Genomic DNA, 57,671 nt, shown 5'->3' with positions numbered 1-57,671 from the left:
GCGTGTTATTCAGGCCCAGCACCCGCAGCAACGTGAACAGCGGAACGACCGCGACGATCGGGGGCAGCAACCACGGACTCATGAGCGTCGCCGACAGGGTGCGGCCGCCGGTGCGGTACCGCACGATCGCCCACGCCCCCGGCACCGCGAGCGCGATCGTGAGCACCGCTCCGCCGATGGCCGCCACGAGCGAGTTGCCGATGCCCTGCAGCAGGTCCGAATCGACGAGGACGTCGGTCCAGTTGGTCCACTGCGCCGCGGCGGGGATCAGAACGCCCTGCCCCGTTTCGTTGCGCCCCATCAGCGACACCGATACGAGGTAGATCAGCGGCGTCACGAAGAAGACGAGCAGAACGACCAGGACGACCGTCGCGAGGATGCTGCGCGGGTTCGTTCCGGCACGGACTCGGCGATTCTCACTCATCTGCGGCCTGCCATCTCCGTGCGATCAGCGCGACCGGCACCGTGATCACCGTGACGACGACCGCGAGCAGCAGGGTGATCACCGCCGCCTTGCTGAGATCGAACTCCCGGAGCGCCGCCTGGTAGATCAGGTACGACGTGGTGGTGGTGGATTGACCCGGTCCGCCGGAGGTCATCATGAACACGAGATCGAACACCTTGAATGCCAGCACGAGCCGGATGAAGAACGCCGCGGCGATGACGCCGCCGACGGCCGGGAGGGTGATGTATCGGAGCAGACCGAGACCGTGCGCGCCATCGAGGCGCGCGGCCTCGAGGGTGTGCGGGTCCTGCGCCAGGAGCGCGGTGAACACGAGCAGCGCGATCAGCGGCGCCCACTCCCACACATCCGCGACGGCGATGCCCGGCAGCGCCCAGGTCGTCGACGACAGAGGCGCGATCGCATCGCGCGGCGCTCCGAAGAACCCCAGCACGGTCGCGAGCAGCCCGCCGCCCGGGTTGTAGATGAGCTTCCACAGGGTGCCGACGATCACCGGGGGAGTGATGAGCGGCAGGAGCAGGAGCGTGCGAACGAGCGAGCCGCTGCGCACCGCGCTGTGCAGGGCGAGAGCGGTGATGACGCCGAGGAGCAGGCTCGCGACCGAGACCCCGAGTGCGTAGACGACCGTGCGGCCGAGCGAGGCGATCGTGTCGGCATCCGCGAGGACGGACTCGAACGTCTCGGTCCCCACCCACTCCTGGAAGGGCTTGCCGAGCGAGGACTCCGTCACGGCCGCGCCGACGATGAAGATCAGCGGGTAGACGCCGAGCACGAGCAGCGCGAGAACGCTCGGCCCCACGAACAGACGGTGCGCCCATGCCGGGCCCCGGAACCATCCGGAGCCGCGGCGCGGGCGCGCGACGGGAACGAACTCAGCCAAGAAGCTCTTCCCATTCGGCCTGGGTGGCGTCGAGGGCCTCCTGCGCCGTCGCCTCGCCGGCGATGAGCTTCGCGAGCTCGTCGGTCAGCACCTCCGCGGCCTGCGTCGCGTTCTTCCCGGTCGGCCAGGCGAGCGTGCCGTTCAGCGTCGCACGGTTCGCCTCCTGCAGCGCCGGGTACGCGTCGCCGTACGCTTCGCTCTCCAGCGACGACAGGCGGTTCGGGTCGATGCCGGTCTGCGGATCGGCCACCAGCAGCTCCTCGTTGACCTCGCTCGAGGATGCCCACTCGATGAAGTCCTTCGCCTGCTCGGTCTTCTCGGTGTTGGCCGCGATGACCCAGGTGAAGCCGGCGACCAGCGACGCGCGCGGCTGCGTGTTGTCGCCGCCCACGGGCAGGAACGTGACGCCCCACTTGTCGGCGACGGTGGAGTCGGGGTTGATCTGCGAGCCGACGCCGAGGTCGGTCCAGTTCTCGATGAACGCCGCCTTACCGGCGTACCAGGCGGAGTTTCCCTCGCCGAACGCGGTCTCGGCGGGAGTGGGGTACGCCGAAGCGATGGAGTCCGCGAGCGACTGCGCCGCCGCGACCGCCTCCGGAGTGTTGATCGTCGGTGCGCCGTCCGCATCCACGAACTCGCCGCCGAAGCCGGCGAGGCGGTTCGCGAAGCTCGCACCGAGGATGAGGGGGGACTTCTGCCCGAAGATCACGTTGCCGTAGACGCCGTCGGCGCTCTCGTTCGCGGTGATGGTGCGGGACTGCTCGTTGTATTCGTCCCACGTGGTCGGCGGGGCGTCGAACCCGTTCCGGGCGAGGATCTCCTTGTTGTAGAACAGCACGTGCGTGTCGCCGTCGAACGGGAGACCGTAGCGCCGACCGTCGACGAGCGTGTACGGGTCGTAGATCGAGGGGATGAAGTCCGCCTCGTCGATGCTCGGGGTGTCGGCGATCCAGTCGGTCAGGTCCTGAATCGCGCCGGCGTCGGCGAGGTCGCCGATCGACACGTACCAGGGCGCCGCGACGTCGATCGTGTTCGCGCCGGACTGCTGGTCGAGGGCGAGGGTGTTGCCGATCTCGTCGTACGGAACGATGACCGGGTTGATCTTCACGCCCGTCTTCGCCTCGTACTCCTCGGCGAGGAGCTTCGACGCTCCCTCGTGAGAAGAGATGAGGAGCACGGTGAGTTCGTCGACATCGCCCTCTCCGGAGGCGGATGCGGAACCGCCGGCGCACGAGGCGAGCGTCAGCGCGGCAACCGCCAGCGCAGCCGGAACGAGGATGGGGCGCCAGGAGCGCGCGCGGCGAGGGGTAGCGGACATGGGGGCCTCCAGTGGGCAGTCGGGACGCGCGGGGCTGTGGTCCGCACGGAGGAATTCTCCGGAGCCGCGGCGGGCGACGAGCGCGCCGTCGTAAAACGGGGTCACGTGACGACGCGGAACGCAATGAACCGGGCCACCGTGACCGTGTGTGTCGGAGCGGCACCGGGCGGCCCCTCGTGCGCTGCTAGCTTTCCGAGTCGTGCGCCCCCGAGCGCAGGAAGGAACGGTGATGGTGTCTCGCATCATCCTCAACGCGTTCGAAATGAGCTGCGTCACGCACCAGGCCCCCGGACTCTGGCGTCACCCCGACAACCGTGCCGACCGGTACAACCGACTGGACTACTGGGCAGATCTCGCCCGTCTGCTCGAGCGCGGCACGTTCGATGCCGTGTTCCTTGCCGACGTGGTGGGCGTCTACGACGTCTACCGCGATTCCGCCGCCCCCGCTCTGCGCGACGCGGCGCAGATTCCTGTCGGCGACCCGCTGCTGCAGATCCCGGTCATGGCCGCGGCCACCTCGCACCTCGGCTTCGGGGTGACGATCGCCTCGACCTACGCCCAGCCGTACGCGCTTGCGCGCACGCTCTCGACCCTCGATCACTTCACCGACGGCCGCGTGGGGTGGAACGTCGTCACGTCGTACCTGAACAGCGCGGCGCGCAACCTCGGGCTCGGGGAGCAGATCCCGCACGATGACCGCTACGAGATCGCCGACGAGTTCCTCGACGTCACCTACAAGCTCTGGGAGGGATCCTGGGAGGACGGCGCCGCGGTCCGCGATCGCGAGGCCGGGGTGTTCACCGATCCCGAGCTCGTGCACCCGATCGAGCACCACGGCCGGTTCTTCGACGTCCCCGGCATCCACCTCGCGGAACCCTCGCCCCAGCGGACCCCCGTGATCTTCCAGGCGGGTGCCTCCCCCCGCGGGCAGGAGTTCGCCGCGCGGCACGGCGAGGCCGTGTTCATCAACGGTCTCGTGCCCGAACTAACCCGCACGGTCACCGACAGCATCCGCCGCAAGGCCGAGGAGATCGGTCGTCCGCGCGAGAGCGTCAAGATCCTCACGCTCGCGACCGTGATCGTCGCGGAGACCGACGAAGAAGCACAGGCGAAGCACGCCGACTACCGTCGCTACGTCTCCGTGGAGGGGGCGCTGGCACTCTACGGCGGATGGTCGGGAGTCGATCTCTCGGCGCTCGACCCCGACGAACCCCTCCAGTACGTCGACACGGATGCGGCCCGCTCCGCGCTCTCGATCTTCACGAAGGCCGACCCGTCACGCACCTGGACCCCTCGGGACATCGCCGAGTACGTCGGCATCGGCGGTATCGGCCCGGTCATCGTCGGGAGCGCGGCCACCGTCGCCGACGAGCTGGAGCGGTGGGTGGAGGTGGGCGGCATCGACGGGTTCAACCTCGCCTACGTCGTGACGCCCGGCACGTTCGAAGACATCGTCGAATACCTCATCCCCGAGCTTCGCCGCCGCGGCCGGGTCTGGGACGAGTACGAAGGCGGCACGCTCCGCGAGCGGATCAGCGGAAGCGCGGTCGTTCCGTCGTGGCACCCCGCCCACGCCTACCGCGGTGCCTATCGCGGGCGTCGCAGCGCCGCCGACGGTGCCGCCGCCCGTCAGCCCGAATCCGTCTGAGCACGCACACTCGAAGGAGCGCACACATGGCCATCGCCGAAACCCGCACCCCGTGGAGCGGCACCGCCGACCGTGACGAGCTCGCCCGGTGGGACGCCGTCGCCCTCCGCGTCGCCGACCAGCTCGGACAGGACGCCCTCGCCCGCGACCGCGCCAACGCGCAGCCGTTCGCCGAGGCCGAGCTGCTCCGCGAGGCGGGCCTGACCACGCTTCTCGACCCCGTCGAGTTCGGCGGCGGCGGCGGCCACTGGGAGTCGGCTCTACGCGCCGTGCGGACGATCGCGCGGACCGACGGGTCGATCGCCCAGCTGCTCGGCTACCACTACATCAACTCGGCCAACATCGCCCTGGTCGGTGCTCCGGCCGAACGCGAGCGCTGGTACCGGGCGTCGACGGCGGGCCGGTGGATCTGGGGCGACTCGGTGAACCCGGTCGACCCGCAACTGACCCTCTCGGTCGACGGCGACGGATACCGCCTGAACGGCTTCAAGCGGTACTCGACCGGATCCGGGGTGGGCGACGCGCTGCTCATCAACGCCGTCGTCGAGGGCGGGGCGCGGCACGGCGAATTCGCCTTCCTCGTGTTGCCCTACGGGCACCCGGGTGTCGAGCTCGTCGATGACTGGGACAACCTCGGCCAGCGCCTGTCGGCGAGCAACACCGTGCGGTACACCGACGTGCGCGTCGACCCGGATCAGGTGCTCGGATACGGCACGGACGAACCGATCCAGAGTTTCGTCACCCCCGGCATCCAGCTCGTGTTCGGCAATCTGTACCTCGGGATCGCCCAGGGTGCGCTCGCGCAGGCACGTGAGCTCACGCGGGCGCGCCCCAACGCCTGGTTCCTGAGCGCGGCGGAGACCTACCGCGAGGACCCCTTCGTCCAGCGCTTGTACGGCGAACTGGTCTCGCGGGTCGCCGCGGTCGAGGCACTCGCCGACCGCGTCAACCGGCGCTTCGACGAGATCATCGAGCGAGGTGAGGAGGTCACCGCCGACGACCGCGCGGGGATCGAGATCGAGGTGGCGCAGCTCAAGGTCGTCTCCAGCGATACCGCCGTCGACGTCGCCCAGCGCGTGTTCGAGGCGACCGGGACGAGTTCTACCGCGAACCGGATCGGTCTCGACCTGCACTGGCGCAACATCCGCACGCACTCGCTGCACGACCCGGTCGACTACAAGAAGCTCGAGGTCGGCGCGCATTTCCTGACCGGCGCCGTCCAGCCGATCTCGCTGTACACATGAGCGCGACCGACTACGCAGACCAGCTCTGGGCGCGTCTTCCCGCCGACGTCGTCGCCGCGTTCCGCCCCGCGGTCGAGAAGATCGCTGCGGGGGCCGGCGCGCGCGACGTCGAGCGCGAGCTTCCGGTGAAAGAGCTGGGGCTGCTGCGCGACGCGGGGCTCGGACGGGCACGACTCCCGATCGCCGACGGCGGCGCCGGCCTCGACTGGCCGACGTTCGGGCGGCTGCTGATCGCGATCTCCGCGGCCGACAGCAACCTGCCTCAGATCCTCCGCGGGCACTTCGCGCTCGTCGAGCAGGCGCTGACGACGGGCGATCGCGCGTTCGCGGAGCGCTGGCTCCCGCGCATCGCGGCGGGCGAGATCACGGGCAATGCGTGGAGCGAGGCGGGCGGGTCGAGCATCGCGCGCGCCAGCACCGAACTCGTCGCCGACGCCGATGGCGTGCTCCGCATCCGGGGTCGCAAGTTCTACACGACGGGCAGCATCTTCGCGGAATGGACGGATGCGGTCGCGCACCGGCTGAGCGACGGCGTCGACGTCTCGGCGCTCGTGCGCCTCGACCAGCCCGGCGTCACGGTGCTCGACGACTGGGACGGATTCGGCCAGCGGCTGACGGGAACCGGAACCATCGTGTTCGACGGCGCCGTCGTCGAGGCCGGGGACGTGCTGCCGGTGCCCGAGCGATTCGGCTACCAGACCGTGCTCTACCAGTTCGTGCTGCTCACGGTGCTCGCCGGCACGGCGCACGCCGCGGTGTCCGACGCCGCCGACGCGGTGCGCGCCCGCACGCGCGTGTACAGTCACGGTTCGGCAGACCAGGCCCGCAGCGACCCGCAGATCCAGGCGTTGCTCGGCGAGCTCGCGGCATCCGCCTTCGCCGTCGAGTCGGTCGTTCTCGCGGTGGCCGATGCGCTCGAGGACTCCTACGGTGCGGCGCTCGCCGAACGCGATTCCCCGGGTGAGGAGGCGGCGGATCGTCGACGCCGCATCCACGGCCTCGCCGAGGTGCGCGCAGCGCAGGCGCAGTCCTTCGCGACCGCGGCCGTGCCGAAGATCTCGTCGCGCTTGTTCGACGCGCTCGGCGCCTCGGCCACGTCCCGCGGGGCTTCTCTCGACCGCCACTGGCGGAACGCGCGCACGGTCTCGAGCCACAACCCGGTGCTGTTCAAGAACCGTTGGGTGGGGGAGTGGGTGCTCGACGGCACGCTGCCGCAGCCGCTCTGGGCGGTGGGGAACCCGACGCCGGGCGCGTGATCCGCGGCCGCCCACGACTCAGGCGTGGCGGTCGAGGAACGCGTAGACCTCGTTGTCGTCGACCCCGGGGAACGCGCCCCGGGGCAACGGCGTGAACATCTGCATGTGCACGCGTGCGCTCGGCCACGCCTTGCCGGTCCAGCGATCGGCCGCGGCGCTGTCGGGCCGGCGGCAGCACGCCTCGTCGGGACAGGTCGAGACCGCGCGCTGCGCTGTTTCGCGCCCGCGGAACCACTTCGCGTCATCGAACGGGACGCCGACGGTGATCGAGAACTCGCCCGCCGCGGTGCTGCCGGTCTGGGTCGAGCACCAGAAGGTGCCGGACGGAGTGTCGGTGTACTGGTAGTGCTCCGTCGTGCGGTTCTGCTCGGCGAACGCCGACCGCGCCGAGAACTTCCGGCACACGATCTGTCCTTCGACCGCCCCCGTGACGTCCATCGGAAGGGGCAGGTCGTCGTTCTCGAAGACGCGGGAGATCGAGCCGTCGCCGTCGACGCGGAGGAAGTGCAAGGGGATGCCGATGTGCTCGGTGAGGAGGTTCGTCATCCGCATCCCGGCTGCTTCGTGTGTGACGCCGAACGCGTCGCGGAAGTCCTCGACCGCGAGATTCCGGTCCTTCTTCGCCTGCTGCAGGAAGGCGACCGACGCGGTCAGGGGCATGAGGCAGCAGGCGGCGTAGTAGTTGATCTCGAGGCGCTGCTGCAGGAAGGCGGCGTAATCGCTGGGCGGGCGGTGCCCGAGCAGGCGGTGCGCCATCGCCTGCAGCGCCATGGAGCGCAGTCCGTGGCCGCCGGGGATCGACGCGGGCGGAAGGTAGATGCGCCCGTTCTCGATGTCGGTGATCGACCTGGTCGAATGCGGCAGGTCGCTCGCGTAGATGAGCTCGAAGCCGAGTTGCTCGGCCATGACGCTCACGGTGCGATGCGTCAGCGCACCGCCGCCGTGACCCGCGGCTTTCAGCTGCTTCTCGGCGAGCTTCTCGATCTCGGGCAAGTAGTTGTTGCGTTCCCGCATCCGGAGGCGCAGTTCGGTGTTGGCCCGTCGCGCCTCTTCGGGGGTCGCGATCGCCTCGCGCTCCCGGCGCTGCAGCTCGCGGTGCAGCCCCAGCACGGTCTCGATCGTCTCGTCGCTGAGGCTCTTCGTCACCCGGATGCCGGGGAGACCCAGTCGGCGGAACTCGTGCGTCGACTGGGCGCGGTCGAGTTCGATCTCGAGGGCGGCGCGGCGGTTGGGCGGGTCGCTGGAGAGGAGATCGGCCAGCTGCGCCCCGGTCGCCCCCGCGATCTGCTGCAGCAGCGAGAGCTTGGGTTCGCGCTTGCCGTTCTCGATGAGGCTCAGGTGGCTGCCGGCGACGCCCACCGCAGCGCCCAGCTCGTCGAGCGTGAGTCCGGCCGAGGTGCGGTAGTGACGGATGCGGTGGCCGAGCGTGGCGAGCTCGATCGTGGACGAAGTCACTCTTTGAATATAGCGAAAGAATGCTGACTCTTTCGACCTGGACGGCGGGTAAGAGTCGCCGTGAAGGCGGCAATCTGGGTGAGAACCCGCGTTCTGAACGCGATCCGCCCACCTTCAGGGAGTCATCGTGGCACTTGCCGAGACCTTCATCCGCACCGCACCCCACGGCACCGCCGCCCCCCGTGCGTACGGCCGCCGTCCGGCCGCCGAGGGCGCGGGCATGGCAGCCCTCACCGCGTGGGTCGACGAGATCGCCGCCCTCACCCAGCCCGACCGCATCCACTGGGTCGACGGCACGCGCGGTGAGAACGACACGCTGCTTCGCGAGATGGTCGACGAGGGCAAGCTGATCAAGCTGAACCCGGAATGGCGCCCCGGTTCGTACCTGGCCCGTTCGCACCCGAGCGACGTGGCACGCACCGAGGGGCGGACCTTCATCGCTTCCGAGCGGGAAGAAGACGCCGGCCCCACCAACAACTGGGCGGCCCCGGCCGAGATGCGCGACACGATGACCCGCGTCTTCGCGGGGTCGATGCGCGGCCGCACGATGTACGTCGTGCCGTTCTCGATGGGCGCGGTCGGCGGCCCCCTCTCGCACATCGGTGTGCAAGTCACCGACTCGGCGTACGCCGTCACATCGATCGGGATCATGACGCGGGTCGGTGACGACGTGATCGCCGAGATCGCCGCGGGAGCCCCGTGGGTGAAGACCGTGCACTCGGTCGGCGCCCCGCTGGCACCCGGCGAGGCGGATGCAGCGTGGCCCTGCAACGACGACAAGTACATCGTGCACTTCCCCGACACCCTCGAGGTCTGGTCGTACGGCTCTGGGTACGGCGGCAATGCGATCCTCGCGAAGAAGTGCTTCGCCCTGCGCATCGCCTCGGTCATCGGGCGCGACGAAGGATGGCTGGCCGAGCACATGCTCCTCATCCGGGTCATCAGCCCCGAGGGCAAGGCGTACCACGTCGCGGCGGCGTTCCCCTCGGCGTGCGGCAAAACGAACCTCGCGATGCTGCGCCCGACGATCCCGGGGTGGCGCGTCGAGACGCTCGGTGATGACATCGCCTGGCTCCGCCCCGGCGACGACGGTCGGCTCTGGGCCATCAACCCCGAGGCCGGGTTCTTCGGTGTCGCCCCCGGAACGGGCGAGTCGACGAACGTGACCGCCGTCGAGACGCTCTGGGGCAACACGATCTTCACGAACGTCGCGCTCCGCCCCGACGGCGACGTCTGGTGGGAAGGGCTCACCGACGAGGCCCCGGCGGAGCTCACCGACTGGGAGGGGAACGCGTGGACTCCCGCATCCGGTCGCCCCGCCGCCCACCCGAACTCGCGCTTCACCGTTTCGGCCGGGCAGTGCCCGCAGATCGCCGAGGACTGGGAGGCGCCCGAGGGCGTGCCGCTGGACGCGATCCTGTTCGGCGGGCGACGCGCGACCAATGTGCCCCTCGTCCTCGAGGCGACGGACTGGACGCACGGCGTCTTCCTCGGGTCGACGATCTCGTCGGAACGCACCGCGGCCGCCGAAGGCACCGTCGGCGAGCTGCGCCGCGACCCGTTCGCGATGCTGCCGTTCTGCGGCTACAACATGGCCGACTACTTCGGGCACTGGGTGTCGATCGGCCAGAAGCTCCGATTTGACCGGGCGCCGCGGATCTTCCAGGTGAACTGGTTCCGCAAGGGCGCCGACGGGCGGTTCCTGTGGCCCGGATTCGGTGACAATGCCCGCGTCGTGGACTGGATCATCCGCCGCGTCGAGGGCCGGGTGCCCGCGATCGACAGCCCCATCGGGCGTCTGCCGCGTACGAGCGATCTGAACCTCGACGGCATCGAGGTGCCGGATGCGGACCTCGCCGAGCTCTTCGCCGTCAACCCGCAGTCGTGGCTGACCGAGGCGACGCTCACGGAGGAGTTCTACGACACCTTCGGCGACCGTGTCCCCTCTGCGCTCCGCGCCGAACTCGCGTCGCTGCGCTACCGCCTGGAGCGCGCCGACGTCGCCTGAGCGCCCGGGCGCCCGGGCGCCCGGGCGTGCCGGTCGGCTGAGCGCCGGTGCTCCCGGGCGCCGAGCGTGCCAGTCGGCTGAGCGCCGTGCGCCCGGCCTCGCGCGCCCGCGCTGGTGCGCGCCCGCGCCGGTGCGCGCCCGCGCCGGTTCCGGGCTCACGTGGCGCATTCCGCCGCCGCGACTCGCCGATTGCGACACGGGAGCGCCGAGTACCCCGCTCACGAGTCGCAATCTGTCGCCACGACCCGCGGATTGCGCCACGTGAGCGACGCACGCGCCTCACGAGTCGCGATAGGTCGGGCCGGGGCCCGCCGCGCCGGTCCTGGGACATGCATGTGTCGGTCGCGGTGTCAGTCGCGCTGGTTCCCCGCTCACGTGTCGCGATCTGCCGCCGCGACCCGCGGATTGCGCCACGTGCGCGCGGCGGACGTGAGCGCGGGCGACGTGAGCGCGGTGGGGGACGTGAGTGCGGGGGATGGCGAAAGCCGCAGCGTCAGACGAGCAGCTGGTGCTTCGCGAGGTCGCGGTAGAGCGGCACGGTGGCGACGAGTTCGGAGTGCGTTCCCTGACCGACCACGACCCCGTCCTCGAGAACGACGATCAGGTCGCTGTCGACGACGGTCGACAGGCGGTGCGCGATGACGATGAGGGTGCGTCCGGTCGCCACCGCGTCGATGGCCTCGCGCATGCGCTGCTCGTTCAGTCCGTCGAGCGATGACGTCGACTCGTCGAGCAGCAGGATCGGGGGCGCCGCGAGCAGTGCCCGCGCGATCGCGAGCCGCTGACGCTCGCCGCCCGAGAGCATGACGCCGGCCTCGCCCACCGGTGCGTCGATCCCGAGCGGGTTCCGCTCGAGCACGTCGCCGAGGTTGACGGCGCGAAGGACTCGCGCGCATTCCTCGTCGCTCGCGTCGGGTGACGCGAGCCGCAGGTTCTCGGCGATCGTGCCGGCGAGCGTCGGCGCATCCTGTTCCACGTACCCGAGCTGGGCGCGGAGCGCATCGCGCTCGAGCGTGCGGATGTCTTCTCCGCCGAGCAGGATGGCGCCCGACGTCGGGTCGTAGAACCGCTCGATCAGCGCGAGTGTCGTGCTCTTGCCGGCACCGGACGGCCCGACGAGCGCGACACGCGAGCCGCGCGGCACGGTGAACGACACCCCGTGGAGGACACCGCCGTCGTCGGTGCCGGTCACGGTTTCCGCCACGCCGGCCGCGGCGACGCCCTGGTCGACGACGGCCACGGCGCTCGTGTCCACGCGCGCCTGTTCGAGCACCGCGCGCGCCTCGTCCTCGGCCTTCCGGCGGGCCTGCACGACGTGCTCGGGGTAGCGGAAGTGCACGTCGCGGAACTCGATCGCGGCATCGGCGTCGCCGCGGACACCGGATGCGGTCGCGGCAGCCGCCGTCGCCGCATCATCCGCCGTCTCGGTCGGCAGTTCCAGCACTTCCTGGATGCGGCCGAGCGCGCCGAGCGCCTGGTTGACCGAGCTGATCGCGCCGAAGAACGAGCCGAGCGGGGCGACCAGGAGGAAGAGGAACATCACGAAGGTGACGAGGTCGCCGACCGTGATGTCGCCGGCGGCGACGCGGTAGCCGCCGAGGCCGAGCACGACCAGGAGTGACACTTGGAGGGCGATCCCCGCGATCGGCACGACGAGCGCGGACACCTTGGCGATCCGCACGCCGACGCCGTAGACCTCGGTTGCCACGGTGGTCACCGCGGACGTCTCGCGCTCGGTCGCACCGGCGGCGCGGACGGTCCGGATCGAGCCGATCGCGCGTTCGATGCCGGAGGCCAGCTCACCGACCTTCTGCTGTTGCTGCTGGGTTGCCTGACGGATGCGGCTGCTGAGCGAGACGACACCCACAACGGACACCCCGATGACCACCACGATCGCCGCGAGGAGCAGCGGGTCGATGAAGCCCATCGCGATGATCGCGCCGACGAACAGCAGCGCGTTGCCGACCGAGTCGGCGAGACCCTGGGTGAGAACGGCGTAGAGGAGAGTCGTGTCGGTGCCGACGCGCGACACCAGGTCGCCGGTGCGGCGGGAGTCGAACTCGCTGATGGGCAGGTGCAGGATGCGGGCGATCAGCTGTCGACGGCTCGAGTAGACGACCGCGGTGCCGGTGCGCTGGAGCAGGTAGTGCTGGTAGCCGGAGATGATCGAGCTTCCGACGACCAGGCCGACGATCGCCCACACGAGCATGCCGAGGCCCTGCTCGGCCTGCACGCGCTGGATGACCTGTCCCACGAGGAGGGGCTGGCCGAGGGTGAGGGCCGCCCCGACGATGCTGAGCACGACGATGAACACGACCACGCCGCGGTGCTCGAACACGTACGGAAGCAGTTGTTTCAGGCTCGCCCGGGGTCCGTCTTTCGGATCCGCGCGGCGGCCGCGGCGGCGGGGTTCGGAAGCCGTGCCGGACATGGGGGTGCCTCGTTCCTGCGTGGGGATTGCGTACCTTCGACCGTACTTCGCTCCGGGCCCTCAGAGGCGCGCGGTCATCGCCATAGAACGGCGATCGCCGCGTTCGCGAGAGTGAGGATGCCGACCGCCCAGAAGAGGGGTGCCGGTGTCGCGCCGGTGCGGCGCTGGCGCGCGGTCCCGATGCCGAGCACCGCGCCGATGGCGAGGAGGATGACCAGCTTGACGCCGATCTTGACGTAGTTCAGGTCGTGGTCGATGCCCCACGGCGCGGCGAGGGCGAGACCCGCGATACCGGCGATCAGCATCCCGTAGGTCATCAGGCGCGTGAGTCGGATGCGGCGGCCCACGGCCTCGACGGCCCATGCGCCGAACAGGACGGCGAATCCGACGAGGTGGACGAGGAGCACGACGTGGCGCAGTATTTCCATGCGCGTCACCCTACCTTACGTAACACTGAAGGTTGGTGCCGGCCGGTCTGCGCGCCGTTCGAGAGTGGATCGGCCGGCATCGGCCGGCCGATCCACATCGCGGTCTAGCGTGCGGCGGTCACGCCGATGTTCTCGTCGTAGTCGATGTCTTTCGTCTCCTTCGACAGCAGCAGGGCGATGAAGGTGAGCACGCCCATGGTCGAGAGGTAGATGCCGACGAGCCACGGGTTGCCGTCGCCGAGTTCCCACAGCCACAGCGCGATGATCGGAGCGACGGCCGCACCGAGGATCGACGAGACGTTGTAGGAGATCGCCGAACCCGTGTACCGCACGTTCGTCGGGAAGAGTTCGGGCAGCAACGCCCCCATCGGACCGAACGTCGCGCCCATGAGCATGAAGCCGAGAACGAGGAACGCCTGCGTGAGCGCACCGGTGAACTTCGGGTCGGAGTGCGGCAGCAGGAACACCGAGAAGGTGAGACCGAACACGATGATCAGTCCGGTGACCCACAGCAGCAGGCGCCGGCGACCGATCGCGTCGGCGATCGGTCCGGACAGCAGCGTGAAGACACCGAAGAAGATCACACCGATGATCTGCATGATCACGAAGTCGGTGTAGCCGAAGCCGAGACCGGGGTAGAACTGCGCGGCGAACGCCGTCGGGTCGAACGGCTTGCCGGCGGCTTCCGCGGCTGCCTGGGCGGTGGCGGATGCGGCGCTCAGGTCGCCGGACTTCGTGCCGTACGAGAGCGTGAAGTTCGTCATCAGGTAGAAGAGCACGTAGGTCGCCAGCATGATGAACGTGCCGAGGATGAGCGACTTCCAGTGCCGGCGGATCACGACGCCGAGCGGGAACTTGCGGATGGCGCCCTTCTCCTCGGCCTTCACGAACGACTCGGACTCGACCAGACGCAGACGCACCCACAGGCCGACGATGACCATGACGGCCGAGAAGAGGAACGGCACGCGCCATCCCCACGCCAGGAACTCCGCGGATCGCTGCGCGGTGCCGTCGGGGTGGGGGAGCGCGAAGTTGATGATCAGGAAGACCGTGTTGGCGATGATGAAGCCGATAGGGGCGCCGAGCTGGGGGAACGTGCCGTACCAGGCGCGCTTTCCCTTCGGCGCGTTCTCGGTCGCGACGAGTGCGGCACCGGACCACTCGCCGCCGAGCGCGAAGCCCTGCGCGAGCCGCATGACCAGCAGCAGCACCGCGGCCCAGACGCCGATCTCGTTGAAAGTGGGGAGGCAGCCGATGAGGAAGGTCGCGACACCCATCGTGAGCAGCGACGCGACGAGGGTCGCCTTGCGGCCGAACCGGTCGCCGAAGTGCCCGAAGACGACTGCGCCGATGGGGCGCGCGATCATCGCCGCGCCGAAGACGCTGAACGAGAGCAGCAGCGCGGTGGTGTCGTTGCCCGTCGGGAAGAACAGAATCGGGAACACGAGCACGGCCGCGGTGGCGTACGCGTAGAAGTCGTAGAACTCGATCGTCGTGCCGATGAGGCTCGCGGTGATGACGCGAGAGCGCGGGTTGGCGGGTGCGGTCGAGGTGGGGGGTGCAGAGGTGGTCACGAAGAAGCCCTGTCGAAGATGCGGCGGAGAGACGTTCGTTCTGCGATGCGTCGAGGTGGGCGAGCCGCGGCGCGGGGTGTGCGCCGGGTGGAAGCCAGATCACCGTGTGCGCCGACGAGTCGCCGAGGCACGATCCTCGATTCTACGCCTCTCGTCGGCGAGATCGGCGGCGCTGCCGCGATGCCGCCCGCCTGGTCGGCATCGGCGGCGGGGTATGGCGGCTCCGCGGAAGGTCCGGGGCGGCGCATGCCCCCGGCAGCCTGCGGCGGCCTCCCGCCAGACCCGATGCCAGCGCCGCCCCGGACCGCCCGCGGCGCGGCGCGGCCGTGGTGTCGACCGCCGGGGGTCGCCGCCTCAGCCGCGCAGCTCGCGCAGCAGCAACGCCGTGCGGACGGCGGCGTCCGCGGCTTCCTCGCCCTTGTCCTCCGTCGAGCCGGGAAGCCCGGCCCGGTCGATGCCCTGCTGCTCGGTGTCGAGCGTGAGCACGCCGAAGCCGACCGGTTTGCCCGTGTCGAGAGCCACCCGGGTCAGTCCGTCGGTCGCGGCCGACGACACGAACTCGAAGTGCGGGGTCCCGCCGCGGATGATCACGCCGAGCGCGACGACCGCATCCGCGCCCGCCTCCAGGGCCGCCTTGGCGGCGACCGGCAACTCGAACGATCCGGGTACGCGCACGACGCGGTATTCGGCTCCGGATGCGGTCAGGACCCGCTCCGCGCCCGCGATCAGGCCGTCGGTGATGACGTCGTGCCAGGTGCCCGCGACGACGACGACGCGCAGTCCGCTCGCGTCGACGATCTCGGTCCGGGGTGCTCCGTGTCCGCTCATTGGCCTGTGCTCTCTTTCATCTGTTCCAGGGCATCGGTGAGGTCGGCATCCGGGATGATGTGCCCCATCCGGTCGCGCTTGGTCGCGAGGTACTGGTGGTTGTTCGGTCCGACGCCGACCAGCAGCGGAACTTGCTCGACGACGTCGAGCCCCAGGGCGACGAGCTGGTTGACCTTGTCGGTGTTGTTCGTCAGCAGGCGCACCCGTTCGACGCCGAGGTCCGCGAGGATCCCCGCGGCCGCGGCGTAGTCGCGGGCATCGGCCGGCAGGCCCAGCGCGAGGTTCGCGTCGACGGTGTCGAAGCCGCGCTCCTGCAGGCTGTACGCCCGCAGCTTGTTGATGAGGCCGATCCCGCGGCCCTCGTGACCGCGCATGTAGACGACGATGCCGCCGTCGCGATCGATGCGATCCAGAGCGGCGTCGAGCTGCGGTCCGCACTCGCACTTGAGGGAGCCGAACGCTTCACCCGTCAAGCACTCCGAGTGCACCCGCACCAGCGGAGCGTCGTCGAGCTCGCCGGAGACGACCGCGATGTGGTCGGTGCCGGTGATCCGGTCCTTGTACGCGAGGAAGCGGAACTCGCCGTGCGAGGTCGGCACGGTCGCCTCGGCGCGCAGGCTCACGCGCCGTCGGTGCGAGGCCGCCACCACGGCGTCGATCGGTTCGGTGTCCTGCAGGTAGGCGATCAGTTGCTCGATCGTGATGACCGGGATGTCGTCGCGGGCGCCGAGCTCGATCAGGCCGGGAAGACGCATCATGCTGCCGTCCTCGGCGACGATCTCGGCGATCGCACCGACGGGCTCGAGGCCGGCGAGGCGCATGAGATCGACGGCGGCTTCGGTGTGGCCGCTGCGTTCGCGGACGCCGCCCTCCACCGCGCGGAGCGGCAGCACGTGGCCGGGGCGGATGAGACTCGTCGGCACGGATGCGGTGTCGGCCAGCACGTTCAGCGTGCGTGCCCGATCGGCGGCGCTGATGCCCGTGGTGACACCGGAGGAGGCATCGACGCTGACGGTGTAGGCGGTGCCGCGGGCGTCCTGGTTGACCTCGACCATCGGGGGGAGGTCGAGCCGGTCCGCCCATTCGGCGGGCATCGGCGCGCAGATGAACCCGCTCGAGTGGCGCACCGTCCAGGCGATCCACTCGGGAGTCGCGAGCTGAGCGGAGAGGATGACGTCTCCCTCGTTCTCGCGATTCTCGTCGTCGGCGACGATGACGGGCTTGCCGGCGCGGAGCGCGTCGAGGGCGACGGGGATGGGGGAAAGGCTCATCGTGAGCCTCCTTCGAGGGGGATGTGGGGAGCGGGGGAGAAAGCGAGAAGGCGCTGCACGTGGCGCGCGAGGATGTCGGTCTCGAGGTTGACGGCGTCGCCCTCCGCGCGGGCGCCGAGGGTCGTCGCCGCGAGCGTTTCGGGGATGAGGGACACTTCGAGCCACTGCTCGGCGGCATCCGCATCGCTCACCGCGCTCACCGTGAGCGATACGCCGTCGAGAGCGATCGACCCCTTGTCGACGACGAGAGGGGCGAGCTCGGCGGGCACGCTGACGCGGATGACCTGCCACTGCGCGCCGGGGCGTATCTTCAGCACGCGGCCCGTTCCGTCGACGTGGCCCTGCACGATGTGTCCGCCGAGGCGGGCGTGCACCCCGGTGGCCCGTTCGATGTTGACGCGCGTGCCGCCGGCGACACCCGCGACGGAGGTCATATCGAGCGTCTGGCGCATCACGTCGGCCGTGAACCAGTCCGGGCCCTGATCGATGACGGTCAAGCACACGCCGGAGACAGCGATGGAGTCGCCGTGACCCGCGTCGGACACGGCCAGCGGAGCCTGCACGGTCAGACGCACGCCGTCACCCGACGGCTCGACGGCGGTGACCGTACCGATCTCTTCGATGATTCCGGTGAACATCAGCGAACTCCTTCGAGCGGGGTGGATGAGGGGCGCGCGATGATCAGAAGGTCGTCGCCGAGGCGGTGGAGATCGGTCATCTGCAGGCGATGCTGCTGGTCGATCGTGTCGACACCCAGCATCCGCACCGCCGGATGGTCGGTCCCGTCGGGGCCGTAACCGATCAGAGTGGGGGCGATGTAGACGAGGATCTCGTCGGCGAGTCCCGCCCGGATGAAGGCGCTCGCGATGGTGGGGCCGCCCTCGACGAAGACACGCTGCACCCCGAGTTCGCGCAGCTCGATCAGGAGCGAGTCCGAGGCCTCATCGCCCGCGTGCTCGCCGAAGAGGTTCGCGCCGGAGCGGTGCAGGAAGCCCCGCGGATGCTGCCGCAGCGCCGCGTCGTCCGGCACGGCGCGGTCGCCCAGCACGACGGGGAGCGGCTGGTGCTCGTACAGTGAGCCGTCGGGCCGGCGGGCGGTGAGCGCCGGGTCATCGGCGAGCACCGTTCCGGTACCCACCACGATCGCATCCGCATCCGCACGGCGACGGTGCACGTCGGTCCGGGCGTCGGGGCCGGTGATCCACTGGCTGGTGCCGTCCGCGGCGGCCGCGCGTCCGTCGAGGCTCTGCGCCCATTTGACGGTCACGTGCGGGCGGCCGAGCATCTGCATCGTGGTCCAGGACGACAGCAGGTCGCGGGCGTCATCGGCCAGCACGCCGGACTTGACCGAGACGCCGCCCGCGCGCAGGCGATCCGCGCCGCCGCTCGCGACCGGCGTGGGGTCGGGCAGGGCGTACACGACGCGCGCGATGCCCGCCTCGAGGAGCGCGACGGCGCAGGGGCCCGTGCGTCCCGTGTGGTTGCAGGGTTCCAGCGTGACGACCGCGGTGGCCCCGCGGGCCGCGCCCGGGGCGAGATGCGAGAGCGCGTCGACCTCCGCGTGCGGGGTGCCGGCGCCGTGGTGCCACCCCTCGGCGAGGACGTCGCCATCCGGCCCCAGGATCACGGCGCCCACCTGCGGGTTGACACCCGTCGGGCCGCGCCGGGCGATCTCGAGCGCGTGCGCCATGGCACGGCGTTCGGTGTCGCTGACCGTCATTCGTTTCTCCGCTCGCAGGCTCCGCGGTCGGCGAACGGCGCGCGCCGCCTACAGCGGTCACGCGTGCTGCCTCCCATCCGGACTAGCGACATGAATGTCGCATCACCGTCGGTTCCGGAATTACACCGGATCAACCTTTCCCCGCCCTGAAGGGGGGAAACGCTCGCGGACTGTTACCGCCGGTTCGGATTCACACCGACCCCGGAGCACGTTTGCTCCGAGTGTACTCAACCCCTCGGACGCGGAATCATTCCCCGCCTCGCGCGGTCACAGAACGCGCGTCCCGGTGCCCGCGTGCGGGGGCTCGGGGAGGGGCACAGGCTCCGGGGTAGTAGGCGGGGGTGCCAGCTGCCGGGGGCCGGCAGCGGCCGTAGGTGCGCGGTGCCGACCGCGGGGGCGCCGGGGCCGCGCGCGCACAACTCCTCCAGATCGTGGGTGTCGGGCGGTCGGGGCGCTGCCGGGGCCCGATGTGGAGGAGTTATCGCGGGTGCACGTGCGCGACGGGCGAGATTCGGCCGGCCCCGCGCCCTTCGGGCGGGGCTGCACCCGTCGCTCCTGCAGTCGCGCACGCGCACCGCCGCAACCGGCGCCGCGCGCATAACTCCTCCAGATCGTGGGTGTCGGGCGGCCGAGGCGCTGCACGGGGCCTGAAGTGGAGGAGTTATCGCGGGTCCCCTGCGCAGCGGGCGAGATTCGGCCCGCCCCGCGCCCCTCGGGCGGGATGCACCCGTCGCTCCTGCAGCCGCGCACGCGCACGGCCGCAGCCGGGTGCCGCGCGCATAACTCCTCCAGATCGTGGGTGTCGGGCGGCCGGGGCGCTGCCCGGGGCCCGATGTGGAGGAGTTACCGCAGGGTGCATGCGCCTCCGGCGCCGCGACGCTACCCGGCGAGAGCCCGCGCGGAGGGTTCGTCGATCACGAGATCGGTCACCAGGCCCGCCGCGAGCGCGCCCCGCACGCTGTCGAGCTTGCCGTCGCCCGAGACGATGCAGATGCGCCGGGGCACTCGTGCGAGATCGGCGAGGGCCGGGCCGGAGGCGCGAGCGTTCAGCGCGATGTCGGCGCTCGAGCCATCGGCTCGATAGAACACGGTCGCGACGTCGCCGACGACGCGTTCCCGGTCGAGCTCGGCGAGGTCGGCGGGTTCGAGATAGCCGCCTGCGTATACGTGGCTCGGCACCGACGATCCGCTCGCGCCGACCGAGAAGACGACGGCATCCATGGATGCCTGTGCGTCGAGGATCCGGTGCATGCTGCGCTCGCGCCAGAGCGCGGTCTTGGTCGCGGGATCGTCGAAGAACGCGGGAACCGGGAACTGCTGCACCTGCGCAGTGAAAGCGCGCCCGAACCGGCGGAGCAGCTCGCTCGCGTAGCCGAGCCCCGTCGTGCGCGTGTCGCCCGAACCGTTGAGCTGCACGAAGCGCGTGCCGGTCGTCGGCTTCGGGACGAGTCGACGGCTCACCGCAGCGATCGTCGACCCCCAGGCGAGCCCGACGGTCATGTGCGACCCGATGTGCGTGGCCAGCACGTCGGCCGCGGTGGCGGCGACGATGTCGAGCCGCTCCACCTCGCTCGCGTCCTCCCGCACGAGGGCCGTGTGCGTGGTGACGCCGTACCGGAGGCGCAGCGTGTCGGCGAGGCCTTCGGGGGCATCGCGCGGTGAGCGCACGCGGATCTCGACGAGCCCCGTCTCGCGGGCGTGCTTGAGCAGGCGTGACACCGTCGACCTCGACATCCCCAGGCGCGCGCCGATCGATTCCATCGTCTCGCCGTGCAGGTAATGCGCGGTCGCGGCCGCGAGAGCGCGCTCGTCATGGCGGCGGAGTTCATCGGACATCGATCCAGTCTGCACGTTCGTGCATCGCGACTGCAACGATGTGTGCGGCTGGCACGATGGGTGCAGTGGCGCGCCCGACGCCGCGATGCGGAGGAATCATGACGACGGATGCGGCCCCTCGACGGTCCTGGCAGCAGTTGGTCGATCGTCCCCACGCCGAGGTGCTGATCGTCGGCGGCGGTATCAACGGTCTCGCGACCTTCCGCGACCTGGCGATGCAGGGGATCGACGTCGCCCTCGTCGAACGCGACGATTTCGTCAGCGGTGCGTCTGCGGCCAGCTCCCACATGATCCACGGCGGCATCCGGTACCTCGAGAACGGCGAGTTCCGTCTCGTGCACGAAGCGGTCGTCGAGCGCAACGGTCTGCTGCAGATCGCGCCGCACTACGTGCGTCCCCTGCAGACGACGATCCCGATCTCATCGACGTTCTCGGGCATCCTCTCCGCCCCGTTCCGATTCCTGCGCCACGGCGCCGGACGCCCGAAGGAGCGCGGTGCGGTGCTCATCAAGATCGGGCTCGTCATCTACGACTCCTTCTCTCGCGGCGGCGGACAGGTCGCGCGGCACGCGTTCCACGGGCGCACGCAGTCCCGCCGCATCCTTCCCGAGCTGAACCCGTCCACGCGCTACACCGCCTCGTACTGGGACGCCTCGCTGCACGATCCCGAACGGCTCGCGCTCGACGTGCTGCAGGACGGCGTCACCGCCGGCCGTGACCGCGCTCGCGCGGCGAACTACGTCGCCGCGGTCGAAGCGCGGGACGGGGCGGTGCTGCTGCAGGATGCGGAGACCGGCGCGCAGGTCGAGTTCACCGCATCCGTCGTCGTGAACGCGTCGGGCCCGTGGACCGACCTCACGAACGCGGATCTCGGCGCGCCGACCCACTACATGGGCGGCACGAAGGGGTCGCACATCGTGCTCGACAACCCGGCGCTGCTCGCAGCGACCGGCGGGCGGGAGATCTTCTTCGAGCACAGCGACGGCCGCATCGTGCTCATCTACCCGCTGAAAGGCCGGGTGCTGGTGGGCACGACCGACCTCGAGCACGACATGCGTGACGAGATCATCTGCACCGACGCCGAAGTCGACTACTTCTTCGAGCTGATCGGCCACGTCTTCCCTCGCATCGAGGTGGACCGCGAGCAGATCGTCTACCGGTTCTCGGGTGTGCGTCCGCTCCCGGGTCACGGCGATCTCGCCCCCGGGTTCGTGTCGCGCGACTACCGGGTCGAGTCCTCCCCGCTCACGGGTTCGGATGGCCGCGTGCCCGTACTCAGCCTCGTCGGAGGCAAGTGGACGACGTTCCGCGCGCTCGCCGAGAACCTCTCTGACCGAGTGCTCGAGGCCCTCGGCGCCGACCGCCGGCAGAGCACCGCCGGTGTGCAGATCGGCGGTGGCATCGGCTACCCGACGACCGATCGCCGGCGCGCACGTTGGGTGAACGACAACGCCCAGGGTCTTCCGGCCGAGCGTGTCGCCGTGCTGCTGGACCGGTACGGAACGCGCGCGACCGAGGTGATCACCGCGATCGTGGCGGATGCGGACGACGCACCCCTCTCGGCCGCACCGACCTACTCGACCGCCGAACTGCGCCACCTCGCCCGCGCCGAGAACGTCGTGCACCTCGCCGACCTGCTTCTTCGTCGCACGAGCCTCGCGTTCACGGGCGAGGCCGTCTCCGCCGCCGCGCAGATCGCGGATGCGGTGGCACCGGCGCTGGGCTGGGACGCCCCGCGCGTGGCGCACGAGGTGCAGGCCGGGATCGCCGCGGTACGCCGGGCGGAGCCGCATCCGGTGTCGGCACGCTCCGACGAAACGGATGCGGAGCCCGCATCCGCGGACGCGGGCACGGCGCACGCCGAGTCCTGAGCGACCGCACCCCGCACGGCATAATCGAGCACGGGTCGCGCACCGGCGCGCCCGGAGAGGAAACGGCGACGTGGCCGACCATGTGATCGCCCTCGACCAGGGCACCACTTCCACCCGAGCGATCGTCTTCGACGCGGCCGGTCGCATCGTGGCGAGCGCGCAGCGCGAGCACGCGCAGATCATGCCGCGCGCCGGCTGGGTCGAGCACGATGCGAACGAGATCTGGACCAACGCGGTCTGGGTGCTCGAGACCGCGCTCGCCGAGTCGGGCCTGGGATCGGACGAGATCGCGGCCCTCGGAATCACGAACCAGCGCGAAACCGCCATCGTGTGGGACCGCCGCACCGGTGAACCCGTCCACAACGCGATCGTCTGGCAGGACACGCGCACGCAGCCGGCGATCGACCGCCTCGTCGACGCGCACGCGGACTACGACCGCTTCGCCGACATCACCGGCCTGCCGCTCGCCACCTACTTCTCTGCATCCAAGGTCGCTTGGATCCTCGACCAGGTGCCCGGTGCGCGCGCGGATGCGGACGCCGGACACCTCCTGTTCGGCACCGCCGACAGCTGGCTCGTCTGGAAGCTCACGAACGGCGACCGGCACCTGACCGACGTCACCAACGCCAGCCGCACGCTCCTCATGGACCTCGAAGCGCTCGAGTGGTCCGAGCGCATGCTCGATGTGTTCGGCATCCCGCGGACGATGCTTCCGGAGATCGTGTCGTCCTCGGCCGTCGTCGGGGAGATCTCCGCGGTGGCGGCGCTTCGCGGAACCCCGATTGCCGGCATCCTGGGCGACCAGCAGGCCGCGACGTTCGGTCAGGCCGCCTTCCTTCCGGGCGAATCGAAGAACACCTACGGCACCGGCAACTTCCTCCTCGTCGGCACGGGCGAACGCATCGTCCGCTCGCCGCACGGCCTGATCACCACCGTCGCGTACCGGATCGGCGACGAGCCGGCGCAGTACGCCATGGAAGGATCCATCGCCGTCACCGGGTCGCTCGTGCAGTGGCTCCGCGACAACCTCGGCATGTTCAGCGAATCCAACGAGATCGAGCGGCTCGCCGCATCCGTCCCCGACAACGGCGGCGCCTACTTCGTGCCCGCATTCTCCGGACTGTTCGCGCCGTACTGGCGCCCGGATGCGCGCGGCGCACTCGTCGGGCTCACCCGCTACGTCAACCGTGCGCACATCGCTCGCGCCGCTCTCGAGGCCACCGCATTCCAGACGCTCGACGTGATCGGCGCGGTCGAGGCCGACACCGGCCACGCCCTCGAAGAACTCCGCGTCGACGGCGGAATGACCAAGAACGGCCTGCTCATGCAGTTCCAGGCCGACATCCTGGGCGTCCCCGTCGTGCGCCCCGAGGTCATCGAGACCACCGCGCTCGGCGCGGCCTATGCCGCAGGCCTCGCCACCGGAGTCTGGACCGACCTGGACGAACTCCGCAGCCACTGGCGCGAGGGCGAACGGTGGGAGCCGCAGATGGACGGCGAGGAACGCGACCGCCGCATCCGGATGTGGCGAAAGGCCGTCCGCCGCTCGTTCGACTGGGTCGACGACGACGCCCGCATCCTCATGGGCACGACCGGCTGAGGGGCACGACCGGCTGAGGGGCTGACGCTCGCAGTCGTGCTTCGCCACGCGGGAGGTTCCCGGCGGCGCATCCCCCCGGCCGCCTGCGGCGGCCTCCTGCCAGTCCCGATGCCAGCGCCGCCGGGGACCTCACGCTACGCGGTGCCGGGACGCAGCAGGGCTCGGGCCGGGGGCGTTACTTGAGGAGCCGCGAGAGGCGGCGATCCGCCAGGATCTTGCCCCCGGTCTGGCAGGTCGCGCAGTACTCGAGCGAATTGTCGGCGAAGAAGACCGAACGCACCACGTCGCCGCACACCGGGCACGCCTCACCGCGCCGCCCGTGCACGCGCATCCCGCGGCGCTTGGCGTCCTTGAGGTCGGCCGGAGGTTTTCCGGATGCGGTCGCCACCGCATCCGTCAGCGTCTCGACGGTCGCCGCGTACAGCGTGTCGATGTCGCCGTTCGAGAGCGTCGCGGCCAGCGCGTACGGAGACAGCCGCGCGACGTGCAGGATCTCGTCGGAGTAGGCGTTGCCGATGCCCGCGACGATCGACTGATCGCGGAGGACGCCCTTGATCTGCGTGCGCCGCCCGGCAAGCAGGCCCGCGAGCGTGTCGCGCGTGAAACCGGGCGCCAGCGGATCGGGTCCCAGCCGCGCGATTCCCGGCACATCCGCGGGGGAGCGCGCCACGTACACCGCGAGCGACTTCTTGGTGCCGGCCTCGGTGAGATCGAAACCGGAGCCGTCGTCGAACCCCACGCGCAGCGCGATCGGTGTTCGACCGGGCTTCACGACGGTCGCCGGCATCGTGTCGTACCAGCGCAACCACCCCGCCTTCGCCAGGTGGAACACGAGATGCGCGTCAGCGTCCACCCCGAACACGTCGACGTCGAGGAACTTGCCGTGACGCTGCACCGCCCGCACCGTCGCACCGATGAGGCTCTCGATCGGGGGGTCGTAGGTCTTCAGAGCCGAGATCGCGACGATCTGCGCCTTCGTGATCTGCCGCCCGGGGAGGCGGCCGTTCAGGAACGCGACGAGACCTTCGACCTCCGGCATCTCCGGCATGGAGTCATCCTGTCACGTGCCGCCGACACCGGCCCGACTCAGTCGAGGACCGGCCACGACTGCGGCGTGCGGTCATCGTCCGCGAGGAGGCCGGCGATCCAGCCGTCGCTCCGGACGCCCGTTCCGTTGCGCAGGACCGAACGCGACATCCCCTCGTACCGGAACCCGAGAGCCCGCGCGGCGCGGGCCGAACCGATGTTGCCGACGACGGCCCGCCATTCGATCCGGGCGAGGCGGAGTCCGTCGGGAGAGAACCCCCAGTCGATCACCGCACGCGCCGCCTCCCGCACGACGCCGTCGCCTCGCGCCGCCGGGGCCGTCCAGTAGCCGAGCTCGCCGGCACCCGTCCCGTCGACGCGGTAGATGCCGATCGTGCCGACCAGGGCACCGTCGCGGTGGACGCCCCAGGTGAAATGCACACCGACCGCCCACTCCGCCGCGACCCGGTCGACGAACGCCTCGGCCAGTGAGCGCGGGTACGGCGAGGGCACGGTCGTGTAGCGCTGGATCTCCGCATCCTGGCACGCCGCATGGATCGCGTCGACGTCGTCGATCGTCGGCGCGAACAGCTCGAGACGGGCGGTGCGGAGTGTGACCGGTTCCATTCCGGCACCCTACCGGCCGGGCGCGCTCCGCATCCGGCCCCGTAGCAGATCAGACCGTGATCGGGCTTCCCGACATCGTGCGCGGCGCGAGGCGCTGCAACTGCGTGACGTGCGACGGCGTGAGTTCGGCCAGTTCCGACACCTGCAGCAGCTTCATCGTGCGAACGATCTGCTCGGTGAGGATCTCGATCGTGCGGTCCACGCCCTCGCGTCCGCCGGCCATCAGGCCGTAAAGGTAGGCGCGGCCGATGAGGGTGAACTTCGCCCCCATGGCGATGGATGCCACGATGTCGGCGCCGTTCATGATGCCCGTGTCGATCGTGATCTCGGTGTCTGCTCCGACCTCGCGGACGACCTCCGGCAGCAGGTGGAACGGCACGGGCGCGCGGTCGAGCTGGCGTCCGCCGTGGTTCGAGAGCACGATGCCGTCGACGCCGAGATCGACGAGTTTCCGGGAATCCTCGACGTTCTGCACGCCCTTCACGACGATCTTGCCCGGCCACATCGAGCGGATGATGTCGAGATCCTCGAACGAGATCGAGGGGTCCATGGCGGAGTCGAGCAACTCGCCGACCGTGCCGCCCGTCGTCGACAGCGACGCGAACTCGAGCTTCGGGGTCGTGAGGAAGTCGATCCACCACCAGGGGCGGGGGAGCGCGTCGAGGATGGTGCCGACGCTCAGCTGCGGCGGGATCGAGAACCCGTTGCGCTTGTCGCGCAGCCGTGCACCGGCGACCGGGGTGTCGACGGTGAAGAACAGCGTGTCGAATCCCGCCTTCGCGGCGCGCTCGACTAGCGCGTACGAGATCTCGCGCTGGCGCATCACGTACAGCTGGAACCAGTTGCGGCCCGCGGGATTCGCGGCCTTCACGTCTTCGATCGAGGTCGTGCCGAGCGTCGACAGGGTGAAGGGGATGCCGGCCGCACCGGCCGCCCCCGCACCGGCGATCTCGCCCTCGGTCTGCATGAGGCGCGTGAAGCCGGTCGGCGCGATTCCGAACGGCAGCGCGGACGGGCCGCCGAAGACGGTCGTGGAGGTGTCGACGTGCGACACGTCGCGCAGGATCGACGGGTGGAACTCGATGTCCTGGAAAGCCTGGCGGGCACGCGAGAGCGAGATCTCGCCGTCGGCGGCGCCATCCGTGTAGTCGAAGGCCGCGGTCGGGGTGCGGCGCTTGGCGATCCGCTGCAGATCCTCGATCGTGAGCGCCGAGGTGAGGCGACGGCGCTTGCCGTTCAGATCGGGCTTCTTGAACTGCATCAGTTCGAGGAGTTCGGCGGGGTTCGGCAGCTGCCGGCGGATGGCACTCATTGGCGTCCTTCGAGAGGGGGATTGCACGGCGCACCGCGCGGGTAGGTGGTCAGACCTCTCTGCTAGAGTAGGGATGCGCCGTGGCTGAGTCAATCCGGGCCGTCGCGCGGAGGAGGACGACGTGACCGACGTACGCAACCCGGCCTGGGCTCCCGTCACGCGCAGTCGCGCGCACGAGCTCGTGATTCAGGCGATCGAAGACCAGATCATGACCGGCGGACTGACGGTCGGCGATCCGCTGCCTCCCGAGCGTGAACTCGCCTCCCGGCTCGAAGTGAGCCGGGCGGGAGTTCGCGAAGCCGTGCGCGTGCTCGAGGGGCAGGGCGTGCTGCGGTCGAGGGTCGGCTCCGGCGCCGAGGCCGGCACGTTCATCGCCGCACTCCCCGACGCCGCGCTCACCCGTTTCCTGCGCCTGCACGTCGCGCTCGCGAACTACCCGCTGGCCGACGTGGTCGATGCGCGCGTGACGCTCGAGCGGTCGTCCGCGTCGTTCGCGGCGCGGAACGCGGATGCGGCCGCCCTAGCCCCCATCCGGGCCGCCCTCGACCGGGGCGCCGTCCCCGGGCTGTCGCTCGCCGAGTTCAACGACGCCGATACGGCGTTCCACGTCGCGATCGCCGAGGCGGGCGAGAACCGTCTGGTGGCCTCGATGACCGTCGCCATCCGGGAGTCGCTGAGCGCCCGCATCCTGGACGCGCTCGCCGACCACGCGGACTGGTCGGGCCTCGCAGCCCGGCTGCACGCGCAGCACGTCGAGCTGTTCGAAGCGATCAGCCGGCGTGATCCCGACGCCGCTGCGCGACTGGCGGAGGAGCACATCCGCTTCGCCGGCCAGGAACTCCCGCACGTTCCCTGAGAGATCTGCGGCACGGCGAGTGCAGTCTGCTAACTCCTCCATACTCGACACCGCGGGCCCGCGGACCGGGTAAACGCACCGAAATGGAGGAGTTGGCGTCGCGAGGGCGGCGGCACGGCGGCGGAAGTCGTCCTCCACAGGGCGAGTCACCCCGGAAGTTGTGCCGACAGGGCGCTTCGCGCGGGATGCAGCAGCCCGGACTGCGCACGCTGGGAGGATGTCAGCGTTCTTCGCCACCCCGTGCGTGTATTCGACTCGGGCGGATCTCCGTTCCGGCGGCTACACCGATTCGTCGATCGCACGGCTGTGTCGCGATGGTGAGGTGGTGCGAGTGCGGCGGGGTCGCTATGTCGATGCGAGCCTCCCCGCAGAGATCGTCGATGCCGCCCGCCTCGGCGGGCGGCTCGATTGCACGTCGCTGCTGCGCCTTCTCGGGGTCTTCGTCCCCGACGATGGTCGCCTCCACATCCAGATCGAGCGTGGGTCCAGCCGGCTTCCCCATCGGGGCACGAACGTCCACGCGCACTGGCGGACGACGGCCACCGCCAGCTCCGATCTGATCGTCGACCCGATCGAGGCGTTGGCCCAGGCATGCCGCTGCCTCGCTCCGCGCGCGGCGGTCGCCACGCTCGATAGCGCGTGGCATCTCGGGGTCGTCGACGAGGCGGGGATCAACGAGGTGTTCGCCCGGCTGCCGGGTCGGTTCCGGACGCTCCGGCGTCTCCTCGACCCGCGGAGCGAATCCGGACCCGAAACGCTCGTGCGGTTGATGCTTCGAGCGATGGGGGTTCGCGTCGACGTACAGGCGTGGATTCCCGGTGTAGGCAGGGTCGATCTGCTCGTCGATGGCTGGCTCATCATCGAGTGCGACAGTCGCGCGTTCCACAGCGACTGGACCCAGCACCGCAACGACCGCCGCCGCGACAGCGCGTCGGCCGCGCGCGGCTACGTCACCCTGCGCCCCATCGCGGAGGACATCTTCGGGAACCCCGCCGACGTTCGCGCGGCCATCGCCGGGCTGCTGTCCGCGGGTCCGCCGCGTCGACGCCGCGCAAACTCCTCCAGAACGGGCCGCACGGCCGCTCTGCGACCCGCAACGGCGTGATCTGGAGGAGTTATCGGGCGGCGGTGGCGCCCGAGCGGTGCTCAGCCGCGGCGGAGCAGCCCGATCCGGTCGTACACATCGCCGAGAGTCTTGTTCGCGACGGATGCGGCGCGCTCCGCGTTCACGGCCAGCACACGGTCGAGCTCGGCCGGGTCGTCGAGCAACCCGAGCGCGCGCTCGCGCACCGGCCCGAACTCGTTCACGACCACCTCGGCAAGACCCTTCTTGAAGTCGCCGTACCCGCGGCCCGCGTACTCGTCCTCGATCGAGGGGATCTGCCGGCCCGTGAGAGCCGCGTAGATGACGAGCAGGTTCGAGACGCCGGGCTTCAGCTCGCGGTCGAATCGCACCACGCCCTCCGAATCCGTCACCGCGCGCATGATCTTCTTCGCGCTCTTGGCCGGGTCGTCGAGCAGCCACAAAACGCCCGCGTCGGACTCGGCGGACTTCGACATCTTCGCGGTCGGGTTTTGCAGGTCGTAGATGCGCGCCGTGTCCTGCTGGATCACCGGCATCGGTACCTCGAACGTCTTCCCATAGCGCGAGTTGAAGCGCTCGGCGAGGTCGCGGGTGAGTTCGACATGCTGCTTCTGATCGTCGCCGACGGGCACGATGTTGGTCTGGTACAGCAGGATGTCGGAGGCCATCAGCACCGGGTAGGTGAACAGGCCGACGTTCGTGGCATCGGTGCCGTACCGCTGCGACTTGTCTTTGAACTGCGTCATCCGCCCGGCCTCGCCGAAGCCCGTGATCGTCGACAGGATCCAGGCAAGCTCCGCGTGCGCGGGCACGTGCGACTGCACGTAGAGCGTCGACTTCGCCGGCTCGATGCCCGCCGCGATGTACTGCGCCGCGGTCCGGCGCGTCTTCTCCCGAAGCTCTGCGGGGTCGTTCGGCTGGGTCAGCGCGTGCAGGTCGACGACCGAGAAGAACGCGTCGTAGGACTCCTGGAGATCCCGCCACTGCATCAGCGCACCGATGTAGTTGCCGATCTGAAGGGAATCGGCGGAAGGCTGCATTCCGGAGTACAGGCGCGCTTTGCTCACACGGTCGATTCTATGCGGGACGGATGCGGCGCCCGCCCCGAGCCGTGCGGCACCCCGCCCGCGCACGGCGCCTGCCCCGCGCCCGCGCCGAACCCGCGCCTCGCCACCCGGCGCCCGGCGCGGTCGGTCAGCGCCCGATGCGGTAGTCCGCGATGACCGGGGCGTGGTCACTCCATCGCTCCGCGTAGGCGGCGGCACGAGCGACCCGATAGTCGCTGACCCGTGCAGCGAGGGCGGGGGAGGCCAGGTGGTAGTCGATCCGCCATCCGGTGTCGTTGTCGAACGCCTGGCCGCGGTTCGACCACCAGGTGTACGGGCCGTCGACCTCGCCGGCGGCGCGTCGGCCGATGTCGACCCAGCCGATCCCCCGACCGACCGAGCCGTCGACTCCGGTGACGGATGCGCCGGCGTCGCCCAGGAACCGGTCGAAGTAGGCGCGCTCGGCGGGGAGGAACCCTGCCTTCTTGACGTTGCCCTTCCAGTTCTTGATGTCGAGCTCGCGGTGGCCGACGTTCAGGTCTCCCGTGACGAGGGCGAGCGCGTCGCTGTCGGAGAGCTGCGGCAGTCGCGCGCTCATCGCATCGAGGAACCCGTACTTGGCCTCTTGGCGGGGGGTACCCACTTCGCCCGAGTGCACGTAGGCGCTGACGACGGTGAGCCGCTCGCCGTCGACTTCGAAGTCCGCCTCGATCCAGCGGCCGCGCGAATCGACGTCGTCATCGCCCAGGTCGATGCGCGAGTCGACGATGGGCAGTCGGCTCGCGACGGCGACGCCCGAACGCCCTTTCGTGAGCGACTCGTCGTGCACGAGGTGCCACCCCGGCAGGGCGTCCTCAAGATGGACGCGCTCGGCGCGCACCTCTTGCAGGGTGAGGACGTCGACTCCGGCGGAATCGAGCCAGCCGGCCATCCCGTTCCGGACGGCGGCACGGATGCCGTTGACATTGACAGAGGCGATGCGAACCGTTCGAGACACGCTCTCCAGCGTATCCGCCGCCCCCGACACGGCCCCGCGTCGCCCGAGAGGAGCCCCGACACAGCCCCGCGTCGCCCGAGAGGAGCCCCGACACAGCCCCGCGTCGCCCGAGACGACCCCCGCGGCCCCCCATGTCAGCTCAGCACGTCCCGCAATCGCAGCTGATCGGCGTCCGGACGCGGCGGCGCATCGAGCGCCCGAAGCTCGGCGATCGCGCGGCGGACGGCGCGCCGTGCCGCGGGGCGGCGCCACCACGACGCGGACGCGAGTTCCGCGCGAGCATCGCGGAGATGCACGCCTGCGGCGATGCGGAGCGCGTGGCGTTCCCGTCGCTCGCGCTCCTCGGGCGAGATCTGCACCAGTGGCAGGTCGCGGTCGGACGTCTCGACCGCGATCCAGGCGGCGGCCACCAGGATCACAATGCCGTTGATCCGGAACCACAGCAGGAAGCCGATGAAGATCGCGAACGTGGCGAGCAGCGGATTGCTCGGCGTGTACACGAGGAGGAGTCCGGCGCCGACCTGCAGCAGGGCCAGCGCACCGCCGCCGAGCAGCGAACCCGGCCAGATGCGTCGCCAGCGGAGCGACGTCCCGGTGAGGAAACGGAACAGCAGGGCGAGAGCCAGGGCGTTGATCGCAAAAGCGACGACCAGCGTCAGCACGCGCACCGAGATGTTCGAAGCGGTGGAGTCCGAGGTCCATCCGAACAGGGAGAAGACCAGATCGAGAGCCCACGTCGTCATCTGCACGAGAACGGAGCCCGCGACGAGCGCGACGCCGAATGCGAGCGCGGCGATCAGATCGCGCGCCTTCAGCAGTACGTAACTGCGGCTGTCGTACGGCAGCCCGAAGGTGTCGCGCACGGCGCGGCGGGCGTAGGTCACGAACCCGATCGCCGTCCAGACGATGACGATCAGCGCGATGCCACCGGTCACGGTGAGCAGGCTCGCCGAGCTGTCGGCGATCTCCTGCACCTGACCCGGCTTCACGAGACCGTGTTCGCTGATGAGGTTCGGGATGTAGCTGTTGATGAGGTCGATCAGCTGCCCGACCGCCTGCGCGTCGCCGCCGAGCCAGACTCCCACGACCGCGAACGCCAGATAGATCGCGGCGAAGATCGTGAACAGCGACTGATAGCTGATCCCGGCCGCCAGGAGAAAACCGTTGTGCTGGAGGAAGTGGCGCCAGACCCGGATCGGCAGCCAGGCGAGGGTGCGCTGCGTCAGGCGCGACGCGCGTTCGATCGGCTCATCGAAACGCTCACGGAGCTCCGCCTGACGCGCGTCCCAGCGTTCACGGAGCGACGGATCGGTCGCCGGCAGCGGGTGCGCCGCATCCGGGTTCGGTCTGTCACTCACGCTCACAGAGTAGCGAGCGGGGGATGCCGCTTTCGCCGCATCCCCCGCTCGTCGTCGGTGACTCAACCGCGCAGGACTGCCTGCTTGACCTCGGCGATCGCCTGGGTCACCTGGATGCCGCGGGGGCACGCCTCGGTGCAGTTGAAGGTCGTGCGGCAGCGCCACACGCCTTCCTTGTCGTTGAGGATGTCGAGGCGGGCGTCGCCGGCGTCGTCGCGGGAGTCGAAGATGAAGCGGTGCGCGTTCACGATCGCGGCCGGGCCGAAGTACTGGCCGTCGGTCCAGAACACGGGGCAGGACGAGGTGCACGCCGCGCACAGGATGCACTTCGTGGTGTCATCGAACCGCTCGCGCTCGGCGATGGTCTGCACGCGCTCCTTGCCCGGTTCGGGCTTCGACTTCGAGATCAGGAACGGCTGCACCTCGCGGAACGACGCGAAGAACGGGTCCATGTCGACGATGAGGTCCTTCTCCAGCGGAAGGCCCTTGATGGCTTCCACGTAGATGGGCTTCGAGATGTCGAGGTCCTTGATGAGGGTCTTGCACGCGAGGCGGTTGCGGCCGTTGATGCGCATCGCGTCGGAGCCGCAGATACCGTGGGCGCAGGAGCGGCGGAAGGCGAGCGTGCCGTCGACCTCCCACTTGATCTTGTGCAGGGCGTCCAGCACACGATCGGTCGAGAAGACCTCGACGTCGTAGTCCACCCAGCGCGGTTCGTCGTCGAGCTCGGGGTTGAACCGGCGCACGATGAAGGTGACGAGGAACGCCTGAATGCCGGAGTCGTTGATCTCCTGCACGTCCGTGCTCTGTGCCGTGGTTTCGGCGATCGCGGTGGCGGCCATGGTCAGTACTTCCTCTCCATTGGCTGGTAGCGGGTGATGACGACCGGCTTCCAGTCCAGGCGGATGTGGTCTTCCGGGTGCGAGGATGCGGCGTCTCCGGAGAGATACGACATCGTGTGCTGCATGTAGTTCTCGTCGTCGCGCTTCGGGTAGTCGTCGCGCATGTGCCCGCCGCGGCTCTCCTTGCGGTTGCGGGCGGCGACCACGACGACCTCGGCGATGTCGAGCAGGAAGCCGAGCTCGACGGCTTCGAGCAGATCGGTGTTGTATCGCTTGCCCTTGTCGTCGACGTGGATGTTGCGGTAGCGGTCGCGCAACTCCTCGATGACGAGCATGACCTCGCCGAGCGACTCGTCGGTGCGGAAGACCTGGGCCTTGCGGTCCATCTCGTCCTGCAGGGTCTTGCGAAGAACGGCGATCCGCTCGGTGCCGGGGTTGTTGCGCAGGCCCTCGATGAGCTCGCGGACCTCGGCGGCGGGGTCTTCCGGCAGCGGCACGAACTCGGCGGTCTGCACGTATTTCACGGCGTTCTTGCCGGCGCGCTTGCCGAACACGTTGATGTCGAGCAGCGAGTTCGTGCCGAGGCGGTTCGAGCCGTGCACCGACACGCACGCGCACTCGCCCGCGGCGTACAGGCCGGGAACCACGGTCGTGTTGTTGCTCAGGACCTCGGCGTCGTTATTGGTCGGGATGCCGCCCATCGCGTAGTGCGCGGTCGGCATCACGGGAACGGGTTCGACGACCGGGTCGACGCCCAGGTAGGTGCGGGCGAACTCGGTGATGTCGGGGAGCTTCGTCTCCAGCACCTCCGCGCCGAGGTGCGTGCAGTCCAGCAGCACGTAGTCCTTGTGCGGACCGGCGCCGCGGCCCTCGGCGACCTCCTGCACCATGCACCGGCTGACGATGTCACGCGGGGCGAGGTCTTTGATCGTGGGGGCGTAGCGCTCCATGAAGCGTTCACCCGATGCGTTGCGAAGGATCGCTCCTTCGCCTCGGGCACCCTCGGTGAGCAGGATGCCGAGACCGGCGAGGCCGGTGGGGTGGAACTGGAAGAACTCCATGTCTTCCAACGGCAGGCGCTTGCGCCAGATGATGCCGACGCCGTCACCGGTGAGGGTGTGGGCGTTCGAGGTGGTCTTAAAGATCTTGCCGAAGCCGCCGGTGGCGAAGATGATGGCCTTCGCCTGGAAGACGTGCAGGTCGCCGGTGGCGAGCTCGTAGGCGACGACGCCCGCGACCTTCGTGGTGTCGCCGTCTTCGACCGTGATCAGGTCGAGCACGTAGAACTCGTTGAAGAAGTTGATGCCGAGCCGCACGCAGTTCTGGAACAACGTCTGCAGGATCATGTGGCCGGTGCGGTCCGCGGCGTAACAGGCGCGGCGTACGGGCGTCTTGCCGTGGTCGGCCGTGTGGCCGCCGAAGCGGCGCTGGTCGATCTTGCCCTCCGGCGTGCGGTTGAACGGCAGGCCCATGTTCTCGAGGTCGATGACCGCGTCGATGGCTTCTTTCGCGAGGATCTCGGCCGCATCCTGATCGACGAGGTAGTCGCCGCCCTTGACGGTGTCGAAGGTGTGCCACTCCCACGAGTCCTCTTCGACGTTGGCGAGCGCTGCCGCCATGCCGCCTTGCGCGGCGCCCGTGTGCGAGCGGGTGGGGTACAGCTTCGAGATGACGGCCGTCTTCGCTCCGGGGCCCGCCTCGATCGCGGCACGCATGCCCGCGCCGCCGGCGCCCACGATGACGACGTCGAACTGGTGGTAGTAGACGCCGTCCTTGATGACGGTGTCCTCGGTCGAATGTGCGCTCACGGCGATGCCTCTTTGTCTGTTCTCACGCGTCGTTACCGGCGCGCAACGTGTCGTTGGGCGGGATGCGGCGGAATTACTGGCAGATCTCCCACAGCGAGCTGTCGGGAGTCACACCCAGGCACGGGTCGAAGGTGAAGACGACGAGGGTGCCCAGCACGATGAGGAAGATCGACACGATCCAGATCGCCCAGACGAGCGTGCGGCGCACGCCGTTGTGGGTGACGTAGTCGTTGACGATCGTGCGCATCCCGTTCGCGCCGTGGATCATCGCGAGCGTCAGCATCAGGAAGTCCCACCACTGCCAGAACGGCGAGGCGAGCTTTCCCGCGACGAACGCGAAGTCGATCTGGTGGATGCCGTCGCCGGTCAGCAGGTTCACGAAGAGGTGCCCGAAGATCAGCACCACCAGGACCATGCCCGAAACGCGCATGTAGACCCAGCCCCACTTCTCGAGGTTGGGGCCCTTCCGCCGCGGGGCGGCGTAGGGGGTGCGGGGGTCGGCGATCGCGGTGCTCATCAGTGACCGCCTCCGATCGAGGAGAAGACGTTGATGAGGTGGCGCGGGGCGAAGCCGAGCATCGTGACCGCCCAGACACCGAGGACGATCCACCAGAGCTGGCGCTGGTAGCGGGCGCCCTTGGACCAGAAGTCGACCAGGATGATGCGGAGCCCGTTGTACGCGTGGTACGCGATGGCGGCGACGAGCACCACTTCGCCGAGGCCCATGATCGGGTTCTTGTAGGTGCCGATGACCGCGTTGTACGCCTCGGGGGAGACGCGGATCAGCGCCGTGTCCAGGATGTGCACAAGAAGGAAGAAGAAGATCGAGACACCGGTGATCCGGTGCAGAACCCACGACCACATGCCCTCGTTGCCGCGGTAGAGCGTGCCGCGAGGAACCTTGGACGTGGTCTGAGCCACAGTTGGTATGACCCGCGCTGGTGCAGACACGGTCGTCCTCCCTGATCGAACACGGTGTGAGGTCATCGATGGCCCCTCGGGACGTTGGCCCCTCGCGTCACTCGGGCGCTGTCCGCCATTTTATCCGGCCGGATGCGGTTGCGCCTGGAAGGCGAACCTAACTATCTCGACGTCGAGATAATCGAGCGGATGCGGCGGCCCGCTACTCTGGCCGCATGGCGACTCCTATCGACGATTTCTATGCCGTGATTCCTGCCGGCGGGATCGGCAGCCGACTGTGGCCGCTCTCCCGCGCCGACGCGCCCAAGTTCCTGCACGATCTCACCGGCTCGGGTCAGACGCTGCTGCGCGACACCTGGGACCGGCTCGAGCCGCTCGCCGGTCATGACCGCATCGCGGTCGTGACGGGTCGCGCGCATCGCGCTGCCGTGGAGGAGCAGCTGCCCGGCATCGCCGACGTCAACGTGTTCCTCGAGTCGGAGCCGCGCGACTCGACGGCCGCGATCGGCCTCGCCGCCGCGATCCTGGTGCGCCGCGAACCCGACGTGGTGATCGGCTCGTTCGCCGCCGACCACGTCATCCGCGGGGCGCGGGTGTTCGATTTCGCCGTCCGTCAGGCGGTGGAGGTGGCCCGGGCCGGCTACATCTGCACGATCGGCATCCAGCCGTCGGAGGCATCCACCGGATTCGGCTACATCAAGCGTGCCGATGAGCTCCCCATCGACGGCGCTCCGGAAGCGGCGCTCGTCGAACGCTTCGTGGAGAAGCCCGATCTCGAGACCGCGCGGTCCTACTTCGCCGACCGGGCCTACTCGTGGAACGCCGGCATGTTCATCACCCGCGCCGACGTGCTGCTGGCCGAGATCGAAGCGAACGAGCCGGAGCTCCACGCGGGCCTCGTCGAGCTCGCCGACGCGTGGGACGACCGGGAACGCCGCGGCCCCGCGGTCGACCGGATCTGGCCGACACTGAAGAAGATCGCGATCGATTACGCCGTGGCCGAGCCCGCGGCGGCGAAGGGCCGGCTCGCGGTCGTGCCCGGTCACTTCGACTGGGACGACGTGGGTGACTTCGCGAGCCTCACCAAGCTCATCTCCAACGGTCGGAAGAACGACCTCGCGATCCTCGGCGAGAACGCCCGCATCCTCTCGGATGCCGCGAGCGGAATCGTGGTCTCGCAGACCCAGCGCGTGATCAGTCTGATCGGTGTGCAGGACATCGTGGTGGTCGACACCCCCGATGCGCTGCTCGTGACGACGACGGAGCACGCACAGCGCGTGAAGCAGGTCGTCGACGCGCTCAAGCTGACCGGCCGCGGCGACGTCCTCTGATCCGCACCCGATGAGCCGCCCGTCCGGTGGCTGTGAAGCCCGTTTGTAACCATTGCGTTGCGGCCTGTCGCCGCGTACGGTTCGCCGCCGACTCATTGGGTAACGTGACCTCATCCACCCCGGACTCGCCGGGGTGCACCACGTCTCTTGATGGAGGACTCGTGAAGAAGACGATGACCAAGGCCCTGCTGAGTGGCCTCGCGATCGCCGGCACTGCCGCGCTGCTCGCCGGCTGTGGCTCGGCACCCGCAACCTCGAGCAGCTCCGGCGGCGGCGCCGCAGCATCCGACTACCTGCCCTGCATGGTCTCCGATTTCGGTGGCTTCGAGGACAAGTCGTTCAACCAGCTCGGCTACGAAGGACTCAACAAGGCGGCCGACGAGCTCGGCGTCGAGGCGAAGGCCGTCGAGTCCGCGACTGAGACCGACTACGCGTCCAACGTGCAGGGCCTGGTCGACCAGGGCTGCAGCACGATCGTCACGGTCGGCTTCGCCCTCGCGAGCGCCGCATCCGAGGCCGCGCTGGCGAACCCCGATGTCGAGTTCGTCTCGATCGATGACGTGGTGGACACGGATGGCGACGGCGAGACCGACGCCGAGAACATCAAGCCGCTCATCTTCGACACCGCTCAGGCCGCGTTCCTCGTGGGTTACCTGTCGGCGGGCGTCACCCAGACGGGCGTCGTGGGTACCTTCGGCGGCATGAACTTCCCGACCGTCTCCGTCTTCATGGACGGTTTCGCACAGGGTGTCGAGTACTACAACGAGACCAAGTCGGCTGACGTCCAGGTCATCGGCTGGGACCGCGCGTCGCAGGACGGCTCGTTCACCGGTGGCTTCGAGGCCAACGACACCGCGCGCCAGATCGCACAGGGTCTCATCGACCAGAACGCCGACATCATCCTCCCCGTCGGTGGTCCGATCTACCAGTCGGCCGCTGCCGCCATCCAGGACTCGGGCAAGGACATCGCTCTGATCGGTGTCGACGCCGACGTCTACGAGACCGACCCCTCGGTCGGTCCGCTGCTGCTCACCTCGGTGCTCAAGGGCATCGACGTGGGTGTCTACGACGCGATCGTCGCGGCCGGTAACGACGAGTTCGACAACGCGCCGTTCGTCGGCACGCTCGAGAACGACGGCGTCGGAATCGCGCCGTTCCACGACTGGGAGTCCAAGGTCCCGGCCGAGCTCGTCACCGAGGTCGACGCGCTCAAGGCCTCGATCATCGACGGTTCGCTGACCGTCGAGTCGTACCTGGCTCAGTAAGACACACAGCTCGGGGGAGGTCGGCGGCTGCCGGCCTCCCCCTCTGCATGGTTGGGAAAGGACCGCACATGACCACGCTGCCGCTCGTCGAGCTGCATCTGCACCTCGAGGGAACGCTCGAACCCGACTTCATCATGCGGACCGCCGCGAAGAACGGTGTCTCGCTGCCGTGGGAATCGGTGGAGGATCTGCGCTCGCGGTACGAGTTCACCGACCTGCAGTCCTTCCTCGACCTCTACTACACCAACCTCGAGGTGCTGCGCGAGCGCGAGGACTTCCGCGACATGACCGACGCATACCTGCGTCGGGCGCAGCAGGCCGGAGTCCGGCACGCCGAGGTCTCCGTCGACGTGCAGGTGCACACGGCCCGCGGCATCCCGGTCGAGGTCGTGCTCGGCGGCATCCGTGACGCGCTCGACGAATCGGAAGCGCGCTACGGCATCAGCACCATGCTGCTCGTCGCGTTCGTCCGCAACCACCCGCCCGAGGAGGCCCAGGAGCTGCTGGACCACCTCCTCCGTACCGGTGCGCGGATCGACGGCATCGGCCTCGATTCCACCGAGGTCGGCTACCCGCCGCGCCTGTTCGCCGGCGTCTACGAAACCGCGCGCCGCGCGGGCCTCCGACTCGTCGCGCACGCGGGAGAAGAGGGGCCGCCGGAGTACGTTGTCGAGGCGCTCGACCTGCTGCAGGTCGAACGGGTCGACCACGGCAACCGCAGCCTCGAAGACGACGCGCTCGTGGACCGGATGGTGCGCGAACGCATTCCGCTGACCGTCTGCCCGCTCTCCAACGTGCGGTTGCGGGTGGTGGACCGGATGGCGGTGCACCCGCTTCCGGGCATGCTCGCCCGCGGGCTCCGCGTTTCTGTGAACTCCGATGACCCGGCGTACTTCGGCGGCTACATCGACGACAACGTCGACAGCATCCGGGGTGAACTCGCACTCACGGACGACCAGCTCGAGACGCTCGCCCGGAACGCCGTCGACTCCGCCTTCATCACGGACGACCGCCGCAGGGTGCTGCACGCCGAGATCGACGAATGGGCGGCGCAGCGCGGCGGCCCGCAGAGCGCAAACTAGGATCGATTTCATGAAGCTCGAACTTCGCGGCATCACGAAGACATTCGGGTCTCTCGTGGCCAATGACCACATCGACCTCACTGTCGAGGCCGGAGAGATCCACTGTCTTCTGGGTGAGAACGGCGCCGGCAAATCCACGCTGATGAACGTGCTGTACGGCCTGTATCAGGCCGACGGCGGGGAGATCCTCCTCGACGACGCGGTGCAGCACTTCGCCGGACCGGGTGATGCCATGCGGGCCGGGATTGGGATGGTGCACCAGCACTTCATGCTGATCCCCGTCTTCACGGTCGCCGAGAACGTCGTGCTCGGCCACGAGCAGACGAAGTTCGGCGGTCGCCTCGACCTCCAGTCGGCGCGCGCGAAGGTGCGGGAGATCTCGGAGCGGTTCGGCTTCGACGTCGACCCTGACGCTCTGGTGGAAGACCTGCCCGTCGGCGTTCAGCAGCGGGTCGAGATCATCAAGGCGCTCTCTCGTGACGCCCGGGTGCTCGTCTTCGACGAGCCCACCGCGGTGCTCACTCCGCAGGAGACCGACGAGCTGATGGCGATCATGCAGCAGCTCAAGGAGTCGGGCACCTCGATCGTGTTCATCACGCACAAGCTGCGCGAGGTGCGCGAGGTCGCCGATCGCATCACGGTCATCCGCCTCGGCAAGGTCGTCGGCGAGGCGGCGCCCACCGCATCCAACGCCGAACTCGCCTCGCTCATGGTGGGCCGCGCTGTCGAGCTCACGGTGCAGAAGTCCGCGCCGATGCTCGGCGGTCGCGCGCTCGTGGTCGAGGGCCTCACCGTCATCGACCCGATCGGTCAGCTCGTCGTCAACGACGTGAGCTTCGATGTGCGCCACGGCGAAGTGCTCGCGGTCGCGGGCGTGCAGGGCAACGGTCAGACCGAGCTCACCGAAGCGCTGCTGGGCCTGCAGCCGAACGTGCGCGGGTCGGTCGTGCTCGACGGCAACGAGCTCGCCGGACGTTCGGTCCGCGGGATCCTCGACGCGGGCGTCGGTTTCGTTCCGGAGGACCGCAAGGAGGACGGCCTCGTCGGCGAGTTCTCGATCGCCGAGAACCTCATGCTCGACCGCTCCGACGGAGCGCCCTTCGTCCGCGGCGGCGCCGTTCAGGTGGGAGCCCTGACGGACTTCGCAACCCAGAAGGTCGCGGAGTTCGATGTGCGGACGCCCTCGATCGAGACCAAGGTCGGTCGTCTCTCCGGCGGCAACCAGCAGAAGGTCGTCCTCGCACGCGAGCTCAGCCGCGAGCTGCGCCTCTTCGTCGCGGCTCAGCCGACCCGCGGTGTCGACGTCGGATCGATCGAATTCATCCACAAGCGCATCATCGAGACGCGGGATGCGGGCGTTCCCGTCATCGTCGTCTCGACCGAACTCGACGAGGTCACCGCCCTCGCCGACCGCATCATGGTCATGTACCGGGGCAAGGTCGTCGGCGTGGTGCCGGGAGACACCCCGCGCGACGTGCTCGGACTCATGATGGCCGGCGAGATCCCGACCGGCGTCGACGCCACGACCACAGGGGGAGCCGCCGCATGAGCGACCCATCGAACACCACCGACCCCGACGTCGCGCTCGAGACGCCGGGCGCCGTGAGCGGTGAGACGGCCACACGCCGCTCCGCCGCGACACCCCCGGCGGACGACGAGGGGTCCAGCCGCTGGACGCGCGCGTTGCACGAGATCGCGACCGGCAACGCGATCATCTCCGTTCTCGCGGTCGTCATCGCGCTCGTCGTCGGCGCCATCATGATCGCTGCGACCGACTCGCGCGTCGAAGAGACCGCGGGCTACTTCTTCGCGCGTCCGGGCGACATGCTGTTCGCGATCTGGGATGCGGTCTCCGGCGCCTACGTCGCGCTGTTCCAGGGCGCGATCTACAACTTCAACCGCCCCGACTTCCTCACCGGCATCCGGCCGCTGACCGAGACGCTCACCTTCGCGACCCCGCTGATCGCGGCGGGGCTCGGTGTCGCGCTCGCGTTCCGCGTGGGAATGTTCAACATCGGCGGCCGCGGGCAGATGCTCGTCGCGTCGGCCGCGGCCGGCTGGGTCGGCTTCGGCTTCGACCTGCCGTGGGGCATCCACATGATCGTCGCGCTCCTCGCCGGTCTCGTCGCGGGCGCCGCCTGGGCGGGCATCGCGGGTCTCCTAAAGGCGCGCACCGGAGCGCACGAGGTGATCGTCACGATCATGCTGAACTTCGTCGCGCTCTACCTGATCACCTGGATGCTGCGCACCCCCGGCCTCCTACAGGCACCCGGGTCCAGCAACCCGAAGACGCCCGCCATCAAGGAGACCGCGATCTTCCCCGACCTCCTCGGCCCGGGATACAACCTGCACTTCGGCTTCATCCTGGCGCTCCTCTCGGTCGCGGTCGTGTGGTGGATCCTCAACCGCTCGGCGCTCGGCTTCCAGTTCCGCGCCGTCGGTGAGAACCCGAACGCGGCGCGCGTCGCGGGCATCAAGGTGCCCCGCATGTACGTCTACGCAATGCTCATCTCCGGCGCGCTCATCGGTCTCGCCGGTGTCAGCCAGGTGCTCGGCACCGTGACGACCGGCTTCTCCAGCGGTATCGACGCGGGCATCGGCTTCGACGCGATCACGGTCGCCCTGCTGGGCCGTTCGACCCCGGTCGGCGTGCTGGTGGCCGGCATCCTGTTCGGTGCGTTCAAGGCCGGCGGGTTCTCCATGCAGGCGGCGGAGGGCATCCCCGTCGACATCGTTCTCGTCGTGCAGTCGCTCATCGTGCTCTTCATCGCGGCGCCGCCGCTCGTGCGGGCGATCTTCCGCCTGCCCGCCCCGGGAAGCGGCCCCCGCCGCCCCCGTCCGATCGTCTCGAAGAAACTCCGCACCGGTGAGGAGGTGACGGCCAAGTGACCACGACCGCCGTCCCCGAGCACGTCGTCCCCGACGCGCCCCTGGCGCGCACCGTCGTCGTCAGCTGGAAGGCCCCGATCGCCTTCGCCGCGCTGACGGTGCTCGGCGCCATCCTGTTCCTCCTGGTCGGGCACGGTCAGGAGACCGTGTTCCGCATCACCTCCGACGGCGACGCGATCCAGCTCGCCGACATCACCCTCGACGCGGGTCTGACGGGCGTGATCTGCACGATCGGCCTCGTCGTCGTGACGGCCGCATCCGCGTATCTGGTGTGGAAGCGCCGCCGGGTTCCGCTCTGGCTCATGGTCGTGTTCGCGGTGCTTTTCATGGTGGGCTTCCTCACCTGGGCGGGTTCCGGCGCGCGCACGAATGTCATCCCGCTCGCAGGCCTCCTCGCCGGTGGCATCAGCCTCTCCGTGCCGCTCATCTACGGTGCGCTCGCGGGCGTCATCAGTGAGCGCGTCGGCGTCGTGAACATCGCGATCGAGGGTCAGCTGCTCGCCGGGGCCTTCACATCCGCCGTCGTGGCGACGGCGACCGGGCAACCGCTCCTCGGACTCGTGGCCGCTGGCGTCGCCGGTGTGCTCGTCTCGTTCGTGCTGGCGGCGTTCGCGATCAAGTACTTCGTCGACCAGGTCATCGTCGGTGTCGTGCTGAACGTGCTGGTCACCGGCCTGACGAGCTTCCTGTTCTCGCAATTGCTGGCCCCGAACGCGGCGACCCTCAACACCCCGCCGCGGTTCGAACGCATCCCGATCCCCGTGCTCAGCGACATCCCGCTGATCGGGCCGATGTTCTTCCGCCAGACGATCATCGTGTACCTGATGTACGTGCTGGTCGCGGCGGTCTACTTCGGTCTCTTCCACACGAAGTGGGGGCTGCGCCTCCGCGCCGTCGGTGAGCACCCGCAGGCCGCCGACACCGTCGGCATCAACATCGCCCGCACGCGGTTCTGGAACGTCTCGCTGGGCGGGGCGATCGCCGGCATGGGTGGCGCCTTCTTCACGCTCGGCTCGGTCGGTGCGTTCAACAAGGAGATGACCGCGGGCGCCGGATTCATCGCGCTTGCGGCCGTCATCTTCGGCCAGTGGGACCCGCTGAAGGCGACCCTCGCGGCGCTGCTGTTCGGCTTCGCGTCCAACCTGCAGAACACGCTCGGCGTCATCGGTTCGCCGGTGCCGAGCGAGTTCATGCTGATGCTGCCGTACGTCGTGACGATCTTCGCCGTGGCGGGGCTCGTCGGCAAGGTGCGCGGACCCGCCGCATCCGGCAAGCCGTATATCAAGGGGTGACACCCTCGGATGCGGTTCGCCGCACCCTGACTCTGTTCGACAACTGAAAGGCGACCGTGACTGACATCGACTGGGACCAGCTTCGTACCGTGGCGAATGAGGCGATGCAACGCGCCTACGCGCCGTACTCGCGGTACAAGGTGGGCGCGGCGGCACTGGTGTCGGACGGTCGGATCGTCTCGGGATGCAACGTCGAGAACGCCTCCTACGGCGTGGGACTCTGCGCGGAGTGCGGCCTCGTGTCCGAACTCAACATGACCGGCGGCGGTGAGCTGGTCGCGTTCGTCTGCGTGAACGGCGCCGGCGAGACCATCATGCCGTGCGGTCGCTGCCGTCAGCTGCTGTACGAATTCGCCCTTCCCGGGATGCTGCTGGAGACCGTGTCGGGCATCCGCACGATCGACGAGGTGCTGCCCGACGCCTTCGGACCCCGCGACCTCGAGGAGTACCGCCGGTGAGCGTGGTCGAACCGTTCGACGCCGTCGACGTCATCCGCGCCAAGCGCGACGGCGGGGCCGTCCCCGACGACGCGCTGCGCTGGATGATCGACGCGTACACGCGCGAGTACGTCACCGACGCGCAGATGGCCGCGTTCGCGATGGCCGTGCTGCTCAACGGCATGGAGCGCGATGAGATCCGTGTGATGACCGACGCGATGATCGCCTCGGGCGAGCGGATGAGCTTCGCCGGTCTCGGCAAGACGACGGTCGACAAGCACTCCACGGGCGGAGTCGGCGACAAGATCACCCTCCCGCTCGCGCCCCTCGTCGCGGCCTTCGGGGTCGCCGTGCCGCAGCTGTCGGGCCGGGGGCTCGGTCACACCGGCGGCACCCTCGACAAGCTCGAGTCGATTCCGGGGTGGCGCGCCGCCCTGACGAACGATGAGATGTTCGCCCAGCTCGCCTCGGTCGGTGCGGTCATCTGCGCCGCCGGCTCCGGGCTCGCGCCCGCCGACAAGCGGCTGTACGCGCTTCGTGATGTGACCGGCACGGTCGAAGCCATCCCGCTCATCGCGTCGAGCATCATGTCGAAGAAGATCGCCGAGGGAACGGCCGCGCTCGTTCTCGACGTGAAGTTCGGCTCGGGGGCGTTCATGCAGGACGTCGAGCGGGCCCGCGAACTCGCGCGCACGATGGTCGCCCTGGGCACCGACTCGGGTGTGGCGACGACCGCGCTGCTCACCGACATGAACACGCCCCTGGGGCTCGCGATCGGCAACGCGAACGAGGTTCGCGAGTCGGTCGAGGTGCTCGCCGGCGGAGGGCCCGCCGACGTGGTGGAGCTGACCGTCGCGCTCGCCCGCGAGATGCTCGCGCTGGCGGGCCAGCCGGACGCCGACGTCGAAGCCGCGCTCCGCGACGGACGTGCGATGGACGCCTGGCGTCGCATGATCATCGCCCAGGACGGCGACCCGGATGCCGAGCTGCCGGTCGCGCGCGAAACCCACACCGTCACGGCCACCGAATCCGGCGTCATCACGCGGATGGAGGCGCTGCCGTTCGGCATCGCCGCATGGCGCCTCGGCGCCGGCCGCGCCCGTCCGCAGGACCCGGTCGTGCACGCGGCCGGCATCGACCTGCACGTGAAGCCGGGCGACCGGATCACCGCCGGACAGCCGCTGTTCACCCTGTCGGCGGATGATGGCGACCGATTCGCTCGTGCCCTCGGTGCCCTCGAGGGGGCCTGGGAGATCGGCGGGGTGGCACCGGCCGCATCCGCCCGCGTCCTCGAACGCATCACCGCCTGACCCGTCCACCACCGCACCCCCCCACGCCGAGGAGCCCCCGATGCCCATCGATCAGCACGCAGACGCCCTGGTGGAAGGCGTGTCGCTACGCGGCCTGCCGAAGGTCTCGCTGCACGACCACCTCGACGGTGCCCTGCGCCCCGAGACCATCATCGAGCTGGCATCCGACGCCGGCGTCGACGTGCCCGAATCCGACGCCGACGATCTCGCCGACTGGTTCGCCGACAAGAGTGACTCCGGGTCGCTCGTCGAGTATCTGAAGACGTTCGATCTGACGACCGCGGTCATGCAGACGCGCGAGGGCCTCACCCGGGTCGCTCGCGAGTTCGTCGAGGACCTCGCCGAGGACGGCGTGATCTACGGCGAGGTGCGCTGGGCGCCCGAGCAGCACCTCGGCGGCGGGCTCTCGCTCGACGAGGTCGTGGAAGCCGTGCAGGACGGGCTCGAGGAGGGCGAGGATGCGGCGGCCGACGCCGGTCACGACATCCGCGTCGGTCAGCTCCTGACGGCCATGCGCCACACGGACCGCTCGCTGGAGATCGCCAAGCTCGCCGTCGCCTTCCGCGAGCGCGGTGCGGTCGGTTTCGACATCGCCGGGCCCGAGGACGGCTTCGCGCCGTCGCGCCACCGCGCGGCCTTCGACTATCTGGCCTCCGAGTTCTTCCCGGTCACGGTGCACGCGGGTGAGGCGGCGGGGCTCGACAGCATCCGCTCGGCGCTCATCGACGGCCGTGCGCTGCGGCTCGGCCACGGTGTGCGCATCGCCGAAGACCTCGAGGTCGTCTCGCGCGCCGGCGACATGGTCGAGGTCGTGTTCGGCGACCTGGCTCGCTGGGTGCGCGACCGCGAGATCCCGCTCGAGCTGTCGCCGTCGTCGAACCTGCAGACCGGCGCGATCGCGGCGTGGGGTCAAGAGCTCGGGGACCACCCGTTCGACCTGCTCTACCAGCTCGGTTTCGCCGTCACCGTGAACGTCGACAACCGCACGATGAGCCGCACGTCGCTCACGCGCGAGTTGGCGCTGCTCGCCGAGACGTTCGAGTACGGCCTGGAAGACATCGAGACGTTCCAGCTCAACGCGGCCGCGGCCGCATTCCTCCCGGTGGAGGAGCGCGAAGAGCTCATCGAGCTCATCGGCGAGGGCTTCGACCACTGACCCCCGCGCGGGTTTCGTAGGCCGCTCCGGGTTGCGGGCCGCTCCGGGGTGTGCGGGCCGCTCCGGGTTGCGGGCCGCTCCGGGGTGTGCGGGCCGCTCCGGGTTGCGGGCCGCTCCGGGGTGTGTGCTCCTACCCCCGTCGCGCGCTAGTTTTCTGCTCGCGCGCCAGCGATCTGTGGCGCGGGTGCAGCGAACTAGCGCGCGACGGGCGCGGAGCGACGCCCTCGCCGCTCGTGACCGTGATGGCGCCTGTTTCCTGTCGGGGCTTCAGTAGTTTCTGGCGCCAGAGCAGGAAACAGGCGCCATCGCGGCGAGGGCCCCGGTGAACGAGGGCGAGTAAGAGGGCGCGGCGGGGGTCAGCCGACGGATGCGGCGAAGTCGCCCACGAGCGAGGTGATGTCGGCGCGCATGTCCGCATCCGGAATTGTCGGGGTGCCGTCGCCGGGCTGCAGGCCGTAGTCGCCGAACGAAGAGTGCCCGGCGCCGGGGATCTCGATCAGCTCGGCGTCGGTGGGGAGCTGATCGCGGGCGTCGGCGATCTTCTCCGGGGTGGATAGGCCGTCCTCGCTGCCGGCGATGCTGAGCACCGGCAGACCGGATGCGGAGAGGTCATTGGCGCAGTACGAGCCGAAGAGCGCGAGCGCGTCGGCATCCGTGGCCAATTGGCAGGCACGGACTCCGCCCAGCGAATGCCCGCCGACGATCCAGGTCGCTGTATCGGGGGAGAGGCCCGTGAACGAGTCAAGCCCGCGCAGGTCGAAGAACGCGAGGTTCAGCCACGGTTTCGTGATCACGACCGTCATCCCCCGCTCGGTGACGAGTCCGGACAGCTTCGACGCGTACGCCCAGGGGTCGACCTTCGCACCCGGGATGTAGACGAGTCCGGTCTCGCCCGCACCGGCAGCGGGGGACAGCACGATGGCCGCGGAGTCGTCGGTCACGACGATGCCGGGGTCTGCCCGCACGGCCGCCAGTGGCTCCGGCTCCGCCCCCATGACGCCCACCTGGCTCCAGATGAGGATGCCGACGACCGCGGCGAGCAGCACGGCGCCCACGGATCCGAACACCCACGCGAGGATGCGCCGCATCCGTCGCCGCGGGCGCGCCCGCGTGCGGTCGTCGTCTTGGGGCGCGGTGGTGTCCGTCACCCCTCGAGCCTACGATCTCGCGAGCCCGTCCACCCCGGCTTCAGGTGTCCGCGTGGGCTGGCTTGGTCCGGGTTCGCGTGTCGCGAATTGTCGGTCTGTGGCGTGGATTGCGCCACGTGAGCGTTGATCGCGAGGCGTGAGTCAGCCCGACCCGGGTTCACGTGTCGCAACCTGCCGCGCCGCGGCGTGGATTGCGACACGTGAGCGGGAATCGCGCGTGGGCTGGCTTGGTCCGGGTTCACGTGTCGCGAATTGCCGGGCTGTGGCGTGGATTGCGACACGTGAGCCGGTTTGGCCTGGGTTCACGTGTCGCAATCTGCCGCGCCGCGGTGCGGATTGCGACACGTGAGCATCGATCGCGAAGCGTGAGCCGGTCTGGCCTGGGTTCACATGTCGCGAATTGCCGCGCCCGGACGCGGATTGCGACACGTGAGCACAAACCGCCCCGCGCAACGGCCGCGACAGTCGACAACGGACCCCGTAACCCCACCGACCCGCGAACCCGACGGGCCCGCGAACCCCACGGATCCGCGGGCCCGCGACCCCACGGACCCGCGAACCCGACGGGCCCGCGGGGTGGCTCCTCGACGGGGAGGTTCGGGTCCTCCCCGCCGAGAGTCGGGAGGGCGGGCTCAGCGGAGCGCGGTGCGGCGTGCGGCGAACGCGTCGCGCACACGGGGATAGAGCGGATGCTGCGGCTCGAGCCCGGTGACCTCGCCGACGAGCACGTCGGTGTCGGTCTCGACCAGGCGGCGCTGGAGCTCCACAGCCTCCGGGTCCTCGGGCGACGAGAACTCGAGCGCCGCACCGATCGTGGCGACCAGGGCGTCGACCGGCAGGCCGCGCTCGGCAGCCTCGGCTGCAGGACCGATGAATCGCTCGTGGCGGGAGAGCTTGCGCAGCGGCTGCCGTCCGACACGACCGACGGTGTCGGGAAGCCCCGGGTTGCGGAAACGGCCGAGGATGGTCTCGCGGTAACGGGCGAGCTCGTCGGGCGCGAAGCCGTGCGTGGCAATCAGCACGGCCGAGGTCTCGGCGAGTGTCGCCGACACGGCGGCCGCGATCTCCGGATCGGCCAGGACGTCCGAGATCCGATCGATTCCCGCGCGCGCGCCGTAGTACGCCGTCGTCGCGTGGCCCGTGTTGACCGTGAACAGCTTCCGCTCGATGTACGGTGCGAGGTCGTCGACGAAATGCGCCCCGGGGATGGTCGGCAGCTCGCCCGCGAACGGACCCTGCTCGATCGCCCACTCGTAGAACGGCTCGACGAACACGTCGACACCCGCATCCGCGGGCTGACCGGGAACGATGCGGTCGACGGCGGTGTTGGCGAAGACCGCGCGGGCGGCGAGGGCGTCCCAGTCGGCGCCGGCCTGCTCGGCCATGTGCGCCCGCAGCTGATCGGTCGCGCGGATCGCGTTCTCGCACGCCATCACCTGCAGGGGAGCGCGTGACGCGTCGCGCGCCGCGAGTCCGGCGTTCAGCAGCGGTGCGACGAAGCGCAGGATGTTGGGTCCGACGGCCGTCGTCACCACATCCGCCGTCGCGATCTCATCGATGACCGCCTGCGGATCCGCGGCGCTGTTCAGCGCACGGAACCCGGTGACCTCGATGTCCACGCCGCCGTCGCCGACTTCGTGGACCGTGTAGGAGTCGACCGCGTTGATCGCGTCGACGAGACCGGCGGAGACGTCGGAGAACACGACCTCGTACCCGCCCTCGTGGAGCAGGAGCCCCACGAAGCCGCGGCCGATGTTGCCCGCGCCGAAGTGAACGGCTTTCACTGGTTCACCGTCGCGAGCAGGGTGTACAGCTCCTCCGGAGTCGATGCGGCCTTCAGGCGCGCGACGTCGTCCTCGTCGGAGAACAGGATGGCGATCTGCGACAGGATGTCGAGGTGCTCGTCGCCCTTGCCGGCGATGCCGATGACGAACGTGACGTGCTCGCCGCTCCAGTCGACGCCGCCGTCGTAGCGGACGACCGAGAGCGCGGAGTCGAGGATGGCGTCCTTGGTCTCGTTGGTGCCGTGCGGGATGGCGAGTTCGTTGCCCATGTAGGTGGACACCGTCTCCTCACGCTGCAGCATCGCGTCGTAGTAGGCGTCGGTCACGGCCCCCACGGACTGCAGGATGTCGGCGGCCTCGCGGGTCGCCTCCTCCCGGCTGACGCTGCCCGGGTGAATACGAACCTGCCCGATGCTGAGAACTGCCATGATGCTTCCTTTCGGTTGGTGTGCCCCGCCCGGGAGCCATGTCCCACTTTCTGCCGTTCAGACCGGGTCTGAGCGGCACAAAGTGGGACACGATGCGCAAAGAGTGGGACATGGAGAAGGATGCGGGCCGCGCGCGTGACGCGGCCCGCATCCGGAAGGTCAGCTCTGCGAGCCGTCCTTCTGCTGGTCGATGACGAGGTTGACGACCTCGTCGTACTTCGGGGAGTTCATGAAGTTGTCGACCGAGACGTGCACCGCGCCGGGAGCCGTGCCGCGGGCACGGTCCGTCAGCTGGTTCTGCGTGATGACCAAGTCGGCCGAGCCGTCGAGGTTCGCGATCGCCTTGTTCGTGACCGTGATGCCCTCCACGCCTGCCTTCTTGATCTTGTTGCGGAGCACGCTGGCGCCCATGGCGGACGAGCCCATGCCCGCGTCGCACGCGAACACGATGTTCGTGACGCGCTTCGTGGTGAGCACGCCGCCGTCGGCGTGGCCGCCGCTCTCGGCGCGGGTCTCGAGCACGTCGGCCTCGGCCTCGGCGTCGCGCACCACGGCGCGGTCACCGCCCGCTGTCGAGGTGCGCAGCGCATCCATGGCGGCAGAGGACTTGCCCTTGTTCGCCTCGGTCTGCGCGATCGCGGCGCCGAACGTGTCGCCCTCGGCGAGCAGGTCGCGCTTGCGCGAGGCCCGCAGGATGATCGCGGTGATGACGAACGTCACGGCCGCGGCGATGAGCACCGAGAGGTAGACGACGACGAGGTTGCCGACGCCCGGTCCGATGGCCGCGGCGGTCACGGCGATGATGCTGCCGGGAGCCGCGGGGAAGGCGAGACCGCCGCCGAGAACCATGTTGGTCGTGACACCGGCCGCGCCACCCGCGATGAGGGCGAGGATGGTGGTCGGCTTCGACAGGGCGTACGGGAAGTAGATCTCGTGGATGCCACCGAAGAACTGGATGATGGCCGCGCCCGGAGCAGAGGCCTTCGCTGCGCCGACTCCGAAGAAGGTGAAGGCGAGGAGGAGGCCGAGGCCCGGGCCGGGGTTGGCCTCGATGAGGAACAGGATCGACTTGCCGGCCTCGGTGGCCTGCTCGATTCCGAGCGGGGTGAAGACGCCGTGGTTGATCGCGTTGTTCAGGAAGAGCACCTTGGCGGGCTCCACGATGATCGAGACGATCGGAAGCAGGTTCACCGACACGAGCCAGTCGACCGCCGCACCGAGGACGGTGCTGATGCCGAGCATGACCGGGCCGAACACGAAGAAGCCGATGATCGCGAGGAACATGCCGAGGATGCCGGCCGAGAAGTTGTTGACGAGCATCTCGAAGCCGGGCTTGATCTTGCCGTCCCAGATGCGGTCCATCCACTTGGTGAGGATGGCGGCGATCGGGCCCATGATCATCGCGCCGAGGAACATCGGGATGTCGGTGCCGACGATGACACCCATCACGGCGATCGTGGCGACGACGCCACCGCGCTCGCCGTAGACCATGCGGCCGGCGGTGTTCGCGATGAGGAGCGGCAGCAGGTAGGTGACCATCGCACCGACGAGGCCGACGTAGGCGGAGATGTTTCCGCCGTCACCGGCGGCCAGGGCCGTCATGGCGCCGTTCCAGCCGATGACGCTGGAGTCGCCGCCGCCGCCGATGATCTCCGAGACGGGGTACCAGTGCCAGCCGAAGGGGCTGTTGGCGCCGAAGAAGCCGGCGGGGATGAAGAGCATGGTGATGAAACCCCATGCGATGAACGCGGCGATGTTCGGCATGATCATGCCGGACAAGAACGTGCCGAATCGCTGAACCGCGACCCGTGCACCCCCTGCCTTACTCGGTGTAGACGTCGTCGTCATTGCTGTGTCTCCTTCTGGGCGGTCGCGGCCTCACGGGCTGCGGTTCGGGCGGATGCGGCATCGTTTGCGGCAAGGGCGGCCTCGGCGATGCGACGTGCATCGTCGAGCGTGTACTGCAAAAGGGTGGCGCGGACGTCCGCGAGGGCGGTGGGCGCCATCGACAGGGTCGTCGCGCCGAGTCCGACGAGGACCACGGCGAGCAGCGGGTCGGCGGCGGCTTCACCGCAGATGCCGACGGGCTTGCCGAGTTCCGCGCCGGCACGGCCGGTGGTGCGGATGAGGCTGAGGACCGCGGGGTGCCACGGGTCCTGGAACGACGCGACGGAGCCGAGCAGGCGGTCCGCCGCGAGCGTGTACTGGGTGAGGTCGTTGGTGCCGATCGAGGCGAAGTCCGCCTCGCGCAGCACACGATCGGCCAGCAGCGCGGAAGAGGGGACCTCGACCATCACGCCGGCGGTCTTGATGCCGTACTCGCGCGCGATCGTGACGAAGTAGGTCGTCTCCTCGACGGTCGACACCATGGGTGCCATGACCCAGAGGTCGGCTGGCTCGCCGCTCGCGCGGACGTCCGCATCCGCTTCCGCGAGTGCCGTCAGCTGCTCGCGGAGGATGTCCTCGTTGGCGCGCAGGGCGCGAAGACCGCGGAGACCGAGCGCCGGGTTCTCCTCGTGCGCGTCGTTGAGGAACGCCAGCGGCTTGTCGGCGCCGGCGTCGAGTGCCCGGACGACGACCTTCTTGCCGCGGAATCCGGCGAGCAGCTGACGATACGACTCGCGCTGCTGGGCGACGGTGGGGGCATTCGTCGCGCTGAGGAACAGGAACTCGGTGCGGAAGAGTCCGACGCCCTCGGCGCCGAGCTCGATCGCCTCTGCCGCGCCCTCGGGCTTGCCGAGGTTCGCCAGCAGCGGCACCTTGGTGCCGTCGGCCAGGGCTCCCGGGGTGAGGGGAGCGGATGCGGCGTTCGCCCGAGCGTCGGCGCGGTTGCGGGCGCGCTGCAGTTCTTCCTCGGTCGGATCGATCGTGACGACTCCGGATGCCGCATCCACGATCACGACGCCGTCGTCGACGAGGTCCTTCGCGCCGGCGGCGCCGACGATCGCGACGATGCCCTTCTCGCGGGCGAGGATCGCCGTGTGCGAGGTCGGGCCGCCCTCGCTCGTGATGAGCGCGAGCACCATATCCAGGTCGAGGAGCGCGGTGTCGGCGGGCGCGAGGTCGGTCGCCACCAGTACGAACGGGTGACCGGGCTCGGGAACGCCGGGTGCGGGAACGCCGCGGAGACGGGCGATGACCCGCTGCGCTACGTCGTCGAGGTCGGCCGCGCGCTCACCCAGGTAGCCGCCGACGGCCGTCAGCGTGTCGCGGAAGCTCGCGAATGCGTCGTGCACGGCCCACTCGGCGGTCACGCCCTTCGCGAGCCGCGAGTCGACCTCGGATTCGAGCGACGGGTCCTCGGCCATCATGGCCTGGGCTTCCAGAACGTCCTGCGCGGCTCCACCAGCCTGCGCACCGCGCTCCTCGAGTTCGCGCGCGACCGCGTGCACGGCGTCGCGCACGCGGGAAGTCTCCTCCTCGACGGTGAGGGTCGAGGGATCGTTGGCGGGAGCGGGCAGAGGCGCGGCCATGCGGGCGACAGGGCCCTGGGCGACGCCGAGTCCGATACCGACTCCGGGGATGGTGCTCATTGTTACGTTCACTCCGAATCGTGGTCAGTCGACAGCAGGTCCGCGAGGCGATCCAGGATCTCCTCGGCGTCACCACCGTCGACGGTGAGGGTCACATAGTCGCCGTAGTCGACGCCGAGCGAGATCACGCCGAGGATGCTGGCGGCGTTGATCGGTGCTCCGGCGTCCTTCGCGATCGTGACGGGGACGCCAGCGTCCTTCGCCGCCTGCGCGAACATCTTGGCGGGGCGAGCGTGCAGACCGTGGGACGATCCGATCCGCACGGTTCGGGTTGCGAGTGCCATGGGTGTCAGGGGGCCTTTCGTGCTCGGTCGGTGAGGGCGTCCGGAACCTCGGCGGCGCGAACGCCACCGGCGGCTTCCGTGACGAGACGCAGGGTACGGGCCCCGTCGCGGTCCGTGAAGATGTCTTCGGGGAGCAAGATCACGGGCACGCTGTACGCCGCCGCATCCGTTCGGATGTCGTCAATCGCGTCGGTCAGGTGCGGGCCGATCAGAACGATCTCCGCCTCACCGAGCCTGGCCGCAAGAGCGGACCGACTGACCGGTGCAGCGTCGTAGTGGAGTCCGGAATCGAGCGCCGCCCGCCGTAGCCGCTGCGCCACAAACGTGCTGGACGCGCCTGCGCCGCACACCACAAGGATCCTCATCGACCCGCCTCCTTCTTACCCATCCTGGAAACTCGCTGGGAGCAGGGCAACCAGAGGTTCTTCCGCGGGGTGCGGAAACCGGCGCGCACGCTCGGACGCAATCAGGCGCAACGTGATGGAATGAGAGTGTCGGCGGGTCTCGTCGGCAGAGAAAGGCGACCCGTGACTCGAGCAAGACAGGACCGTGTCCTCGCGGTCCTCGTGCGCGAGCGCGATTGGGTCACTGCGGCGACCCTCGCGGACGCGCTCGGAGTGACACCGCGCAGCATCCGCTCGTACGTGACGGCGATCAACGCCCGAGTGGCGGGCGCTGTCGAGTCCGGGCCGCTCGGTTACCGCGCGGCCGCGGAGGCGACGCTGGCTCTGCGTTCCCACGGAGCGGATGCGGGCACCCCCCGCGACCGCCTGCACACGATCGTGCGCACCCTGCTGAGCGCGCCCGACGGCATCGACGTATACGAGACGGCCGATGCGCTGTTCGTCAGTCCGGCGACGCTCGAATCCGATCTGTCGCGGGTACGCGGGCTGCTCGGCAGCACCGAACTGACGCTCGAGCGCTCGGCGGCCCGCGCGCGCCTGGTGGGCACCGAGGTCGCGCAGCGCCGCCTGCTGAGCAGCCTGGCCCACGACGAGATGGATGCGGGAGCGTTCGACCTCGCGAGTCTGCGCCGCACGCTCGGTGAGGAGTCGGTGGGGCCGCTCGCGTTCGGTCCGTTCAAAGCCGCGCTCGTCTCGGCGCTGACCGGCCTCGGCTACTTCGTGAACGAGTTCGGGATCTCCGACGTCATCGTGCACATCGCCATCGCCGCCGACCGCGTGACCGCCGGGCGCCCCCTGGAGGAGACGGCGACGCCCGCGACACCCGCCGTGCAGGCCGTCGCCGACGTCATCGACCGGTTGACGCAGCAGCACCTCGGTGTGCATCTGGGCACCGGCGACCGGCAGCATCTGGCGACCCTCGTGCTCACCCGGGTGGTGGCGCCGGGCGCCGAGGAGGGCCGGACGCCCCTGGATCCCGAGGTCGAGCTGGCGGTGCGAGACATCGTGGCGGATGCCGCATCCGAGTTCCTCGTCGACATCGTCGACCCGGACTTCGTGCTGCGTCTCGCCCTGCACGTGCAGAATCTGCGCCTGCGCGCCCGCGAACAGGCGTGGTCGCGGAACCCCCTCACCCGCTCGCTCAAGTCGACGTACCCGATGATCTTCGAGGTCGCCGTGTACATCGCGAATCGCCTGCACGAGCGGCTCGACATCCCGCTCCTCGACGATGAGATCGCCTATATCGCGATGCACGTGGGCGGCGAACTCGAGCGCAGCCGGCGCGCGGACGACCTGCTGACCGCGACGATCGTGTGCCCCGGCTACTACGAGCTGCACGAGTTGCTGCGATCGAGCGTCGATCGTTCCCTCGGTCGCGCGATCGAGGTCGTCGAGGTCGAGACGCGAGTCGATCCCGACTGGGAGGCGATCGACACCGACCTGGTGCTCACCACGATCGACCCCCCGATCGCGAGCGACCGGTTCGTGCACATCCAGCCCTTCCTGACCCCCGCCGACGTCGAGCGCGTGCAGACCGTCGCCGCCCGCATCCGCCGCGGCCGCCGACTCGCCCGTTTGCGGGCGGAACTCGAGCGGTATTTCGATCCGAGCGCGTTCGTCCGCGGGATCGACGGCGCCGGCGGTGAGGAATCCGTCATCCGGCACCTGGGCAGCACGCTCGTCGCGCAGGGCGTGATCGACGTCGACTACCTCGATCGCACGATCGAGCGGGAGCGCCTGTCGTCGACCGCCTTCACGGACTCGCTCGCCGTGCCGCACGCGATCGGCATGACGGCCGAACGCACCGCGATCGCGATCGGGATCGCCGAGCACACGATCCCGTGGGGCGACGGGCGCGTGCAGGTGGTCGCGCTGGCGGCGTTCTCCGAGACCGACCGCGAAGCCTTCCAGACGGTGTTCGAACAGTTCGTCGAGGTCTTCAGCGAGCGCGACAGCGTGCAGCGGATCGTGCGCCGCGGCACGGACTTCTCGTCGTTCCTCGACGAGCTCGTCGCCGTCATCGACGGCTGAGCGCGGGCGCGCTGCGCGTTCGGGCTGCGCGGGGAGCGCGGTCGGGCTGAGCGCCGATCTTCGTTCCGGTTTGGGGCACGATCCTGCGGTTGGGGCACGATTTTCGCGCCCCAACCGCGCGAATGTGCCCCAAACGGCAAGGAATGTGCCCCAGACACGGGGGAATGGGCTGCGAACGGGTCAGCGGGAGCGTGGCGGGACGAGGCCGAAAGCGGCGAGGCGCGTGCCGAGCGATTGAGCACTGCCGATGTGGTCCCACCCCCACCGAGCGAGTGGGCGACCGGTCGTGCCCCTGATCCAGTCCTCGCGGGCCTTTTCCTCCAGGAGCGTGCGCTCGAGGTCGCGTCCGCTGCGCACGTCGGGGTTGGTGTACTTTCCGAGTCCGTCGAACTCGCCGAGGGCGTGCACGTCGTCGAGTCCGAAATCAACGAAGAAGTACTGGCCGTGCGGACCCGCGACGCGCACCTGGAGATCGGGACGAGCGAACCCGAGTTGTGCGAGGCGGATGCGGCTGATGCTCTCTCCCGGGAGCTGCGCGCGCCCGTCGGCGAACTCCAGCACGCGCTCCGCGCGCCAGATGCCATGCGCCGAGCCTCGGGCGATCCCGGCGGCGGCGGCCCGGAGCTCTTGGGCGCGGTCTGCGTCGTAGGTGCGCGACATCGCCACGAGCCGGAGCGCAGCATCCGCGACGCAGACGGACGTCTCGCGCTCAGAGGTCCGGGCGACGTCTGCAACGGTCCGGACGAGACTCGTGCATCGAAGCCCGACCCGCTCGACGATGTCGCCCTCATCGAGAGCGCCGCGATGACGCACCACGCCCTGGGGTGCTCGCGGCCTGCTGTCCGGAACGATCGTGTGCACGTTTCGATCGCGCACGCCATAGACAGGGAGGCCGTGCAGTGCCGCTGCCGTCAGATGGGAGAAGACGGGCGGCCGGTGCGACACCAGTGCGACGGCCCGGGCACGCACGATGATGCGGTCCTCGGCGGTGAAGGCGGATGCCGCATTCTGGCGCAGATAGACGCCGGGGCGCACGACGGTCAGTTCGTTCGCGGCGAGCAAGCGCCGCAGCGGAACGGCCCCGATGCCGACGTCCGCGAGATCGTCGCGGCGAAAGAGTTCCACCGTCCAGGCCGGGCTCATCCGTCGAGTATCGAGGCCCGACGTGACGCGGAGTTCGCTTCGTCGCCGCATCCGTACAACGGATGCCAGCGTCGCCCCTGGGGAGGAGCCGTCGGCTCACTGCCCCCGTGCACGCTCCGCTCCAAGCCGACCAGGCGTTCGGGGCACGATCCTGCGGTTGGGGCACGATTTTCGCGCCCCAACCGCACGAATGCGCCCCAAACCCTCAGGAATGCGCCCCGAACGAGGCGCGGGGAGCGCGAGCGCGGGGAGCGCGGCGCGGGCTGCGCGGGGTCAGGCGCGGCGGCGGAGGCGCTGCTCGAGGGCCGTGCGGGCCGCGGGCCACTCGCGGTCGATGATCGAGAACACGACCGTGTCGCGCAGCGATCCGTCCGCCCACACGGAATGGTTGCGGAGCACCCCGTCCTGCTTCGCGCCGAGACGGGCGATCGCGGCACGCGACTGGT

The 57,671-nt window shown here is 69.6% G+C and carries 49 protein-coding genes and 1 riboswitch (2 of these 50 cut by a window edge); of the genes, 18 read left to right on the top strand and 31 right to left on the bottom strand.

What is annotated here, in order from left to right:
* The 3 genes in view from LMI96_RS06320 to LMI96_RS06310 are tightly spaced (each overlapping or abutting the next) and all read right to left on the bottom strand, a layout consistent with a single transcriptional unit that may run on beyond the window.
* Positions 1 to 424, bottom strand: partial view of a carbohydrate ABC transporter permease gene (locus tag LMI96_RS06320; protein WP_223721845.1) — the 5' portion only. 416 nt of this gene lie to the left of the window's left edge; the window shows 424 of its 840 coding nt (coding positions 1-424); it begins with the start codon at positions 422 to 424; its stop codon lies beyond the left edge, outside the window.
* Entirely contained in the window at positions 417 to 1,343 is a 927-nt protein-coding gene (locus tag LMI96_RS06315; RefSeq protein WP_228360866.1) for a carbohydrate ABC transporter permease, read from the bottom strand. Before LMI96_RS06315 ends, LMI96_RS06320 begins: the two co-directional genes overlap by 8 nt.
* Positions 1,336 to 2,661 (bottom strand): sugar ABC transporter substrate-binding protein, encoded by a 1,326-nt coding sequence (locus LMI96_RS06310; RefSeq protein WP_228360865.1) that lies wholly within the window; start codon positions 2,659 to 2,661, stop codon positions 1,336 to 1,338. Before LMI96_RS06310 ends, LMI96_RS06315 begins: the two co-directional genes overlap by 8 nt.
* Positions 2,662 to 2,890: 229 nt before the next feature.
* On the opposite strand from LMI96_RS06310, the gene LMI96_RS06305 reads away from it, so the two are divergent.
* From LMI96_RS06305 to LMI96_RS06295, 3 genes are read left to right on the top strand one after another with little or no spacing between them, the layout of a single operon-like run.
* Positions 2,891 to 4,309: an LLM class flavin-dependent oxidoreductase gene (locus tag LMI96_RS06305; protein WP_228360864.1), complete on the top strand. Its 1,419-nt coding sequence runs from the start codon at positions 2,891 to 2,893 to the stop codon at positions 4,307 to 4,309.
* 26 nt (positions 4,310 to 4,335) lie between these two features.
* Positions 4,336 to 5,553, top strand: a complete 1,218-nt coding sequence (locus tag LMI96_RS06300; RefSeq protein ID WP_228360863.1) for an acyl-CoA dehydrogenase family protein — start codon at positions 4,336 to 4,338, stop codon at positions 5,551 to 5,553.
* The gene (locus LMI96_RS06295; RefSeq protein WP_228360862.1) at positions 5,550 to 6,809 is read left to right on the top strand and encodes an acyl-CoA dehydrogenase family protein; all 1,260 of its coding nucleotides are present in this window, start codon (positions 5,550 to 5,552) and stop codon (positions 6,807 to 6,809) included. Before LMI96_RS06300 ends, LMI96_RS06295 begins: the two co-directional genes overlap by 4 nt.
* A gap of 18 nt (positions 6,810 to 6,827) precedes the next feature.
* Here LMI96_RS06295 and LMI96_RS06290 read toward each other — a convergent pair whose 3' ends face one another.
* Complete coding sequence (locus LMI96_RS06290; protein WP_228360861.1) at positions 6,828 to 8,264, bottom strand: XRE family transcriptional regulator; 1,437 nt, start codon at positions 8,262 to 8,264, stop codon at positions 6,828 to 6,830.
* 127 nt (positions 8,265 to 8,391) lie between these two features.
* Here LMI96_RS06290 and LMI96_RS06285 point away from each other — a divergent pair, with 127 nt between their 5' ends.
* Entirely contained in the window at positions 8,392 to 10,272 is a 1,881-nt protein-coding gene (locus LMI96_RS06285; protein WP_374197913.1) for a phosphoenolpyruvate carboxykinase (GTP), read from the top strand.
* A 493-nt stretch (positions 10,273 to 10,765) separates the two neighbouring features.
* Here LMI96_RS06285 and LMI96_RS06280 read toward each other — a convergent pair whose 3' ends face one another.
* From LMI96_RS06280 to LMI96_RS06245, 8 genes are all read right to left on the bottom strand, one after another.
* Positions 10,766 to 12,703, bottom strand: coding sequence for an ABC transporter ATP-binding protein (locus LMI96_RS06280; protein ID WP_228360860.1), 1,938 nt, complete (start codon positions 12,701 to 12,703; stop codon positions 10,766 to 10,768).
* A 74-nt stretch (positions 12,704 to 12,777) separates the two neighbouring features.
* Complete coding sequence (locus LMI96_RS06275) at positions 12,778 to 13,131, bottom strand: Fe-S protein (RefSeq protein WP_228360859.1); 354 nt, start codon at positions 13,129 to 13,131, stop codon at positions 12,778 to 12,780.
* Between the two features lie 104 nt (positions 13,132 to 13,235).
* Positions 13,236 to 14,705: an MFS transporter gene (locus tag LMI96_RS06270; protein ID WP_228360858.1), complete on the bottom strand. Its 1,470-nt coding sequence runs from the start codon at positions 14,703 to 14,705 to the stop codon at positions 13,236 to 13,238.
* Positions 14,706 to 15,059: 354 nt separating this feature from the next.
* Positions 15,060 to 15,533 carry a 6,7-dimethyl-8-ribityllumazine synthase gene (ribH, locus tag LMI96_RS06265; protein ID WP_223721855.1) on the bottom strand — a complete coding sequence of 158 codons (474 nt, stop codon included), beginning with the start codon at positions 15,531 to 15,533 and terminating at the stop codon, positions 15,060 to 15,062.
* Positions 15,530 to 16,804 carry a GTP cyclohydrolase II gene (gene ribA, locus LMI96_RS06260; protein ID WP_228360857.1) on the bottom strand — a complete coding sequence of 425 codons (1,275 nt, stop codon included), beginning with the start codon at positions 16,802 to 16,804 and terminating at the stop codon, positions 15,530 to 15,532. Before ribA ends, ribH begins: the two co-directional genes overlap by 4 nt.
* Positions 16,801 to 17,442, bottom strand: coding sequence for a riboflavin synthase (locus LMI96_RS06255; RefSeq protein WP_228360856.1), 642 nt, complete (start codon positions 17,440 to 17,442; stop codon positions 16,801 to 16,803). Before LMI96_RS06255 ends, ribA begins: the two co-directional genes overlap by 4 nt.
* A complete protein-coding gene (gene ribD / locus LMI96_RS06250) occupies positions 17,442 to 18,524 on the bottom strand; it encodes a bifunctional diaminohydroxyphosphoribosylaminopyrimidine deaminase/5-amino-6-(5-phosphoribosylamino)uracil reductase RibD (RefSeq protein WP_228360855.1) in 1,083 nt (360 codons plus the stop codon). The genes LMI96_RS06255 and ribD overlap by 1 nt, the downstream gene beginning before the upstream one ends.
* Before the next feature lie 59 nt (positions 18,525 to 18,583).
* Positions 18,584 to 18,738: riboswitch (FMN riboswitch) on the bottom strand.
* A 665-nt stretch (positions 18,739 to 19,403) separates the two neighbouring features.
* The gene (locus LMI96_RS06245; RefSeq protein ID WP_228360854.1) at positions 19,404 to 20,360 is read right to left on the bottom strand and encodes a sugar-binding transcriptional regulator; all 957 of its coding nucleotides are present in this window, start codon (positions 20,358 to 20,360) and stop codon (positions 19,404 to 19,406) included.
* 98 nt (positions 20,361 to 20,458) lie between these two features.
* Here LMI96_RS06245 and LMI96_RS06240 point away from each other — a divergent pair, with 98 nt between their 5' ends.
* Together LMI96_RS06240 and glpK are read left to right on the top strand one after the other, a co-directional pair.
* Complete coding sequence (locus LMI96_RS06240) at positions 20,459 to 22,231, top strand: glycerol-3-phosphate dehydrogenase/oxidase (protein ID WP_228360853.1); 1,773 nt, start codon at positions 20,459 to 20,461, stop codon at positions 22,229 to 22,231.
* Between the two features lie 70 nt (positions 22,232 to 22,301).
* A complete protein-coding gene (gene glpK, locus LMI96_RS06235; protein ID WP_228360852.1) occupies positions 22,302 to 23,831 on the top strand; it encodes a glycerol kinase GlpK in 1,530 nt (509 codons plus the stop codon).
* A 175-nt stretch (positions 23,832 to 24,006) separates the two neighbouring features.
* Here the strand turns inward: glpK and LMI96_RS06230 are convergent, their stop codons facing one another.
* From LMI96_RS06230 to LMI96_RS06220, 3 genes are read right to left on the bottom strand one after another with little or no spacing between them, the layout of a single operon-like run.
* The gene (locus tag LMI96_RS06230; protein ID WP_223721862.1) at positions 24,007 to 24,879 is read right to left on the bottom strand and encodes an Fpg/Nei family DNA glycosylase; all 873 of its coding nucleotides are present in this window, start codon (positions 24,877 to 24,879) and stop codon (positions 24,007 to 24,009) included.
* 38 nt (positions 24,880 to 24,917) lie between these two features.
* Positions 24,918 to 25,484 carry a GNAT family N-acetyltransferase gene (locus LMI96_RS06225; RefSeq protein WP_223721863.1) on the bottom strand — a complete coding sequence of 189 codons (567 nt, stop codon included), beginning with the start codon at positions 25,482 to 25,484 and terminating at the stop codon, positions 24,918 to 24,920.
* 49 nt (positions 25,485 to 25,533) lie between these two features.
* Positions 25,534 to 26,796: an alpha-hydroxy acid oxidase gene (locus tag LMI96_RS06220; RefSeq protein ID WP_223721864.1), complete on the bottom strand. Its 1,263-nt coding sequence runs from the start codon at positions 26,794 to 26,796 to the stop codon at positions 25,534 to 25,536.
* Positions 26,797 to 26,917: 121 nt separating this feature from the next.
* Here LMI96_RS06220 and LMI96_RS06215 point away from each other — a divergent pair, with 121 nt between their 5' ends.
* The gene (locus tag LMI96_RS06215) at positions 26,918 to 27,652 is read left to right on the top strand and encodes a FadR/GntR family transcriptional regulator (RefSeq protein WP_228360851.1); all 735 of its coding nucleotides are present in this window, start codon (positions 26,918 to 26,920) and stop codon (positions 27,650 to 27,652) included.
* Between the two features lie 217 nt (positions 27,653 to 27,869).
* The gene (locus LMI96_RS06210; RefSeq protein WP_228360850.1) at positions 27,870 to 28,757 is read left to right on the top strand and encodes an endonuclease domain-containing protein; all 888 of its coding nucleotides are present in this window, start codon (positions 27,870 to 27,872) and stop codon (positions 28,755 to 28,757) included.
* A 41-nt stretch (positions 28,758 to 28,798) separates the two neighbouring features.
* Here LMI96_RS06210 and trpS read toward each other — a convergent pair whose 3' ends face one another.
* From trpS to sdhC, 7 genes are all read right to left on the bottom strand, one after another.
* Positions 28,799 to 29,803, bottom strand: coding sequence for a tryptophan--tRNA ligase (trpS, locus tag LMI96_RS06205; protein ID WP_228360849.1), 1,005 nt, complete (start codon positions 29,801 to 29,803; stop codon positions 28,799 to 28,801).
* A gap of 127 nt (positions 29,804 to 29,930) precedes the next feature.
* Complete coding sequence (locus LMI96_RS06200) at positions 29,931 to 30,779, bottom strand: exodeoxyribonuclease III (RefSeq protein WP_228360848.1); 849 nt, start codon at positions 30,777 to 30,779, stop codon at positions 29,931 to 29,933.
* Positions 30,780 to 30,913: 134 nt separating this feature from the next.
* Positions 30,914 to 32,137, bottom strand: coding sequence for a YihY/virulence factor BrkB family protein (locus LMI96_RS06195; protein ID WP_228360847.1), 1,224 nt, complete (start codon positions 32,135 to 32,137; stop codon positions 30,914 to 30,916).
* A 62-nt stretch (positions 32,138 to 32,199) separates the two neighbouring features.
* A complete protein-coding gene (locus LMI96_RS06190) occupies positions 32,200 to 32,979 on the bottom strand; it encodes a succinate dehydrogenase iron-sulfur subunit (RefSeq protein ID WP_223721870.1) in 780 nt (259 codons plus the stop codon).
* Between the two features lie 2 nt (positions 32,980 to 32,981).
* On the bottom strand, positions 32,982 to 34,787 hold the full coding sequence (gene sdhA, locus LMI96_RS06185; RefSeq protein ID WP_223721871.1) for a succinate dehydrogenase flavoprotein subunit: 1,806 nt from the start codon (positions 34,785 to 34,787) through the stop codon (positions 32,982 to 32,984).
* 73 nt (positions 34,788 to 34,860) lie between these two features.
* Positions 34,861 to 35,304, bottom strand: coding sequence for a succinate dehydrogenase hydrophobic membrane anchor subunit (locus LMI96_RS06180; protein WP_223721872.1), 444 nt, complete (start codon positions 35,302 to 35,304; stop codon positions 34,861 to 34,863).
* Entirely contained in the window at positions 35,304 to 35,738 is a 435-nt protein-coding gene (sdhC, locus tag LMI96_RS06175; RefSeq protein ID WP_223721873.1) for a succinate dehydrogenase, cytochrome b556 subunit, read from the bottom strand. Before sdhC ends, LMI96_RS06180 begins: the two co-directional genes overlap by 1 nt.
* Positions 35,739 to 35,923: 185 nt before the next feature.
* Between sdhC and LMI96_RS06170 the strand changes: the two genes are divergently transcribed.
* From LMI96_RS06170 to LMI96_RS06130, 9 genes are all read left to right on the top strand, one after another.
* Positions 35,924 to 37,039: a mannose-1-phosphate guanylyltransferase gene (locus tag LMI96_RS06170; protein ID WP_223721874.1), complete on the top strand. Its 1,116-nt coding sequence runs from the start codon at positions 35,924 to 35,926 to the stop codon at positions 37,037 to 37,039.
* Positions 37,040 to 37,200: 161 nt separating this feature from the next.
* Complete coding sequence (locus LMI96_RS06165) at positions 37,201 to 38,304, top strand: BMP family protein (protein ID WP_374197912.1); 1,104 nt, start codon at positions 37,201 to 37,203, stop codon at positions 38,302 to 38,304.
* A gap of 68 nt (positions 38,305 to 38,372) precedes the next feature.
* On the top strand, positions 38,373 to 39,386 hold the full coding sequence (locus LMI96_RS06160) for an adenosine deaminase (protein WP_228360846.1): 1,014 nt from the start codon (positions 38,373 to 38,375) through the stop codon (positions 39,384 to 39,386).
* A gap of 10 nt (positions 39,387 to 39,396) precedes the next feature.
* Positions 39,397 to 40,935 (top strand): ABC transporter ATP-binding protein, encoded by a 1,539-nt coding sequence (locus tag LMI96_RS06155; protein ID WP_228360845.1) that lies wholly within the window; start codon positions 39,397 to 39,399, stop codon positions 40,933 to 40,935.
* The gene (locus tag LMI96_RS06150; RefSeq protein ID WP_223721878.1) at positions 40,932 to 42,275 is read left to right on the top strand and encodes an ABC transporter permease; all 1,344 of its coding nucleotides are present in this window, start codon (positions 40,932 to 40,934) and stop codon (positions 42,273 to 42,275) included. The genes LMI96_RS06155 and LMI96_RS06150 overlap by 4 nt, the downstream gene beginning before the upstream one ends.
* Complete coding sequence (locus tag LMI96_RS06145) at positions 42,272 to 43,567, top strand: ABC transporter permease (protein WP_374197468.1); 1,296 nt, start codon at positions 42,272 to 42,274, stop codon at positions 43,565 to 43,567. Before LMI96_RS06150 ends, LMI96_RS06145 begins: the two co-directional genes overlap by 4 nt.
* Before the next feature lie 56 nt (positions 43,568 to 43,623).
* Positions 43,624 to 44,025, top strand: a complete 402-nt coding sequence (locus LMI96_RS06140; RefSeq protein ID WP_223721879.1) for a cytidine deaminase — start codon at positions 43,624 to 43,626, stop codon at positions 44,023 to 44,025.
* Positions 44,022 to 45,314 carry a thymidine phosphorylase gene (locus tag LMI96_RS06135; protein ID WP_228360844.1) on the top strand — a complete coding sequence of 431 codons (1,293 nt, stop codon included), beginning with the start codon at positions 44,022 to 44,024 and terminating at the stop codon, positions 45,312 to 45,314. Before LMI96_RS06140 ends, LMI96_RS06135 begins: the two co-directional genes overlap by 4 nt.
* A gap of 40 nt (positions 45,315 to 45,354) precedes the next feature.
* Positions 45,355 to 46,470: an adenosine deaminase gene (locus tag LMI96_RS06130; RefSeq protein ID WP_223721881.1), complete on the top strand. Its 1,116-nt coding sequence runs from the start codon at positions 45,355 to 45,357 to the stop codon at positions 46,468 to 46,470.
* A 356-nt stretch (positions 46,471 to 46,826) separates the two neighbouring features.
* Here LMI96_RS06130 and LMI96_RS06125 read toward each other — a convergent pair whose 3' ends face one another.
* From LMI96_RS06125 to LMI96_RS06095, 7 genes are all read right to left on the bottom strand, one after another.
* Positions 46,827 to 47,558, bottom strand: a complete 732-nt coding sequence (locus tag LMI96_RS06125; protein ID WP_228360891.1) for an alpha/beta hydrolase — start codon at positions 47,556 to 47,558, stop codon at positions 46,827 to 46,829.
* Positions 47,559 to 48,250: 692 nt separating this feature from the next.
* Complete coding sequence (locus LMI96_RS06120; RefSeq protein WP_223721892.1) at positions 48,251 to 49,402, bottom strand: mannitol-1-phosphate 5-dehydrogenase; 1,152 nt, start codon at positions 49,400 to 49,402, stop codon at positions 48,251 to 48,253.
* On the bottom strand, positions 49,399 to 49,830 hold the full coding sequence (locus tag LMI96_RS06115) for a PTS sugar transporter subunit IIA (RefSeq protein ID WP_223721893.1): 432 nt from the start codon (positions 49,828 to 49,830) through the stop codon (positions 49,399 to 49,401). Before LMI96_RS06115 ends, LMI96_RS06120 begins: the two co-directional genes overlap by 4 nt.
* 159 nt (positions 49,831 to 49,989) lie before the next feature.
* On the bottom strand, positions 49,990 to 51,678 hold the full coding sequence (locus LMI96_RS06110) for a PTS mannitol transporter subunit IICB (RefSeq protein WP_223721894.1): 1,689 nt from the start codon (positions 51,676 to 51,678) through the stop codon (positions 49,990 to 49,992).
* On the bottom strand, positions 51,675 to 53,363 hold the full coding sequence (ptsP, locus tag LMI96_RS06105; RefSeq protein WP_228360843.1) for a phosphoenolpyruvate--protein phosphotransferase: 1,689 nt from the start codon (positions 53,361 to 53,363) through the stop codon (positions 51,675 to 51,677). Before ptsP ends, LMI96_RS06110 begins: the two co-directional genes overlap by 4 nt.
* 8 nt (positions 53,364 to 53,371) lie before the next feature.
* On the bottom strand, positions 53,372 to 53,647 hold the full coding sequence (locus LMI96_RS06100; protein ID WP_228360842.1) for an HPr family phosphocarrier protein: 276 nt from the start codon (positions 53,645 to 53,647) through the stop codon (positions 53,372 to 53,374).
* A gap of 5 nt (positions 53,648 to 53,652) precedes the next feature.
* A complete protein-coding gene (locus LMI96_RS06095) occupies positions 53,653 to 54,012 on the bottom strand; it encodes a PTS sugar transporter subunit IIB (RefSeq protein ID WP_223721897.1) in 360 nt (119 codons plus the stop codon).
* A 162-nt stretch (positions 54,013 to 54,174) separates the two neighbouring features.
* Here LMI96_RS06095 and LMI96_RS06090 point away from each other — a divergent pair, with 162 nt between their 5' ends.
* Positions 54,175 to 56,082 carry a transcription antiterminator gene (locus LMI96_RS06090; protein WP_223721898.1) on the top strand — a complete coding sequence of 636 codons (1,908 nt, stop codon included), beginning with the start codon at positions 54,175 to 54,177 and terminating at the stop codon, positions 56,080 to 56,082.
* A 180-nt stretch (positions 56,083 to 56,262) separates the two neighbouring features.
* Here LMI96_RS06090 and LMI96_RS06085 read toward each other — a convergent pair whose 3' ends face one another.
* Together LMI96_RS06085 and LMI96_RS06080 are read right to left on the bottom strand one after the other, a co-directional pair.
* Positions 56,263 to 57,225, bottom strand: a complete 963-nt coding sequence (locus tag LMI96_RS06085; protein ID WP_228360841.1) for a type IV toxin-antitoxin system AbiEi family antitoxin domain-containing protein — start codon at positions 57,223 to 57,225, stop codon at positions 56,263 to 56,265.
* Positions 57,226 to 57,498: 273 nt separating this feature from the next.
* Positions 57,499 to 57,671 carry the end of a GNAT family N-acetyltransferase gene (locus tag LMI96_RS06080; protein WP_374197470.1) on the bottom strand. Its footprint extends 427 nt past the window's final position, so only the last 173 of its 600 coding nucleotides appear in the window; the start codon falls outside the window, past its right edge; the stop codon is at positions 57,499 to 57,501.

Origin of the sequence: Microbacterium sp. cx-59, from assembly GCF_020805625.1 — a bacterium.
In the GTDB taxonomy this organism is placed as follows: domain Bacteria; phylum Actinomycetota; class Actinomycetes; order Actinomycetales; family Microbacteriaceae; genus Microbacterium.
The sequence above is the reverse complement of the archived record's forward strand: the minus strand, read 5'-3'. Positions and strand labels throughout refer to the sequence as shown.

Excerpts from the sequence above, each read along its gene's own strand:
- LMI96_RS06310 (WP_228360865.1), bottom strand. The coding sequence starts at position 2,661 with ATGTCCGCTACCCCTCGCCGCGCGCGCTCCTGGCGCCCCATCCTCGTT.
- LMI96_RS06305 (WP_228360864.1), top strand. The coding sequence starts at position 2,891 with ATGGTGTCTCGCATCATCCTCAACGCGTTCGAAATGAGCTGCGTCACG.
- LMI96_RS06300 (WP_228360863.1), top strand. The coding sequence starts at position 4,336 with ATGGCCATCGCCGAAACCCGCACCCCGTGGAGCGGCACCGCCGACCGT.
- LMI96_RS06295 (WP_228360862.1), top strand. The coding sequence starts at position 5,550 with ATGAGCGCGACCGACTACGCAGACCAGCTCTGGGCGCGTCTTCCCGCC.
- LMI96_RS06280 (WP_228360860.1), bottom strand. The coding sequence starts at position 12,703 with ATGTCCGGCACGGCTTCCGAACCCCGCCGCCGCGGCCGCCGCGCGGAT.
- LMI96_RS06275 (WP_228360859.1), bottom strand. The coding sequence starts at position 13,131 with ATGGAAATACTGCGCCACGTCGTGCTCCTCGTCCACCTCGTCGGATTC.
- ribH (WP_223721855.1), bottom strand. The coding sequence starts at position 15,533 with ATGAGCGGACACGGAGCACCCCGGACCGAGATCGTCGACGCGAGCGGA.
- ribA (WP_228360857.1), bottom strand. The coding sequence starts at position 16,804 with ATGAGCCTTTCCCCCATCCCCGTCGCCCTCGACGCGCTCCGCGCCGGC.
- LMI96_RS06255 (WP_228360856.1), bottom strand. The coding sequence starts at position 17,442 with ATGTTCACCGGAATCATCGAAGAGATCGGTACGGTCACCGCCGTCGAG.
- ribD (WP_228360855.1), bottom strand. The coding sequence starts at position 18,524 with ATGACGGTCAGCGACACCGAACGCCGTGCCATGGCGCACGCGCTCGAG.
- LMI96_RS06245 (WP_228360854.1), bottom strand. The coding sequence starts at position 20,360 with ATGTCCGATGAACTCCGCCGCCATGACGAGCGCGCTCTCGCGGCCGCG.
- LMI96_RS06240 (WP_228360853.1), top strand. The coding sequence starts at position 20,459 with ATGACGACGGATGCGGCCCCTCGACGGTCCTGGCAGCAGTTGGTCGAT.
- LMI96_RS06230 (WP_223721862.1), bottom strand. The coding sequence starts at position 24,879 with ATGCCGGAGATGCCGGAGGTCGAAGGTCTCGTCGCGTTCCTGAACGGC.
- LMI96_RS06225 (WP_223721863.1), bottom strand. The coding sequence starts at position 25,484 with ATGGAACCGGTCACACTCCGCACCGCCCGTCTCGAGCTGTTCGCGCCG.
- LMI96_RS06220 (WP_223721864.1), bottom strand. The coding sequence starts at position 26,796 with ATGAGTGCCATCCGCCGGCAGCTGCCGAACCCCGCCGAACTCCTCGAA.
- LMI96_RS06210 (WP_228360850.1), top strand. The coding sequence starts at position 27,870 with ATGTCAGCGTTCTTCGCCACCCCGTGCGTGTATTCGACTCGGGCGGAT.
- LMI96_RS06190 (WP_223721870.1), bottom strand. The coding sequence starts at position 32,979 with ATGGCCGCCACCGCGATCGCCGAAACCACGGCACAGAGCACGGACGTG.
- LMI96_RS06180 (WP_223721872.1), bottom strand. The coding sequence starts at position 35,304 with ATGAGCACCGCGATCGCCGACCCCCGCACCCCCTACGCCGCCCCGCGG.
- LMI96_RS06170 (WP_223721874.1), top strand. The coding sequence starts at position 35,924 with ATGGCGACTCCTATCGACGATTTCTATGCCGTGATTCCTGCCGGCGGG.
- LMI96_RS06160 (WP_228360846.1), top strand. The coding sequence starts at position 38,373 with ATGACCACGCTGCCGCTCGTCGAGCTGCATCTGCACCTCGAGGGAACG.
- LMI96_RS06155 (WP_228360845.1), top strand. The coding sequence starts at position 39,397 with ATGAAGCTCGAACTTCGCGGCATCACGAAGACATTCGGGTCTCTCGTG.
- LMI96_RS06150 (WP_223721878.1), top strand. The coding sequence starts at position 40,932 with ATGAGCGACCCATCGAACACCACCGACCCCGACGTCGCGCTCGAGACG.
- LMI96_RS06130 (WP_223721881.1), top strand. The coding sequence starts at position 45,355 with ATGCCCATCGATCAGCACGCAGACGCCCTGGTGGAAGGCGTGTCGCTA.
- LMI96_RS06125 (WP_228360891.1), bottom strand. The coding sequence starts at position 47,558 with ATGCGGCGCATCCTCGCGTGGGTGTTCGGATCCGTGGGCGCCGTGCTG.
- LMI96_RS06115 (WP_223721893.1), bottom strand. The coding sequence starts at position 49,830 with ATGGCAGTTCTCAGCATCGGGCAGGTTCGTATTCACCCGGGCAGCGTC.
- LMI96_RS06110 (WP_223721894.1), bottom strand. The coding sequence starts at position 51,678 with ATGACGACGACGTCTACACCGAGTAAGGCAGGGGGTGCACGGGTCGCG.
- ptsP (WP_228360843.1), bottom strand. The coding sequence starts at position 53,363 with ATGAGCACCATCCCCGGAGTCGGTATCGGACTCGGCGTCGCCCAGGGC.
- LMI96_RS06100 (WP_228360842.1), bottom strand. The coding sequence starts at position 53,647 with ATGGCACTCGCAACCCGAACCGTGCGGATCGGATCGTCCCACGGTCTG.
- LMI96_RS06095 (WP_223721897.1), bottom strand. The coding sequence starts at position 54,012 with ATGAGGATCCTTGTGGTGTGCGGCGCAGGCGCGTCCAGCACGTTTGTG.
- LMI96_RS06085 (WP_228360841.1), bottom strand. The coding sequence starts at position 57,225 with ATGAGCCCGGCCTGGACGGTGGAACTCTTTCGCCGCGACGATCTCGCG.